The sequence below is a fragment of the Wocania ichthyoenteri Th78 genome (genome assembly GCF_000789235.1).
GTDB classification, from domain to species: domain Bacteria; phylum Bacteroidota; class Bacteroidia; order Flavobacteriales; family Flavobacteriaceae; genus Wocania_A; species Wocania_A ichthyoenteri.
Window position 1 is genome coordinate 2,449,114 of the sequence record NZ_KN525716.1, and the last position, 57,671, is coordinate 2,506,784.

Here is a 57,671-nt window from a genome sequence, read left to right on the forward strand (position 1 = left end):
TCCTAGTTCTGAATCGCCATGGGGTTGCCAATAGCTCACCCATCCTTTTTTGTTATTTCCTGTAATAATACCATCTTTTTCGTGTAAGGTTAGGCCTGCATAAATATTGTTGACCCCTTCTAAAGAAATGATGAATTCTGAAAGATTATTCCCTAAATCTAAATTTATTATTTTAGATTCTTTAATAGTGTTTCCCGCAGCATCCCAGTCGGCATATTCTAAATAGAAACTGGTTCTAATAGGGCCGTTAGTAATAGTGCGCCATTTAGTATAGTTTTTAGAATAATAATAAGTTGAACAAATTTTTACTGCAATACCACCAACACCACGACTAGCACCAACGTGAAAATTGTCAAGACCTTCTCCAGTGTCTTTATGGTAGGTACCAGTTCCTTCTTTGGCTTTTTTATACCATTTATTAATAACGGGGTATTCAACTCTTTTTAACCAAGCATCTATGCCACTTGATAACGTACCGCTAGGGTTCCCGTCTTCAATCATTTTTTGTGCTGCAGGACCATATACACGGAAGGCTACTTTGTTATTTTCCCAAGCGTAGTCATCAATACGTTCTGGTACAAAGCGGGAAAAACAAAATGTTGGAGCTTTTGGTTTTTCATCTTCAGTAATTAAAACTATTTCATAAGTTTTTTCAGAATTGGCAGCTAATTGTGGTTGAAATAAAATATCATCCATATTACCATCGCCATCATTATCTACAGTTTGAGTAAGCTGTAGCTTTTTAGTTTTAGTATCAAGAATCCCAATTTTAGTAACATCTTCTACGTTTAAAAACACCTTTGTTAATACTACTGTTTCGAAAGTTCTTTCTAAGTCTATTATATTTTTTACAGTAATATATTTTGCGTTATTGTTTTGTGAACAAGAAGATAATAAAATTGTTATTATAAATAATTGCATTAATTTTTTAGTAGTCATAATTATTATATTAAGTTTTTAATCTTCATTAAAAGGTTTACCACAACCTTATACATTCAATAATTGTCACTAGCAGGGTTTTTAATGAATCAATTGAATTGCTGTTTACCATACAATAATGGATCTACTTTTCTTTTTAAATCAAATAAGTTAATTAATGTAATTTATTTTACAAAGAGACGTATCGCTCCAGTTTAGGTTTTAGTCTGTCATTTCTTAAATAAAAAAATGTTTTAAATCTGAGGCGGAAATGTGGTAAAGCAGCTGCTTTATTTAATAGGTTTGTTCTGTATTTAGTAATTTCTTCTCTTGGACTAATTTTGATATTTTCATTTTTTTTATAAATATACTATTTATATTTCAAAATCTTTCTATTATTTATTATTTTATTGTTTTTCATTATTATTAGTAGAATAATAACTTTTTTTATTTATTTTTGATGAAATAATTAATCTTCTCCATATTTAATATAAAATAATAATGTGGAGTAAATTTTAATAAAAAATTGAACTTTACAACCTTTGCAATTAGTGATATTTAATGTTTCATTTAAATGTTTATAATAACTAAGAAGCTATTTTTAAAAGAGGTTTCACTAGTGAGATAATTAGAAAAAAATCAAATAAGTAAAATCTTATAAAAATTTCAAAAAGCACATGTTTATTTTCAATTAAAGCTCAATAGAAAAACAGTTTACTATTAATGCAAAGGACAAAAGCAGAGAAACCAACACTTGTAATTTTAGCGGCTGGAATGGGAAGTCGGTATGGCGGATTGAAACAGATAGATTCGGTTACACCAGAAGGCAATACCATTATTGATTTTTCCATTTATGATGCGCTTCGTGCGGGATTTGGAAAATTCGTTTTTATAATACGACAAAGTTTTGAAAAGGAATTTAAGGAAATCTTCAATAAAAAACTGGAAGGAAAAGCTGAATTTGATTATGTGTATCAAGAACTTGATAATGTTCCTTTAAAATACATCAACCAAGAGAGAACAAAACCTTGGGGTACAGGACATGCGCTTCTAATGGCGAAGGATGCTATAAATGAAAATTTTGCAATTATCAATGCTGATGATTTTTATGGAGCTGAAGCTTTTGAAGTGATGGCTAAATCTTTATCACAAAAAAATAAAGAGTCTTTTGATTTTAATACCATGGCGTATTTGTTAAAGAATACGGTGTCGGATTATGGCTTTGTTTCAAGAGGAGAATGTCAAGTGAGTTTAGATGGGTACTTGACGGAAGTCACGGAAAGAGCACATATTGAAAAGATTGATGGCAAGTTAATGTGTAAGGATGATAAAGCTGAGTTTATTCAAATAGATGAAAACACTGTTGTTTCTATGAATTTCTGGGGTTTTACTCCTAAATGTTTTGAGTTTGGAGGTCAATTGTTTGAAGAATTTTTAGAGTCTAACAAGGAAGATCCTAAGGCAGAGTTTTATATTACTTCTGTTGTAAATGAGATACTAAAATCTGGTATAGCCCGTGTAGAAGTCTTGAAATCTGATGCGAAATGGTTTGGGGTGACCTATAAAGAAGACAAAGCGATAGTTCTAAAAGCTATTGAAAATTTAAAAGAGGAGAAAATATATCCAAAAAATCTTTGGTAGTATGTTAGAAGAACAATTAAAACAGGTATTTAGTCAATTTAAGCATAATAATGAGTATGAGTCTTATAAAGAATTAGTGTCTGGACATATTAATAACACTTATTTAATTAAAACTACTGAGAAACCATACTTTGTTTTGCAACGGATTAATCATGGCGTTTTTAAAGATGCTCAAGGGCTTATTATAAATAAATTTAATATAAGTCAACACATTCAAAAAAAACTAGCGCATTTACCAGAAAAAGAACTTAAACGTCGAGTGTTAACTTTTATAAAAACAAAAGATAGCAACAAGTATTACAAAGACAATGAAGGAAATTATTGGAATATGATGCTTTTTATTGATGAAAGCATAACATTTGAAATCGTTATTAATGAGGAAGTTGCCTACGAAGGTGGAAAACTATCGGGGGGTTTTTTAAATTTAACAAGCGATTTTGATGCATCAAAACTCATAGAGGTAATTCCGAAATTTCATGACATGTCTTTTCGCTATTCTCAATTTGAAGACGCACGTAGAGTTGCTTCAAATCAAAGGCTAAATCTAGCAAAAAACCAAATAAGATTTATTGAAGGTTCAAGGGCAGAAATGCATATTCTTCAAAGCTTAAAAGAATCTGGCGCCATTAAAACGCGTGTTACACATAACGATACTAAAATATCAAATGCTTTGTTTGATTTAAATAATAAGGGGCTTTGTGTAATAGATACGGATACCGTAATGCCTGGTATTGTACATTACGATTTTGGCGACGCCATAAGGACTATTTGCAACACCGCTTCTGAAGATGAAAAAGACTTAAGTCTTGTAAATTTCAATCTCGATTATTATAAAGCTTATACAAGAGGTTTTTTAGAAACCGTTGGAAGCTCATTATCTCCTATCGAGCTTAGATATTTGCCACTTGGAGCAAAATCTATAATATTTATTATGGGATTACGCTTTTTAACAGATTATTTAAATAGCGATATATATTATAAAATAAAATATCCGGAGCACAATTTAGATCGTGCTAAAAATCAATTTAAGTTAATCGAGAGCTTTTCTAAAAAAATAAAACAGTTAGATAAACAAGAAGTAAGTTAGTAAAATTCAGAAATTATGAATAACAATAAAGTTACAAACAATCTTATCCCTATACTTATTATAGCAAGGTTATTTTTTATTTTCGGGTTTGTAACTTGGATTAATGGAGCTCTAATTCCATTTATGAAAACCATAAATGGGTTAACAGATGCTCAATCCTATTTTGTTGTATCAGCGTCCTATATTTCATTTGTTGTCATGGCGCTGCCAGCTTCTTATATTATTAATAAGATTGGGTTTAAAAAAGGCATGTCTGTAGGTTTAATTATAATGGCTATCGCAGTTTTGGTTTTTATACCTGCAGCAGATTCAAGGACTTACTGGGTATTTTTAACGGGCATATTTATTCAAGGTATAGGAATGACCTTATTACAGACTGCAGCAAATCCATACATTACCATTTTAGGCCCTATAGAAAGTGGTGCAAAACGAATCGCTACTATGGGAATTGCTAATAAAACAGCAGGAGCATTGGGGTCGTTAATTTTTGGAGCTATTTTACTGTCTGGAATAGATGAAGTTAAAGAGAAATTAGGAAGCGCAACGCTTGAAGAAAGAGATGTGCTTTTGGATACTATGGCGGATAGTGTTTTTGTACCATATATTATAATGGCAATAGTTTTAATGGTTCTAGGATTACTAATTCTAAAGGCACCTTTGCCTCAGGCTGAAGTTGATGAAGTTAAAGAAACAAAAGATGGAACAATTTCAAAAACCAGTATCTTTCAATTCCCACATTTATGGCTTGGAGTTTTGGCATTGTTTGTTTACGTTGGGGCTGAAGTGATTGCGGGAGATACCATTATAGCTTACGGGATCTCATTAGGTTTACCAGCAGCAGATGCCAAGTTCTTTATGACACTATCACTTTTAGCTATGGTTTGTACCTATGCTTTAGGTGTCATATTAATACCAAAATATATAAAACAAGAAACAGCCTTAAAAATAAGCGCCGCTTTGGGTATTATTTTTAGTCTATGCATTTTATCAACTACTGGTGGTTTTACTTCTGTAATGTTTGTAGCTGCCCTAGGTTTAGCAAATGCTTTAGTTTGGCCTGCTATTTGGTCGCTAACATTAATTGGCTTAGGTAAGTTTACTAAAACAGCATCTACGTTATTAATAATGTCAATTTCTGGCGGAGCCATAATACCTCATTTGTACGGAAGAATGGTAGATGCTAATAAAAAGAACTTATTATGAATGGAATAAAAGAGGGTGGTGCTATAGCTACTGCTGCTACAAGTAGCTATTGGATTTTAATTCCATGCTATGCTTTGATTTTATTTTTTGCGATTTGGGGGCATAAATATAAAAGCTGGACAAGGAAATAATTTGTTAAAACAATCAAGAAATAAAGACAAAACTATGTTAAAGAGCAGTATAGATAGAGCGACTGGATTCGAGAAGCGATTTGAAAATATAGGTACCATCGTATATGAAAACTCAATGACAGCTTCCAAAGTAGTCGCTAAAGAAATAGCAGACCTAATAAGAGTAAAACAAGCGCAAAAGCAACCTTGCATATTGGGTTTAGCTACGGGGTCATCTCCAAAAGGATTGTATGCTGAATTGGTTCGTCTTCATAAAGACGAAGGTTTGAGTTTTAAAAACGTGATGTCATTCAATTTAGATGAGTACTATCCAATGGAACCAGATTCTGTGAATAGTTATGTCCGTTTTATGAAAGAGCAATTATTCAATCATATTGATATATTGCCTGAAAATTATCATGTGCCAGATGGGTTATTACCTAAGGTAGACATATCAGATTATTGTGATGCCTACGAATCTAAAATAGAAGCTTTAGGAGGTATCGATTTACAAATCTTAGGAATTGGCGGAAACGGCCATATTGGATTTAACGAATCAGGGTCTTTACAAAACTCAAAAACACGTTTGGTAGCCCTAGATCATATTACAAGGGTGGCGGCTAGCGGAGATTTCTCAGGGTTAGACAACACACCTAGAACAGCCATTACATTAGGTGTAAAAAAGATAATGGAAGCTAGACGCGTAATTCTGATGGCTTGGGGAGAAGGAAAATCAAACATCATAAAAGCTTCAATAGAAGGACCAATAACAAATCAAGTACCAGCATCCTTTTTGCAAGAACACAATAATGCCACTTTTGTTTTAGATAAGGAGTCTGCTTCAAAACTTACACGGATTAATACACCTTGGTTGGTAGAAAAAGTTAATTGGACAGGTAAGCTTATTAGAAAAGCTGTTTTAGGATTAGCACTCCATTTAAAGAAACCTATTTTAATGCTTACAGATGCCGATTATATAGAAAATGGTATGAGTGATTTACTTGCAGATTCAGGTCCAGCTTATGACATTAATATTAAAATATTCAACAAATTACAACATACTATTACAGGTTGGCCAGGGGGAAAACCCAATGCCGATGATAGTAAAAGACCAGAGAGAGCAGAACCCGCTAAAAAACGTGTACTTATTTTTAGCCCACATCCAGATGATGATATCATAAGTATGGGAGGAACATTTAAACGATTACAAGAACAGGGACATGAAGTGCATGTTGGCTATCAAACCTCGGGAAATATAGCCGTAGCAGATGATGAAGTATTAAGGTTTGCTAGATTTGTATGTGATTATAATAATAAGTTTGGCATAAAGAGTTTTGAAGCAGAAAATATTTACGAGAAAGCTGTTGGGTTTTTGAAAAACAAAAAGTCTAGTGAGATTGATACTATGGAAGTTAGATATATAAAGGGGCTTATAAGAAGGGGGGAAGCACTAGCTACGTGCCATTTTGTAGGTGTTCCAGATGAACAAATCCATTTTATGGAGTTGCCTTTTTATGAAACAGGAACCATTGAAAAAAAACCTTTAGGGGAAGAAGATATTCAAATAACTATGAATCTGATTGGAAAAATTAAACCACATCAGATATATGCAGCAGGTGATTTGGCAGATCCGCATGGTACGCATAAAGTGTGTCTAGATGCCATCTTCGCTGCCGTTAAAAAACTAAAATCTAAAAAGTTCATGAACGATTGTTGGGTTTGGCTGTACAGAGGAGCATGGCAAGAATGGGGAATTGATGAGATTGAAATGGCAGTACCATTGGGGCCGGATCAAGTACTAGAAAAACGCAAAGGTATTTTTAAGCACCAATCACAAAAAGACGGAGTCGTATTTCAAGGAGCCGATAGTAGAGAGTTCTGGCAACGAGCAGAAGACAGAAATAATGAAACCGCTGATTTGTATCACGAATTAGGCTTACCTCATTATGCTGCAATGGAAGCTTTTGTAAGGTGGATATATTAGAATTTTTTTATGAGTTAGTTTGATATTAGTTGTTTGAGTTTAGTTTAGTCAGGACTACTTCTTGATGTTTTTTCAGAATTGTATACATCATGGTAGTCCGCTAACTCAAATGTGTTTATTTATTTTAAAAATAGTTTCTTTTACTTCGGATTTATAAAAAAGAACATGGATTTTAATGTTAACATATTATTTACTAAGCCTGATTATAAATGGGTTCAAAATGTGCCTATACAAACTATTGATGTATATTATAAATTTATTAATTGGGTAGCAGGAGAATTCAATTTACACCTTCAAGAAGAGTCCTCAGGTTTAAAAGTATATTACCCTGGTGAGTGGTTTTGTATTAAAAACATTAAACAATTTGAAAGAAACGATAATATTGAGATTATCATAATGAGTAAATCCAAAAAAGTATGTGTAAAAAAAGGTATTCAATTAGTTTCTATTTATAATTAGATAATAAAAATTCACACATTAAACCCTTCAATTAATTTAAGCCAAAAACATGCAAACAGCATTATTCAGTCCACCAATATTATTGGTCTTAGAAATATTTGATATTATAAAATAAATGATATTAATGGCAGATTGCGGGTCTAAAAAAAAGGATTGGATAATAGCAGATCAAATAATAGTCATAATAAAAGAATCCACCGGCATATTTTCGCAAGCTAATCAAAGAGGTTGCACTGTTGTGTCTTTTGTAAGAGCACTAATTGATAATCCAATTGAAAATTTAAATTTACAATATAAATTTTAAGAACTAACAAAATCCCTATATGACTAACAAAAACAAAAAAAAATACTGGAAAGAGAATCAAAAATACTTAGCCATAATCTTATCAATATGGTTTGTGGTTTCCTTTGGTTTTGGAATCATTTGGGCTGACGAACTTAATAATATAAAATTAACCGGTTTCAAATTAGGCTTTTGGTTCGCGCAACAAGGATCTATTTATGTGTTTGTGGTATTAATTTTCGCATATATAAGAATCATGAACAAACTAGACAAAAAATATAACTTCGATAAATAATGATGGATTTACAAACTTGGACTTGGATTATAGTAGGCATTACATTCACCCTTTATATAGGCATCGCTATTTGGACAAGAGCAAGCTCTACAAAAGACTTTTATGTGGCTGGAGGCGGTGTGTCACCATTAGCCAACGGTTTAGCTACTGCAGCTGATTGGATGAGTGCAGCGTCCTTTATATCGATGGCAGGATTAATCTCATTTAGTGGTTATGACGGCTCAGTATATTTAATGGGCTGGACAGGAGGCTATGTATTACTGGCATTACTTCTAGCACCTTACTTGCGCAAATTTGGAAAATTCACGGTTCCCGATTTTATAGGAGATCGCTACTACTCAAATGTAGCCAGGAGTGTAGCAGTTATTTGTGCCTTGTTAGTGTCATTTACTTATGTGGCAGGACAAATGCGTGGTGTGGGTTTAGTCTTTTCAAGATTCTTAGAAGTCGATATCAATACAGGCGTCATCATAGGTATGATCATCGTTTTGTTTTATGCGATTTTAGGAGGTATGAAAGGGATCACGTATACCCAAGTCGCACAATACTGTGTACTCATATTTGCCTTTATGGTACCAGCCGTTTTTATTTCCATCCAAATGACAGGAAATCCTATTCCACAAATGGGACTCGGTGGTTCAGATGCTAATGGTGTTTTTCTTTTAGAAAAGTTAGATAGTTTGCATCGCGATCTTGGATTCGCAGAATATACTTCTGGTAGTAAATCGAAGCTGGATGTGTTTTTTATAACCGCAGCTTTAATGGTGGGAACCGCAGGATTACCACATGTTATTGTTCGTTTTTTTACAGTTAAAAAAGTAAGTGACGCTCGAAAATCTGCAGGTTGGGCACTATTGTTTATTGCCATTTTATATACCACAGCGCCAGCCATAGCTGTCTTTTCAAGAATAAATTTAATCGAGACAGTTAGCAATAAAGAATATGAAAATCTACCAGATTGGTTAAGTAATTGGGAAACTACAGGTTTAATAACATTTGATGATAAAAATAAGGATGGCAAAGTTCAATATGTAGCAGATGCCAATATAAACGAACTTACTGTAGATAAAGATATTATGGTATTGGCTAATCCAGAAATAGCTAAACTTCCTAATTGGGTCATAGCTTTAGTAGCTGCAGGTGCATTGGCAGCAGCTTTATCTACAGCTGCTGGTTTGTTACTAGTTATTTCTGCATCGGTATCTCATGATTTAATTAAGAAAATGATTAAACCAAATATTTCAGAAAAAGGTGAGTTGATAGCAGCCCGCTTATCTGCAGTCGTTGCTGTATGTGTAGCGGGTTATTTTGGTATTAATCCACCAGATTTTGTAGCAGCCACGGTAGCATTAGCTTTTGGGTTGGCTGCAGCATCCTTTTTTCCAGCAATCATTCTAGGAATTTTCAACAAACGCATAAACAAAGAAGGCGCTATTGCAGGCATGGTTATAGGTGTTTTACTCATGCTGTTTTATATGATGAAATTTAAATTTGAGTGGTTTGGTGGTGGCACTAAAGCAGATTGGTGGTTTGGGATATCGCCCGAAGGATTTGGAGCGGTAGCAATGATAGTAAATTTTATTATTTCATTAATCATTTCAAAATTTACTCCAGCACCACCAAAAGAGGTGCAAGAAATTGTTGAAAATATAAGAATTCCAAGTGGTGTGGGAGAAGCTACACATTAATAGTGATAACTATTCAACAGAATCAATAAAGACATGAGAAAAACCCACATACTAATATTTGTTTTAGCATTTATTTTAATGGGCTGTTCAGGGGTAAAAGAATTATCTATAAATTTTTCAGATTTTGAAATTGAATATTGTGGAAGAGTAGATACTACTAAAATTAAAGCAGCAGAACTATATTGGTCTGGTACTTCAATAAAGATGAATTTTGAAGGCGAGTCAATTCAGGCATTGTTAAAAGATGAGTCTGGAGATAATTATTATAATGTAATTATAGATAATGATAGTGTTTTTATTTTAAGACCAGATAAAATAAAGCAATTCTATCAACTGGCCTCAAACTTGCCAAAAGGAAAACATTCAATAGAAATTTTTAAAAGAACTGAATGGAATAGAGGCAAAACTAGCTTTTATGGTTTTAAAATTAATAATAAGGCTAGATCATTACCAAAACCAGCACCCAAACAGAGAAAAATAGAGTTTTATGGAAATTCCATAACAGCAGGTTATGCGATTGAAGATCTTTCAGAAAAAGACTCACCAGACAGTACTTACACCAATAATTATTTGAGTTATGCTGCCATTACTGCCAGACACTATGATGCCGAATATCAATGTATTTGTAAGAGTGGTATTGGTATAACAGTGAGCTGGCACCCATTAATAATGCCAGAAATGTATAATAGATTGATTCCTGAGGATAGCACTAGTCAGTGGGATTTCTCTTTATATCAACCTGATATGGTTGTAGTTAATCTATTACAGAATGATTCTTGGTTGGTCAATATGCCCGAATATGCAGAATTCAAAAAGCGATTTGGAAACAAAACACCAGATGAAGAATATATTATAAATGCCTATCAGCAATTTATAGTAGATTTAAGGAGGCATTATCCTAATACTAGCATTATCTGTTCTCTTGGAAGTATGGATGCCGCTAAGGAAGGTTCAAAATGGATTGATTATATTAATTCCGCAGTAACAAATCTTAATGATAAAAAGATCTACACTCATTTTATGCCCTACATCAAAGCTGCAGCACATCCGTCAATTGAAGATCAACAAATAATGTCAAATAGTTTAATTGAATTTATTGATAAAAATATTGATTGGTAATAAGGAGCCATATTGTGTAATAAAATACGATACTAATGTTTAAGTCAAAAATTTAAAAAAATCACATGAGCAACTACCACATAAAACATTTAGAGGAATACTATCAAGTATACAGAAAATCTGTAAGAGAACCAGAAAATTTCTGGGAAGAGGTAGCCGAAGAACATTTTATGTGGCGAAAAAAGTGGAACAACGTTTTAAGTTGGGATTTTAGTAAACCAGAAATTAAATGGTTTGAAGGAGCACAGCTTAATGTTACAGAAAACTGCATTGATAGACATCTAGTAACTCGTGGTGATAAAACTGCTATAATTTTTGAACCCAATGACCCAAAGGAAAATTCAGAACATATTACATATAAGCAACTGCATGAGCGTGTATGTAAATTTGCAAATGTTTTAAAAAATGAAGGTATAAAAAAAGGAGATAGAGTTTGTATTTATCTTCCCATGATACCAGAATTAGCAATTTCGGTATTAGCATGTGCGCGAATAGGAGCTATTCATTCTGTAGTATTTGCCGGATTTTCATCAACAGCATTATCTACAAGAATTAATGATTCAGATTGTAAAATAGTCATTACTAGTGATGGGTCTTATCGTGGTGCAAAAACTATTGATTTGAAAACTATTGTAGATGAAGCATTAGAAAGTTGTGATGGTGTGAAATCGGTATTGGTTGTAAAGCGAATCAACTCAGATATTCAAATGAAAGATGGTCGTGATAAATGGTTACAACCGCTTTTGGATAACGCTTCCGCTGATTACGAAGCAGAAATCATGAACGCTGAAGATCCATTGTTTATTTTATATACATCTGGCTCAACAGGAAAGCCAAAAGGGATGGTGCATACCACAGCGGGTTATATGGTTTATACCGCTTATACTTTTAAAAATGTATTTCAATATAAAGAAGATGATGTGTATTGGTGTACTGCCGACATAGGTTGGATTACCGGACATAGTTATATTGTTTATGGTCCATTAGCAAACGGAGCCACTACGGTTATGTTTGAAGGCGTACCAAGTTACCCAGATTTCGGTCGCTTCTGGGAGATTGTAGAAAAACATAAAGTGAATCAATTTTATACGGCACCAACTGCCATTAGAGCTTTAGCAAAACAAGGTTTGGAATTGGTTGAGAAATATGATTTATCATCGCTTAAAGTATTAGGTTCAGTTGGCGAACCCATAAACGAAGAAGCATGGCACTGGTATAATGATAACATAGGAAAAAAGAATAGCCCAATAGTAGATACCTGGTGGCAAACAGAAACTGGCGGTATTATGATAACACCTATACCATTTGTAACACCAACAAAACACACTTATGCAACTTTACCATTTATAGGTATACAACCAACGTTAATGGATGAAAATAGAAACGAATTAAAAGGTAATCAAGTAGATGGAGGATTGTGTATAAAATTCCCATGGCCATCTATGGCGCGAACTATTTGGGGTAACCATCAAAGATATAAAGACACGTATTTCTCCACTTACGAAAATAAATATTTTACAGGCGATGGTGCCTTGAGAGACGAGGTAGGTTACTATAGAATCACAGGTAGAGTAGATGATGTTATTATAGTCTCGGGGCATAACCTAGGAACGGCACCCATTGAAGATGCTATCAACGAGCATCCGGCAGTAGCTGAATCTGCTATTGTAGGTTTCCCGCATGAGGTAAAAGGAAATGCCTTGTATGGTTATGTAATTTTGAAGGACACTGGAGAATCTAGAAACCATAATAATCTAAGAAAAGAGATAAATCAAATTATTACCGAACATATCGGACCTATTGCGAAGCTGGATAAAATACAATTCACCAAAGGTTTACCAAAAACACGTTCAGGGAAAATTATGCGACGCATCCTTAGAAAGATAGCGTGCAAAGACACGAGTAACTTAGGAGATACAAGCACTTTATTAAATCCTGAGGTTGTGCAGGATATTATAGAGAATGTGTTGTGATTAAATAATTTAATATCAAATGTTTTCCTATATAACTCATCATTTAAAAAAAGAATGAGTCATTATACAAGACGCTAAAATTTATTAAAAAAAATCAATGAATAATATATATTAAAAAGCATGTAGATAACCACTAAAATTTAATTTTTTCTAAGAACATTAATAGCTATCCAAGTTAATACCCCCAAACTTGAAGGTATGTTATATGAAGAATTATTAAAGTCTTTTAATGAAGAATTAGAAGACATACATCTTAGGATTTCAACCCCTATGGAAGAAGCAAACCTAGTCATTGCTCTCTGTACTCTCTCCTTAGCGAAATTCCAAAAAGCCGTCGAAAAGCATGGCTTTCAAAGTATAGATAAGGAGATTAGCTTTTTCAAATCTGTAAAGGTCATCCCTATGCAATATTTAATCTACTATACGGAGCTTCGTTCTTGTGAGTTAAACATGCCAAAAGGAGGGGAGCTTTTGCAAATACAATTTTTAGAAAACTTAGAAAAAAAGGTTAATCAATTCTTTAATAAGCATAAAGAGTTTTTAGTATATCTAGAACTAGAACACACGCTTTTAGATAAATATTATTATACCCGTAAATATTTAAATAAAATTCAGTCAATCAAAACGTATCCGTATTATAAAGACCCTAACTTTAATACATCTCATGATGCCTTACTTGCTAGAATTCATGGTTTTGAATTGTTTTCCAGTTACATTATCCAAAGAAAATTTAATATAGAGCATAGCATAAATAACTTCATTGAAAAGAAACTAATATGGAGTGGAAGTTATGCAGGCTTTATAGAATTTGTATATGGCTGTCAAGCCATGGGATATTTTAATGATGGTAATGCTGAAACCAGCAAAATTGTTGAAATATTAGGCGATTTTTTAGGGATTGATAAAGGTAATTCCTCCAGAACCTACAATGAAATTAAAGCTCGAAAAGGATTAAGAATCAAATTCTTTGAAGAAACTGGAAAAAAATCACTTCGTAAAATGGAAGATGAAGACGGCTTAAATTCATGAACTAACAAGACCGAACTCGGTTGAGACTCGGTTTTTACTTTTCAAATTTATTTTGTGCCATATTGATATTCAATTTGTCTGTTTTCATACTACAAAACAGGCCAAAAACCATCAATTCTAAAGATGTTAAAATAAGACCGAACTCGGATCAGACTCTGTTAAAAACTCAAGAATACTTTTCAATTTTGTCAAACGAAAGTCAAATCAGAACAAAGACGTCATCTAAAAATATAAACATGACGGCTTAGTTTATAAAGCACAATTAACGTATGGCAGCAACAATTATCACTACTGAAGATTTAATAGAATTTAAAATGGAATTGCTTGATGAGATTAAAATTCTACTGCAAGATCATTCAGGACAACATCGTAAAAAATTACTAAAATCCTCAGACGTTAAAAAACTTCTGGGAATCACTTCAGGAACGTTACAAACACTTCGTGTCAATGGGACGCTTCCTTACTCAAAAATAGGAGGAGCTATTTATTACGACTACGATGAAATCCGTAAAGTTTTTGAACAGAATAGAGTTGATAATAAATTTTAAGCCGATTTGGAGCCTATCAACTACATCAAGCACCTAAACGGTGTATTTCAGCAATTCTCAAAGGACAGTCGGTTGAACCCTACACATATTAGTTTATATGTGGCATTATTTCAATTGTGGAATACCAACCATTTTCCTGAGGAGTTCCATATCAATCGGGAAGAGGTGATGCAATATTCCAAGATTGGATCAAAAACCACTTACCACCGCTGTATCAAAGAATTAAACCATTGGAACTATTTAATTTATTACCCATCTCACAACCCGTTTAAGGGAAGCAGAATCAAGATGTTCAATTTTGGTACAAGTACTGGACAAGCCCTGTACCAAAGCAATACCAAAATTGGGACAAGTGATGAACAAGTTCTGTACCCAAGTCATATCAATATCGGGACAAGCAATGGACAAGCGCTGGTATCTATAAATAAACATATACAAACTATTAAAAACAATATAAACGTTTCTAAACTTGACCAGCCAAAAAATAAAAATGAGGTAATTGATTTTTTTAAAAAGGAAAATTGGGACTCTAAAGAGGCATTAAAGTTTTTTAATCACTATAAAGGTATTGGCTGGAAAGTGGGTGGCAAATCAAAAATTGTGGATTGGCAAGCAACAGCTCGCAACTGGATGTTAAAAACTGATGAAATAAGAAAAGAAAAAAACAAAGTTGCAGTTGACCAAAATCGAGACAACCTAAAAACCACTTCGGATAAAAATTATAACGCGCCTTTATGAACCCACAAACCCCACATATTATAACCGAAGGCACTGTGCAGTATAATCTGGGAAACCTTACAGGCAAACATATCCACTATGATTTTAAAAAAATATTGAATTACCTAAACGCCAAAGGGAAACTGTTGTTCGGAAAAAAATTTAAGATTCATGAAGGGGATGAAATCATTATTTTTAAACTCTGTATTTATTTTATCAAGGACTACGACTATTGCAAAAAGTTCGATATCGATTTAAATAAAGGCGTGCTCTTGAGTGGTCCTGTTGGGTGCGGAAAAACCAGTCTGATGACCTTGCTAAAACATATCGTACCACACCAAAAACCTTATGAAGTGATTCCTGCACGTAACATCGCTTTTTCGTTTAACAGTTTGGGTTATTCGGTCATTGAGAATTATGGCGACCATAATTTCTATTGTTTTGATGATCTGGGAGTGGAACCAACAGGAAGACACTTTGGGAAAGACTGCAATGTGATGGGGGAAATTCTACTCTCTAGATATGACCTCTTTTTAAGAAACAGCATAAAAACCCATGCGACCACGAATTTGAATGCTGAAGAATTGGAAGATCGTTATGGGAATCGAGTGCGCTCCAGAATGCGCCAGTTGTTTAATTTGGTTGGGTTTGACAAGGGGAGTTCGGATAAGCGGATTTAATAAACTACTACAGTTACTTTCGATATGTTTTGAGCCAAACTTTTAACTCCAGAAATAAAACCTTAGCGATATCCTTCAAACTCTTAACAAGGGCAATAAACAATTTATTCATAATTCATTATTTAAATAATTATCAATACCCAACAAAACAGCCAAGGCTATAGCTCTAATATTTTCAAGTTTATAAAAATAACGGGCTTCATCCACATGAGTTACAAAACCCACTTCCACGAGTACAGCTGGGCAAAAAGCAATCGTTTCCCGCAGCACTTGAAAATTAGCCAACTTGACGCCCCGTTCTTTAAAACCTAATTTTTGGGTGCCTTCATTTAGTACAGATAAGCTCAAGGCAATAGACGCTTTAGTATTAACATAATTTGACCGATGTACATAAACTTCCATCCCTCTGGATTTACGATTAGAAGCGTTACAATGCAGTGAAACAAACACATCTGCATCTAATGCTTTAGCCAATCGGCTTCTATCTGACAATGAAATCAAAGTATCTGTATACCGGGTCAAATACAAATTTAAGTTAGAATTCAAAACACTTTTATTTAATCTTAACATGGTTTTAGCAATGTTTAAAACCACATCCTTTTCCTGAATGTTATTAATTCCAATGGCACCAGAGTCTATTCCTCTATGTCCCACATCAATAACAATCCGTTTTTTAGTGCCCTCATTTTGACCAAAAGTGATGCACATTTTTAGTAGTACTAGGAGAAATACGACGTTTTTATGCCTCATTTTATTTTTTGGTTTCAAGTTATCAACATCTCTTTTTAGAAATTCTATAAAATTTGATGCCAAACCACATCAAAAAATCACAATACAAATCAAATAATATTTTATTAACAATTCATTGATTGTCAAGTAATTATAATCAAATATACAGTATTTTTCGAATATCAAAACCATTTAAAAAATACATTATGTTTTACATGAAAAAATCAATTTATCTGACTTTAGTATTACTACTCGTGTCTATTTCAACTTTTGCACAAATCGGAGGCATTGAAGATTCCGTTAATGATGTATCGGATACCATCCGATCCATTTTCCCAATTATTTTGGGTGTTATCTTCTTAATAGGCTTCCTTTTTAATGCTGGACACTTCTTTGGAGAAAACGCCGATTTAAAAAAGGGCATTACCCGTGTTTTGGTATTTGTACTCATTGCTGGAGCTGTAGTTGGCATCTTTACCTATCTAATTACCATCGTAGTCTAGACCCATAATGGGCATTTGAGTATTAAGCACAAGGCGGAATAAAATGAAAAAATTTGAGATTTATAAAAATATCAGAAAGCGTGCAGTGATTATGGGCTTGCCCATAGCACTGTTCGCCCTTATGATGACTGCCGTTATCGGCTCACTATTGTTTGTCATTTTCTCATTTAGTTTTTCAATTATCATTGGTGTTTTTGTTTTTAATGCAGGGTTGTATATCGCTTTAACACATGTCACTAAAAACCCGGCACTATTCCATTTCAAAAAAGTGTTTCCAAGCAGTATTAGTAACAAAAAAGTAAGCCAACTACCTTATGAAGCCCATAATGGCATTATAAAATAAAATGAAGAAAATTAATTTAGTAAATCATAATCCCATAGTAGATATTCAAAACCATATCCTATTTGCTAATAATGGCAATGTGGTGTTATGCTATAGAGTGGATTTACCAGAAATCTATTCCCTTTCGGAAAACGATTTTGAGGATTTGCATGGCGCATGGTTTCAGGGGTTTAAATCCCTGCCAACAGGAACGGTCATTCATAAGCAGGATGTTTATCAAAAGGCCATTTATACAGCAGATAAACTTCCAAACGACAGCTTTTTGGAACAAGCCACACACGAGTATTTTAAAGGACGAGACTATATAAAACACAGCAGTTATCTGTTTTTTGTGTTACCCTATAATAAAGCACTCAATGCCTCAAAATTTACCAATCCGTTTCGGAAAGTAGGAAAAGGCATCCATAGACAAATGGATCATAATGTCCAGGAGTTTATCAAAGCCGTAAATGATGCCGTGTCTTTTATAAGTAATAGTAGAAAAGTGTCCATTGTGCCAATGAAACCTAATGACATTGTCGGCATCCATGATGCCTATTTTAATGGCTTTAACGAAGGCTTTGACACGGACATTGAGCTTAAAAAAAGTGATATTGAAATTGGTGAACACCATTTTGATGTCCTCGCCGTGAACAGTGAGCTATGTTTTGGGGATGTGGTACAGAGCAGTAAAACAAACGATAAATTCACTTCGGATGACTTTGTATTCCATCAGGGCTTTTTGGATGGCTTGGGACTGAACCTCAATGAAAACCATATCATCAACCAAATCATCTATATGGATGATAAGCACAAATGGCGCAAACTACTAGACAAGAAAATTGAGGAACTTAATAAGAGTTCCAATTTTGGCACACAGAACAAGGTCATTTTGAAAAAGATTGAGGACATTGTTGCTAAGATTAATCAGGACGATTCGTCCCGAATTATCAGAGGGCATCTCAACATCATTTTCTGGTGTCCAGAAGCTGGACAGCTAAGTAATATTGCATCGAAGATTAAAACCGAGTTTAAGGAACTCGATATTACGCCATACTATCCAAAAGGAGAAGAACGGAAGCATTACTTTTTAAATAGCTTTTGTGGTTTTGCTTCCAACTTCTCCAATGAGGACGTCTATGTTACCGATTTAAAACATGCACTTTGTTTATATATCAACAACAGCAATTATAAATCGGATGCTACTGGCATCATATTTAATGATAGGCAGCATAACATCCCTGTGCTTAAAGATGTTTGGGATGACAAAAAGAAACGTATTAAGGCACGTAACTTTGCCATTTTCGCACCCACGGGAGAAGGCAAATCCTTTTTAGCAAATAACATTCTGCGTCAATATTTTGAATCCGATGTCCGACTGGTCATTATCGATTTGGGAGGGTCGTATTCAAAATTTGCCAAACTTTATCCAGATGATCATATTATTCTACGATACGAACAAGGCAAGAATTTAGGAATTAATCCTTTTTTTATTTCTGATGTTGAAGATTTAACACCGGAACGTTTAGAAGACCTTGCCGTTTTTCTATTGGAACTTTTGGCAGACGATCAGGTCACCAAGTCTAAAGAAGTAGCTATAAAGAAAGTGCTTAGTTATTATTACGCAGCACCAGCAAGAAACCACTCCTTAGAAAGCCTATATGAATTTATAGATGATAAAAAAGAGTCACTCCTTAAAGAACTAAATATCGATAAAAAAGATTTTGGCGTTTACAACTTCTTGCACATCCTATCTGAATACGTGGATGATGGATTATACAATTTTCTTTTTAGCGTCAGTGAAGATCAAACCTATAAAATAGAAGACAAACGCCTGATTGTTTTTGAACTCGATGAAGTCAAGGACAATAAAGAAATTCTGTCTGTGATGCTTAAACTCATCAAATCGGCCATTCAGCGCACCATTTGGCGCAACAAAGCTGAAAAGGGAATTATCCTTTTTGATGAGTTTGCTAAACAGCTCAAGTTTGATAATGTTCTGGAGAGCGTGGAATTCTATTATCAGGCCATTAGAAAACAAAATGGAGCGATAGGGATTATTCTGCAATCCATAAATCAATTACCAAACAATTCTACATCAGCCAGTATTCTGGAAAACACCCAAGTGATTTACAGTCTCCGGAATGAAAAAGGTTATGAAGAACTTCAAAAAAGATTGAACCTGTCAAGCCATGACTTAAACCAATTAAAGTCCATCCGAAACAACCTGTCTGGTGCACGAAAGTATACCGAGATGTTTATCAAAATCGGTAAGGAAAGCAACATCTTTCGATTGGAAGTCCCCAAAGAAGTTTATGCCGCCTACCTCACAGACGGCACCGAAAACGACCTCATAATGCGGATTTATGATAAAACAAATAGCATGGAAGAAGCTATTAACGAATTCATTAAGCAACAGTTATAGGCTACTTTAATAATTACAATGAGAAATATTATTAACACTTAAAATTATATAACATGAAAAACAAGATCAAAATTTTAATGCTAACAATGGCTCTAGCCATTTTATTGCCTGGCAGTGCTACCGCCCAGGGGATGCCTGTTTATGATAACACCAATTTTATCAGTTTGGCTAAATCCCTTATTGAATCTGCGAAGCAAACCTCAGAGCTTCTAAAGACTGTAAAGTTTCTAAAAGAACAAAAAGAGCGTATTGAAGAAGTTAGTAATGTCATCAAACAGCTGAAAGCAGTGCGGGAACTCACCCGAAATAATCAACACCTCTTTGACTTGGTGCGTGATGATCTGAGAGCCATTTTAAATTCCCCTTATATCAAAGTAGAGGAAGTGAATCGCATATCGGAATCTTTTAACGCCATTATTGAACAGGCTTTGGAAGATGCGAACTTCATTGGTGAAATCCTGTCCAGTGATCATCTGAAGATGACTGATGCCGAACGTGCTGTCATTCTCAAGGAAAAAGAACTCCAATCTAAAGAAATGGTCATTGAAATTGAACAGAAAGCAAGACGTTACCGTGAGATCATTTCCTTTAGAAGAATGCAGGCCGTTATCAACGGCAGGAAGGCAAAATATTAAATAATGTCTGTAATAACTTTAAGCATTGGCTTGGAATATGTGGACACCGTTTTTCAAACCATAAAAAACAGTGATTTTTCACAGTACACCATTACGGGCATGAAAACCTTGGCATTGTTGTTTTTTCTGGTCAATATCCTAAAAAAGTATAATGAAGGTGTCGCTAATAATGAGGGCTATACTTGGGGACTGACCCCTACGGAGCTGGCTAAAAATTTTGCTGTCGTTATTTTGGTTATTTTCTCAACACAGGTATTGGGTGTTTTTGACACGATTTTAGTGGCTATTGAAAACCAATACCGAGATACGGCACCCGCACTCCTCCCGCTTCAGATGCAGGATATTGATATCGAACAGGATGTGGGTGCTTGGGATGCCGCCAAAAAAGCCATGGCATTGCTTTATGAAGCCTTGGTAACGCCACTCTACGGATTAAAGATCATTGCCTTTATCATAGGTTTGTTTCTTTGGCTCTTGGATTTGTTTATTTACCCCTTGTTTCTAGCTGAACGCTATTTCCTGTTGGGGATTATGCAAGCCTTCTTTCCATTGGTCATCAGTTTGGCTGTTTTTGAGAAGTTCAGAACATTGGCCTATAACTTCTTTAAGCTCTATGCAGGGGTGTATATGTTAGTACCTGCCTTCTTTTTGGTCAATGTCTTTGTAAATAATCTGTATACCGAAGTGAATACCAATTTTTGGTCCGATCTGTTTGGAACGGATTGGGGGAGTGAGTTTTTTGCACCTGCCATTCAACTAGGTTCTATTGGGTTTATTGTGCTTCTCAAATTTAAACTGTACCGTCGTGCCACCTCATTCGTATTCAAACTCTTCTCAGGTGCCTAAGGCACATTTATTTAAAAATAATAATAATACCATCTATGACACCTAAAACACCTTATAAAAATATTTACAACGTTTTAAAACTCAATCGTTTTATTGTTTTGACCGTTGTTATTGGAGCGGTGGCCACTTGTATTATTTCTGTGCTGCTTGTTATAAAACTACATCAAGAAACAATCAATACGGCCTTTGTTGTTAATACCAATGGGAGTGTGATTCCCTTAAAACTAGTGTCCCAACAGGAAAATCTAGAGGTGGAAGCTTTGGCACATTTGGAGCTGTTCCATACCTATTTCTATCATATTGATGCCAGTAATTATGAAAAGCATTTAAAAAAAGCGTTGTGGCTTGGGAACAGTTCAGTAGATGCGCTGTATAGACAGAAAAAAGCTGATGGTGTATATAACCGTTTGCTTCAGTATTCACTGGTACAAAAAGTGTTGAGTATTGAATCTAAGTTAAACATTCAAAACGAGCCTTATGGGTTCGAAACCATAACCGTTTTTGAAATCAACCGGGGGTCGATAGTAGATACCTATGAACTCATCACTACCGGAAACCTGATTCATGTAGACCGAAACTTTCCTAACAATACACACGGATTGCTTATCACCAATTTTTTTGAAAACACCTTACGAAAGTTGGACAATTACGAACCTCAATAATTATTAAAAATCAAGAATATGAAACTAGAAAAAAATAAAATCGTTTTTGCAGTAGTCATCTTAGGCATAATTACTTTTATGGCCATTTACGCTATCACTGCTTTTGGAAATGATGAATCTCCAACTATCGAAAACAATCAAATACCTGTCCCTAAATTGGAAGATGGACAAAAGGAATATGACTCCAAACTAGATGCACTGAATGACCTGAAGGAAGTTCGGCAGACCAATGCACCGAGTATTTATGACGAACGCTTATTGGATTCCACAGGGGTCTATGATCCTGATCTTTTGGAAAAGGAAAAAATGCGTATAGTGGATAGTATTTACCAAAATGGACGTATCAACTATTCCGATTCTCAGCGGTATCTAGACTATCCTTTGGTAACACCTGATACCAATGAAAAATCGATAACTTCTAAAATAGATTCTGTGATTCCGGAAACAAAGCCGTTGATAGTGATGAAGGAACTAGGCTTGGAACATCAGTTATTCTTTAGTTCAACCCCCATTAAAAATAAAGATGAAGACACCAAAACGGATGCCCTTATTTATGTCTCCGTTAATGGAAATCAGATAGTCAAAACCTTTAGTCGTTTGGAACTACGGCTTGTTAAACCAGCCATTATTAATGGAAATACTTTGCCAAGAAACACCAATCTTTATGGGTTTATCAGTTTTAAACCCAACAGGACTTTGATCCATATTACCAATATTAACCATCAAGAAGTTAGTCTAAAAGCCTTTGATCTGCAAGATGGCAATGAAGGGATTTATGTAGAAAACAGTTTTCAAGCTGAAGCTTCCCAAGAGGTTTTAGGGGATGTGGTAGACGATGTTAACATCGCTGGAGTACCACAGGTTAGTGGTGTCAAGAGAATATTTCAACGGAACAACCGAAATGTGAAGGTCACCATTACGGATAATTACAAATTAATTCTAAAAAGCCAATAATTGGCCATAATTTAAAAAAACTCAAAAATGAAAAATCAACTTTTAGTATATAGTCTTTTATGCGTTTCTACATTTATAAACGCACAAAACATCATGGTCTTGGACACCATTTATGCCAATAACCATAAAAATGTAGCCCTCTTTTTTCCTCAACCCATTCGTCAGGGTATTACTGGTGCTGAAAATTTCGTTTTCACTTATAATAGAGAAAAGGAACAGTATTTTGGATTGTTGCAAGCTGCTCCAGGAACGGAAAGCAATTTATTGACCATCACCCGTGATGGTCGAGTATATGCCTATATCTTGAAATATGCAGATCGACTCCCAAAGCTAAATTATTTTATTCCTGAAGCAAAAAGTATCGGGAATGAAAAGCCGGAGATTAAAATTAAAAATATCACAAAGGAAATTATTGATCCATATCGTGATAGAACCGCGTATTTTGAACGTTTTAGTGCCTATATTTTGAAGACAAAATTAGAGCCATTGGCTACTAAACGAAAAAAAGGCATAAGAATACAACTGCAAAAAGTGATGTATCAAGCCAATGAAGTATATCTGGTCATAGAGATTAAAAACAAATCCGGGATTGATTTTGAAGTGGATTATTTGAATGTCTATAGAACCAATGGGAACAATAAGCGAAAAGCCTCTTTTCAAAAGTTGCAACAACAAGTTATTCATAAGTACAAGATACCACATGCTATCAAAAATGGAGAAAGGAGACGTTTTGTATATGTGCTTCCTAAAATGGTACTGGGCAATGATGAAAAGCTACTCTTGGAATTACAGGAGTTAAATGGGAGTAGAGCAGTAAGTCTAAAAGCTAAAAATTTATGACGCTATCCAAAGCATCATCAGCATCTTTATGCATAAAGTTAGCTTGATAGTTAATAGTAGTGGTAATTGAGGAATGCCGATATAGCTTTTGAAGCATCTTAATAGGGATTTTATCCTCAGATATATTACCAAAGCTATGACGAGCAATGTGCATGGTAACTTTCTTATTAATTTTAGCCTTTTCTGCAATCCTTGCTAAATACTTATTTAACATTGTTGTAGCAGCGTTAACTTTTCTAAAGACATCCTTTGATGCTTTCAGATTAACCATTTTCATCTCTGGAAAAATAAAATCATTATCCTCCAGTTTATTAATTGCGTATTGTTCTAAAATAGGAAAAGCTTTCTCAGGAATCTTTAATGACAATAATTTTGAATTTTTATTCATACGATAGTTAAGTCTATTATCAGAAATATCAGACCATCTAATTTTGAGTACATCTGCGACACGTATGCCAGCAAAATAGAAACTGAAAAGCCAAATATTCCTTGCATGAATTTCGTTTTTAGTTAAACCTTTGACACTTTCTAAAGCAATAAGTTCTTCCTTGTTTAATCCAGTTTTTTGACTTTCAGGAAATTTAATTTGAATTCCACCTGAGCCGAATGGATAAAGTTTTCTATCTACAATTCCTAACTTAATAGCTCTATTATATATGGTTCTTATAACAACTAGGTTGTTGACTATAGACCTTTCAGATAAACCTTTTGTTCTTAGATGTGTTTTAAAGTTCCTCAGGAATTGTTCATTAATCTCTTGAAAGGAAAGCTGATTTGATTTTGAAAAATTTAATACATGATTTACTCTCACCTTATCTGCATAATACCGAGCCAATTTTTTATTGGCTTCAAGTTCATCTAAAAAAGCTTTTGCAATTTCAGAAAAGCTTGAAGTCTTTGAGCGTTTGTATAATTTAACCTTAATACGATTTGCTGATAAATCTTGCTTCTCAGCCTGTAAATCAATAAGCATCTTATTCGCTTCAGATAATTTTTTCGTCAGCAGATTATTAAGATTCGCTGCGTTTGGATGTGATTTTCGTATACGAATATTTTTCTCATCCCAATATTCTAATTCTATATAATGACCAATATAATGATAGTTTGATTGTCTGTTTTTCGAAATCCTAATCGCCAAAGGATATAAACCATTTTTATTTGGCTTCTTTCGAAGAACAATTTTTGCATTTGAAGTCATTTTATTAATACTTTAGATATTAAAGATAATCATTTTTGGTACAACATAGGTACAACAAATATTGATTTTGATTGATTTTAAATGATATCATAAAAAAATAAATTACTATTAATCAATTGAATATGAATTTCTTTAGTGTTATTTAAGCTAAATATGATTGGACTTAAAATCCAATGTCCATTAGGACGTACGGGTTCAAGTCCCGTCTTCAGTACAAAGCCTTTGCAAGATTTCTTGTAGAGGCTTTTTTTATTCAGATACAGCATAGGTATAATATTTCGTTGTTTTTTTATCTAAATTTTAATTAGTGGGTTTATAAAACAATCTATGAGTAGAAAAGGAAACTGCTGGGATAATACCGTAGCAGAATCTTTATTTAAAAGCTTAAAGGTCGAATGGGTATATAAACACAATTACTGGCTTAGGTCAGAAGCTGAGTTATTTATATTCCAATGGATAGAAACCTGATATAACAGAAGAAGGAAACACTCTTCTTTAGGGTATACATCTATAGAAGAAATTAAAATAGAAATGTTTAATCAAAAAGTAGCTGGATGACTCTTATTCAATTGTCCGCTTTTTGTTGCAATTGCCAAAATTGTTTTTTTTCATAATGTTGGATTTTTATTAATACTAACGTGTCTATATAATTTAAGTTCTTCGTTTTTAACACAGTTCTTGATTAGTTATATGATTTAAGCACTTATTGATTTATATATAAAGACTTAATTTTTTAGATGCAATTAAAAAAGCATCAAATTAATGTTAGACTATTATATTAAGCTTAAATCAGCGGCTTTGTAATTTTCAATTGCGGGATCTTCTGGATCAAGATCCGTTACAACTGTATCTATTTCTTTTAAACTGCATACGTCGTAATTGAGTATTGAGTTTAGCTTATTCGAAGTAGCTAAATAAACAATGTGTTCTGATGCATTTATCATGGCTTTTTTGATTAGAGAAACTTCATAGCCCTCATCGGTTATTCCTTGTTCAATACTTAAAGCACTAACGCCCATAAAACAAATATTAGCTCTTATATTAGATAAATATTGAATAACATCAATGCCAGTTGTAACCATTGAGTTTCTGTGAATTTTACCTCCAATAAATATAGTTTCTATTAATGGGTGCTCGGTTAATTGCATGGCTATAGGTAGGCTATAGGTATAAATTGTAGCTTTTATGTTTTTAGGGAATAACTTGGCTAGCATTAAATTTGTTGTACCTCCACTCATAATAATAACCGAGCCATCTTCTATTAAAGTAATGGCTTTTTGTGCGATAAGAATTTTACTTTCCCTATTGTAAATGACATCTTCATTATAGTGGTAAAGTTTCTGAATTGTTGAAATAGCACCTCCATGTACTTTGGTTAATAATCCGCGATTATCCAACTGCTTAATATCTCTTCGTATCGTATCTTCAGAAACGTTCAATTTTTCAGATAAAATAATAGAACTAACTTTTCTATTAATACTTACTTCGTCTATTATTTTTTGTTGACGTTCTTTTTTTTTCATATAATTTTTTTTAAAAAAAAATCAAAAATGCAAAATTTTATATAACTATAAGGATTATTTTGCCTGTTTTAATCTTTAAAGCTGCATAGTTTAAAAAAAATAATTAACACATTCCAGAATAATTATTGCAAACTTTTGCTAATGTATAAAATTATGAGTACTTCTAAAATAATATTTTTATTAGACGATTTAATAAGTTTTACTGGACTCTCTATTTATTAATTAACATCAACTAGATGAATAGTGTATGTGTGCTATATAGATATGTGATATGATATGACTGTACTATAGTAAATCTGGTGTTGCTTAAAAGATGTAATAATTATATTCTTAAAGTTTTTCTTGAATTTGTTTTAAGGGATGTGTAAAAGAGTTTGCCTTTTTATTGAGTAGTTATCTAGTATAGCTGTATCTATCAGGAATTCTTTGAATTAAGGCATGTTCTCATTTTTTTTTCTTTTTTTTCTGCTGTTTATTTTATAAAAGATAAAATACAATTTTACGATATATTGCATTAAAAATGAATTTAAATTCTGTTTTTTTGATTAAATATTGCATTTTATTGCAAATAAAATGCAATATTTGATTTTGTTTTTATATTTTTACTGAAACAACTAATACTATAACTTATATGAAAAATTATTATTACCAATTAATCACCTTAATAATGGTGTTTTTTGTGCATAGTTCCTTTGCGCAATCAACGTCTATTTCTGGTGTCGTTACAGAGCGAGGGAGTGGTATTCCTTTAGCAGGTGTCAATGTTGTCATTGAAGGAACGTCAAAAGGAAGTGTTACAAATTTTGATGGAAATTATTCTGTTCAAGCAGACGATGTAAAAGGTAAATCAATTGTGTTTAGCTTTATTGGATATAAGACTGTTTCTGTAGTTTTAACCGGCAAAAGCCAAGTGATAGACATGGTTTTAGAAGAAGATGCAACTAGTCTTGACCAAGTTGTTGTAACAGCTTTAGGGATTAAAAGAGAAGCTAAAGCTTTGGGATACTCCCTGAGTAAAGTTGATGGAGACGAGATATCTCAAATAAAAACTACAAGTGCTGTGAACTCTTTACAAGGTCGAGTAGCTGGGGTAAATATTTCTACCAGTAGTACTGGAGCTTCAGGTTCGAGTAGAGTAATTATTCGTGGTGCAAGTTCGTTAACAGGAAATAATCAACCACTTTATGTAGTTGACGGTATCCCTGTTATAAATAATACAAATGGTTCTGTTGTAGGTCCTACAAATGATGGAACTGGAGATGGTGGCGACGATATATCATCACTTAATCCTGATGATATCGAATCTGTTTCTGTGTTGAAAGGTAGTTCTGCTTCAGCGCTTTACGGTTCATTAGCCTCTAATGGTGTTATTATGATTACTACAAAATCTGGGAAAGGACAAAAGAACTTAGGTATAGAGTACTCAAGTTCTTATACGTTTGATAGGGTAAACACTAGTCTTCAAGATATGCAAACCACATACGGGCAAGGTAATAATGGGTTAAGGCCAGGGTACGAATACGATACAAATAATAATCCGGTAGAAATTTCAAATGTTGAAAATGCTATTGATGATTCTTTTGTAAGTTCATTACAATCTTGGGGTGCTATAATGGATGGTTCGCTGGTATATAATTGGGATGGTAATAAAAGACCGTACAGTTACAAAGGCAATAATTTAGATAGATTTTATGATACGGGCACAACGGCAGTAAACACGTTGGCATTGACAAAAGGAGGCGATGGATACAACTACCGTTTTTCTTTTTCTAATTTAGAAAACAAAGATATTTTCCCAGGATCGACTTTAAACAGAAAATCGTTGTCATTAAATGCATCGGCTGAGATTAATCCCAGATTAACCTCGACAATTAATGCTAAATATGTTATTGAAAAGGTGCACAACCGTATAAATATTGGCGATACTCCAGGAAATGCTAACACTGTAGCTTTTGTATTGCCAAGTAGTTTAGATATTTATGATTTAAAACCAGGATCTAATGTCGAAGGAACAGAACTTTTATTTCAACCAAGTCAATTTATTTCAAACCCTTATTGGGCAGTTAATGATTTTAATAATGATGATAAGAAAAACAGATTAACAGTATCTACCAGTTTACGATATGATATTACAGATTGGTTGTATGCAACTGGTCGCGCAGGTATTGATACCTATGATTTGTCAAGAAGAAATGTAACTCCTTTTGGAACAGCTTACCGTCCAGCAGGTCAATTAGAGCAAAGAAAAGCAACCTATTCATCATTTAATGCCGATTTTATGTTAGGTTTTGATAAAGCCATAACAAGTAAAATATCGACTAATTCTATTATTGGTGCCAACACAAGAGCATCAACTTTTGAACAGTTAAGTGCACTTGGAAGAGGGTTTATTGTTATCGGTTTAGAGGATTTAAATAATACAACCTTGCCAGAACCAACTAATAGTTATTCTAAAACTAAAACGAATTCGCTATACGGTTCTTTTGAATTTGATTACGATAAATTCTTTTACCTCACATTTACAGGAAGAAATGATTGGTTCTCAACCCTGTCTTTTCCTGGTAAACAAACTCCAAATAACGACTTTTACTGGTCTGTAAGTAGTAGTTTATTGTTAAACGAGGCTTTAAATCTGCCAGATGTTTTTACTTATACTAAGTTAAGGGCAAGTTATGCGCAAGTGGCCGGAGGTGCTAGAAATGCCTATGCCTTAAATTTAGACTACGCTATAACAGGGTCATTCCAAGGACAATCATTTGGACAATTAAATGGAAACTCTATACCTAACCCTAATTTGGTTCCATTTCAAAAAACAGAATACGAATTTGGTTTAGATACGAGGTTTTTTAATAATCGTTTAAATCTTGATGTAGCCTATTACCATAACCAAACTACTAATGATATTGTTAGGGCGGCTGCATCGCAATCATCAGGTTTTACATCATCAATCCTAAATATTGGTGAATTGGAAAATAAAGGGGTTGAATTGTTGATTGGTGGTACGCCTATTAAAACCGAGAATTTTTCATGGAATACATCGTTTAACTTAGGTTTTAACGAAAGTAAAATTATTTCTACGGATGATGAAGACACACCTATAAATGTTGATGGCAGCCAAACACGATCAAGAACGGCGATAATTTCCCATATCGTGGGCGAAAACTACGGTGTAATTTTTGGATCGTCTTATAAGAGAGATGTAGACGGAAACATTATGTACGATATTAGTGGTACTATTCCAAGACCTATTCAAGGAGAAAATAAAATATTAGGACAAGGTGTTGCGCCTTATACATTAGGTTTTTCAAATACCTTTAGATACAAAAACGTATCGTTAGGATTTTTAATTGATGCGAAATTTGGTGGAAGCGTGCATTCAGGAACCAATAGAGAACTGATGTTAAGAGGATTGCATAAAAAAACGCTTGAAGGTAGAGAAACAGGTTTGGTTGTTTCAGGAATAGACGATGCTACCGGTCAGCCATTTACAGCAACTGTGGCACCAGAAAATTTAAGAACGTATTATGGGCGTATTGGAGAAGAGAGCTCAGGTATATCAGAGGAGTTTGTTTACAGTACCGACTTCATTAAATTTAGAGAGCTAAGCTTATCGTATAATTTACCAAAAGATATACTGAAAAATATTTTTATTAGTGATTTAAGAGTTTCATTAATTGGTAGAAACCTTTTCTTTATTTCTAAAGAAATAGATAATGTTGATCCAGAAGCCGCATTAAACAACCTGAATTCTCAAGGTATTGAAAGATTCGGAATACCATCAACCAGAAGCTATGGTTTTTCTGTAAATGTTAAATTTTAAAAAGAAAAGAAAAATGAAAAAAATAATTATTTTACTAGCAATAGTTGTAACGTTTGGATCTTGCGATGAAGGCTTTGAGGAGCTTAACGTAAATCCTACAAAACCAACACAGCTCGACCCTTCAACAAAGTTAACCTATATTCAGTTGTATACTGGAGGCAGTAACTACGTTGCTTATTTATTTTGGAACGTCATTCATTTAATGCAGAATGTTCAGCACCTAAACAATACATCTTATATTTCATTTTTATATAAAGAAGGGAATACACATTGGCTGTTTGAAGAGCAATTTAAAACCACGGTTAAAAATATTGTTGATCTAGAGTCTCAATTAGAGGCAAGCATAAGCCCTACCGCAACCACCGATTTGGCCATAGCGAAAGTACAACGGGTTCTTATATTTAGTAGAATTACTGATGCTTACGGAGACATCCCTTATAGCGAAGCTGGTAGAGGCTTTTTGGAAGGCATTCGTTTTCCAAAGTACGATAAGCAAAGTGATATCTATGCCGATATGTTGGCAACGTTAGAAAGTGCTTCCGCTACATTAAGCTCTGGAGGCGATAGCTCTTTTGGGTCTGCCGATTTGTTATTTGCCGGCGATACTGCAAAATGGCGAAAATTCGCTAACTCACTCATGTTGCGTTTAGCTATGCGCATGGTAAACGTCGATGAAGCTGGAGCTCAGGCTTGGGCTACCAAAGCTATTAACGGAGGTGTTATGACAAGCAATGATGATATTGCCTATACCCAATATGAAGACTCTGCTAATGATGGAGGCCCAAATGTTAACCCGCTTACAAAATGTTTTACGTCAAGAGGACCTACCCAAGTGAAAATCTCTAAAACCTTTATGGATTTTATGAAGGATAGAAACGATCCACGAGTATCGGTATTATGCTCAACGGTTGATGGAAACACAGATTTTGCACTACAATTTGGTCAAGATATAAACGATCCAACTAGAGGCACAGCAAATTCGAAACCGAACATTAACATTTTTGGAGGCTCTGGAGTTATTATTTATGATGCACCTTTTTTCTTTCAAACTTATGCAGAAGTTGAGTTAATGTTAGCTGAAGCAGCTGAGCGTTGGGGATTAGCTGGCGGTGATGTTGAAGCGCATTACAACGCTGGTGTAACTGCCGCAATGGATTATTTATCTTTATATGGCAATGGTGTTAATATTACATCTACTCAAATTAATGATTATTTAGCAGCTAATCCATTTGTACCTGCGGATGCCTTAAAAATGATTAATGAGCAATATTGGGTAGCCACCTTTGGAAATGGCTTAGAAACTTTTTCAAATTGGAAAAGATCGGGGTATCCTGTTTTGGTTCCCGCAGATGTTGCGAACCTTGTTTCAGATGGACAAATACCAAGAAGATTACCATATCCAGGTTCTGAAAAATTAAATAACCCAGAAAATGTAGCTGCGGCTATCCAGCAACAAGGTGGCGACTCCCTCTTAACCAGAATGTGGTGGGACGTAAACTAATCGAATAGAATACCTCAAGGTTTTGTCTCGGGGTTTCCGTTGAAATTGTCATTCCCGAGACATCGGGAATCTAAATAACAAATTTCGGTCTTTGACCCTAAGGTCAAAATGAAACGAGCGAAATACCTCTATGGCTATGCCACGAAGATAATTCGTTTCAAGAAATTTTTATTCAAAAAATAAAATGCCTAAAACCTTGGTGTTTATAAAACTTTAGGCCTAATTAGAATAGTTAGTTTTTTATTTGAGTTAGTAATTGAGGTGAGGTAAATTAGGTTATTATTCTCACCTCTTTTTTAAAGGGGAGTATTTAAGCTCAATGGGTTTGTTATGAAAAAAGTTAGAACAGGTCTTGATGTATTGGTAAACAACAAAGACATGCAAAAAACCTTCAACGGAAAAGTGGCATTGCTTTGCCATAATGCTTCTGTTGATGCTAGCTGTGTGCACGCTGCATTTAAATTTAAAGAACTATTTGGGACTAGGTTTGTAAAATTATTTGGACCACAGCATGGTTTTAATACCGATGCTCAAGATAATATGATTGAAACCGATCATTATATACATCCTTATTTCAATATACCTGTGTATTCGTTGTATTCTGAAACACGTATACCCACGGACGATATGCTAAAGGGTATCGATTATTTATTTGTCGATTTGCAAGATGTTGGATGCCGCATGTACACATACATTTACACGCTTACGCTTCTACTGGAAAAATGTAGCAATAAAGAGATTCAAGTTGTTGTGTTAGATCGCCCCAATCCAGTAAACGGAATAGACATTGAAGGCAATATTTTAGATTTAAAGTTTGAGTCTTTTATAGGAAGGCATCCCATACCTGTGCGCCACGGTATGACTATTGGCGAAGTGGCATTAATGCATCAAAAGTTTTGGGTAAAAAAGAAAACCAATCTTAAAATAATAAAAATGCAATACTGGAAGCGTAATATGTATTTTGAAGATACTAATCTGCCATGGTTGTTGCCTTCTCCTAATATCCCGAGAATTGAAACTACATTGACCTTTCCGTCAACCGTTTTGTTTGAAGGTACCAGCTTAAGCGAGGGACGCGGTACCACCCAATCTTTGGAAATAATGGGGCATCCAAAAATCAATTCATTTTCATTTTATAGCAATTATTTATCAAACAGGGTAAAACAGTCTAAACTAAAAGGATTTGAACTTCGGCCTATAACATTTATACCCACTTTTGATAAAAAAGCGAATGAAGTTTGTGGTGGTTTTCAGGTTCATGTTTTAGATAGAACAACTTTTAAACCTTGGCGTGTTGGTCATTTTGTACAACGCGAATTATACCATTATTTAGGCAATGATTTTGAATGGAAAAATCCGCCTTTTGAATATAATTACACGCAAATGCCCATAGACATTATTAACGGAACGGATAAATTACGGTATTGGGTAGAAAATAACGATCCTATGGATATGTTGGATGATTTTGAAAATTTAAAAGAATATAAATTACAGTTCAACGACATAAAAATTTATTAAAAAACAATATAAATGAACGCCACATTAATTCTAATAATTATTGCATCCTACTTTGGAGTGTTAATGTTAATATCGCATTTCGTTTCCAAAAAATCCAGTGACGAATCTTTTTATACGGGCGATAGGGAATCGCCGTGGCAAGTCGTTGCTTTTGGGATGATTGGCGCCGTATTATCGGGTGTTACATTCGTCTCAATTCCCGGTATGGTGGGCACCAATTACTTTTATTATTTGCAATTTGTTTTTGGCAATGTGGTGGGATATGTGTTTATAACCTACATCTTGATTCCTATTTATTACGATTTAAAATTGGTTTCAATATACACCTATTTGGAAACACGATTCGGGATAAGAGCCTATAAAACAGGTTCGTTGTTTTTCTTAATATCACAATCGTTCGGTGCCGCTTTAAGGTTGCTGCTTGCCGCAAAAATTTTACAATACGCGGTATTTGATGCCTTTAATATTCCGTTTTATATAACCGTGTTTTTAATTCTGGTTTTAATATGGGTTTACACTCATAGGTCTGGTATTAAAACTATTGTTTGGACAGATATGCTTCAAACGTTTTTTTTGCTAATGGCCGCCATTGTAACTATTTATGTTACTAAAGATGCTTTAAACTTAAGTTTCTCAGAAACCGTTTCAGCGGTTACAGAACATGAATATTTTAAGGTTTTCAACTGGGATTTCAATTCAGGAAACAACTTTTTTAAACAATTTATTTCAGGGGTTTTAATTGCAATTGCCATGGTTGGTTTAGACCAAAATATGATGCAAAAAACACTAACCTGCAAAAACAAAAAGGAAGCCCAACGTAACATCTTAACATTTAGTCTCATTTTAGCAGTTACTCAATTTTTGTTTTTGGGCTTGGGTGTAATGCTTTACCTGTATGCTGAAAAATTCGGCATTCAGTTGGAAGTTGAAAACGGAAAATTTATAAATACCGATGCTTTATTCCCTATACTTTCATTAAATCATTTCGGTATCATAGCCAGTATCAGTTTTATTTTAGGAATTACCGCTGCTTCTTTTTCAAGTGCAGATTCTGCGTTAACTGCTTTAACAACATCTTTTACCCACGATTTTTTAGACATTCAGCATAAAAATCCAAAAGAGAAAAAACGACTTAAAAACTGCGTATTATTTGGGTTCTCAGTGGTAATATTTACCATTATAATGTTGTTTTCAGAAAGTAAGGGCGATGTTATTTCAACCATTTTTAAGGTTGCCGGTTACACCTATGGACCATTGTTGGGGTTGTATATGTTCGGGATTTTTACCAAAATAAAAATCAAAGATGCCGCAGTGCCATTCATATGCATTTTAATGCCATTGCTAACCTATCTTTTAAACCACTACTTTATTCTTTGGTATAACTTTGATTTTGGATTTATGAACGTTTTTGTAAATGCAGCTTTAACCGTTGTGTGTTTAATGGTAGTAAAAAAGAAAAACAGAAATTAAAAACAGTTGAAATTTAAAATATAATTTTTTTAAAAACATGAAAAACAAACTAACCACAGAACAAACGTCTGGTTATAATGATTTGGATAAAATGAGTACTGTAGACTTGCTCTCAAACATGAACAAAGAAGATAAAACAGTGGCTTATACAGTTGAAAAAGTGCTGCCTTCAATTGAGAGATTAGTAGAGGATATTTACAGTAAAATGAAGTCTGGTGGTAGATTATTTTATATAGGAGCAGGAACAAGCGGACGATTGGGAGTACTCGATGCTTCTGAATGTCCACCAACGTATGGCGTTCCAGATAATTTGGTAATAGGCATTATTGCAGGGGGCGATGTGGCATTACGAAAAGCAGTGGAAAATGCCGAAGACAATAGCGAAATGGCATGGAGAGATTTACAAGAATATAACATCACAAAAGACGATGTGCTTATAGGAATCGCTGCATCAGGCACAACGCCCTATGTTATTGGCGGGGTTAAAGCTGCAAAAAAACAAGGCATTATTACGGGCTGTATTACCTGTAATAAAAATTCGCCGCTGTCTTTAGAAGTGAATCACCCAATTGAGTTGGTTGTTGGCCCCGAGTTTGTTACCGGTAGCACCAGAATGAAGGCGGGAACAGCTCAAAAACTGGTTTTAAACATGATTTCGACAACGGTTATGATTAAACTGGGAAGAGTAAGAGGTAATAAAATGGTAAACATGCAGCTTTCAAACAAAAAACTAGTAAACAGAGGGGTAAGAATGATAATGAACGAACTTGAAGTTGATGAAGAAAAAGCAAACCAGTTATTATCTAAACACAAAAGCATCCAAGAAGCCATTGATAGATTTAATTTAAATAACAAAAATGAATAAGTTTCTAATCATATCCGTAATTTCTATTTTTGGTTTTATCTCGTGTAATTCCAATAAAAAACAACCTAATAGCAACCCAACAAGTATCGATTTGAGTACGCAATGGGTAGATAGCTTGTATAACAACATGTCTCTTAAGGAAAAAGTAGGGCAATTGTTTATGGTCGCTGCTTATTCAAATCGAGATAGTATCCATACGGGTTTTATCAAAAACCTTACTCAGGATTATCATATTGGAGGTCTAATATTTTTTCAAGGAGACCCCGTAAATCAAGCAAATCAAACCAACAAGTACCAAGCCATCTCTAAAGTGCCTTTGTTTATAGGTATCGATGGCGAATGGGGTTTAAACATGAGGCTGGATAGCACCTCAAAATACCCATATAATATGACGCTTGGAGCTATAAAACAAAATCATGTTATTAAGCGTATTGGAAAACAAATAGGAAAGGACTGTAAAAGGTTAGGGATTCACATAAACTTTGCTCCCGTAGTCGATATCAATACAAACCCAAAAAATCCTATAATTGGTGTCCGTTCTTTTGGAGAGGATAAAATCAACGTAACAAAAAAAGCCATTGCGTTTACCGAGGGTTTACAAAGCGAAGGCGTATTGGCATGTGCGAAGCATTTTCCTGGGCATGGCGATACTGATACAGACTCGCACAAAACATTGCCTACCGTTTCCTTTACAAAAGAACGGATTGATTCGGTTGAACTTTACCCGTACAAGCAATTGTTCAGCAAAGGCATTACGGGCGTTATGGTTGCCCATTTAAATGTGCCTGGTTTAGAGCAAGAAAACGGATTGCCTTCTTCTCTGTCGCATCAAATAGTTACAAATGTTTTAAAAGAAAAATTAGCATTTAAAGGACTCATTTTTACAGATGCCTTAAATATGAAGGGAGCCGCTAACTATAAAGAACCGGGAGATATAGATTTAGCGGCGTTTAAAGCAGGTAACGATGTATTACTTTTTACTGAAGATGCTCCCAAAGCCATTTCTAAAATTATGGAGGCATACAATACCAACGAAATAACCGAGGAGCGCTTATCCCATTCCGTAAAAAAGATTCTTACTGCTAAATTTAATGCAGGCTTAAATCATTTTAAACCTATTGAAGTAAATAATCTTTTAAATGATTTGAATAAAGGAATCAATGATACTTTATATGAAGAGGTTATCAATAATGCAATTACGCTAATAAAAAATGATGATGCTGTGTTGCCATTACAAAAGAAATCAAACGAAAAAATAGCATTATTAAAATTAGGAGATGGTAGAACCGAAGCGTTTTTAAATGCCATAAAATTAAAAACTAGTGTTACTGATGTTTCTAATTTATCACAAAAAAATCTATCAAACGAACTTAAAAAATACGACAAGATAATTGTTGGTTACCACCGCTTAAATAGTAGGATAACCAAAGCTATTTCGAATAAAGATAGAATGCTAATTGAAAACCTGTCAAAAAACCATAAAGTAATTTTAACTGTATTTGCAAGCCAGTACAGTTTGCAAAACCTGTCTCTTGAAAATGTTGAAGGTGTTATTGTTTCCTATGAGAATTCAGAATGGGCAAACAATATTTCTGCACAAATTATTTTTGGAGAAGCCGAAGCCAAAGGGAGATTACCAGCCTCAATATCAAAAATTTTTCCTACGCATTATAGTGTGTCAATGATACAAAACGATTAAACAAATTTTTGGTTAACAACAAACATATTAATAATTCTAAAACGTAGAAAAAATGAAAAAAAACTTACCACTCAAATTATTATTTGTATTAACTTTTGCAATATTTCAAACCGTTTCAGCACAAGAATTAATTACAAAAGGCGTGCACCAATTACAAAAAGAGGAATTTGGAAAACTAACCACATACGTTAACAAATCTGATACAAAAAATAAGACAGAATCTATTATTGGTTTAAACCAATCAAAAGCAACCACCTTAAACAAAAAGGTATTTGGATTTTTACCATATTGGGAACAGAGTGCTAGTGCGCACAGCAATATTCAATACGATTTATTGACCCATGTTGCGTGTTTTGATTTTTTGGTGCAGCTTGATGCTTCGATAAGTACACCCGCAGGTTGGCCCTGGACTACAGAAATAAACGCTGCACATGCGGCAGGCACTAAAGTAATTATGACCGTTGTTAACTTTGGTGGGGCAGACGGAGCTGATGCTGTTGCATGGGAATTATTTACTAATACCACTAAAAGAGATATTTTCTTTGCTAATGTTAAAAGTATAATTCAAACCTATAATTTAGATGGGGTTAATATAGATTTTGAAGGTATGACCTCAGCTCACAGAGGTGCAGAATTGAATACCTTTATGGCTGAATTAACGGCGTATATACATGCTGAATTACCGGGTAAAGAAGTGTCTTTTGATGGGCCTGCTGTAAATTGGGGAGGATGGATTATTGATGATTTGGTAAACAGTGTAGATTATTTAATTGTTATGGCATACGATTATACGGGGTCTTTTAGCTCAAATTCTGGTCCGGTGGCACCATTGACACATCACACATCTTGGAAACGTTTTGTTACAAGAACCATAGAAACAGGTACTTATGCGGTGCCAACTGCTAATAATCCAGAAAAGTTGATTTTGGCAGTGCCGTACTACGGCCAACATTGGAAAACGGCAACAAATGCTCCCGAGTCCGCGGTAACTAAATATATAGGGTCAACCCGATATAGAAACACGGTAACAGAAGCCGACAATTATGGTGGTTTTATTTGGAATTCGGATTTTCAATCACCTTGGTATAGATGGAACGATGGTACCGATTGGAACCAGGTTTGGGCAGATAACGAATTAAGCATCTCCAAAAAGTTCGATTTGGCTATTGCCAATAATTTAGGAGGTGTAGGTATGTGGGCATTAAATTATGATGGCGGTCGGCCAGAACTTTGGGATTTGATAAATATAAAATTTGGTGCAACAGCCTCATTAAGTGATGTTTATAATGAGGAGATCAAAATTTATCCAAATCCAACCTCAGATTTTGTTCACATCTCAAATAATAAATCTATAAAAGGTATCAAAATGGAAATGTTTAGTATTTTAGGTGCATCTGTTTTAAATGTATCCAAAGATTCTAAAATCATAAATATGAGTCATTTAGAAAACGGAATGTATTTTTTAAAGATTGAAGATGAAAACGGAAAGCAAGCAACTTTAAAAATTGTAAAATCAAATTAAAACTTTAAGCACACCTGAAAGCCATAATTAAAAACACACACATATTATGAAATATATTGTATTACTCTTTTTAGCCTTAACAGCTTGTAATTCGACAACTAAAAAAAAGCAAGCCCTAAATGAGGCTACCGTAAACCAACCCGTGGAAGCTAAAGCAATTGTTACGGGAGCAAATCAAACCAACAAATATTTACCTCTTTTAAAAGGTAAAAATGTAGGTATTGTGGCCAACCAAACCAGTGTTATTTTTAAGGACGAAAGCGATGAGTCGCATACCCATATCGTCGATTCGCTTTTGGCGCTAAACGTAAATGTTACCAAGGTATTTGCACCAGAGCATGGTTTTAGAGGTGTTGCTGATGCTGGCGAATATATTGAGGATGGCGTTGATGAAAAAACGGGTTTACCTATTTTTTCACTTTATGGAAAAAACAGAAAATCGCCTAAAGAATTTTTAGAAGGTGTAGACGTTATGCTTTTTGATGTTCAGGATGTTGGGGTTCGGTTTTACACTTATATATCCACGCTTCATTACGTTATGGAAACTTCCGCAGAACTCAATATTCCGGTAATTGTGTTAGATCGTCCAAATCCTAACGGCCATTATATCGATGGGCCTATTTTAGAAGAAGACGTTACAAGTTTTGTGGGCATGCACCCCGTTCCCATTGTTTATGGGATGACCATTGGCGAGTACGGAAAGATGATAAATGGAGAAAAATGGATGGATAACGAAATCCAATGCGACCTTACTGTCGTGCCATTACAACATTATACCCATGATTCGGAATATGATTTGCCCATAAAACCGTCGCCTAATCTGCCCAATGCGAAATCTATTAATTTATATCCAAGCGTGTGTTTTTTTGAAGGCACTACGGTGAGTTGCGGGCGCGGAACCGAAATGCAATTCCAAATTTTCGGTGCACCTTTTTTACCTGAGGATAAATTTGATTTCAGTTTTACGCCTCAGCCAAATTTTGGGGCTAAAACACCCAAACACCAAGGAGAGCTATGCTTCGGAAGGGATTTAAGAGATGTTGAACGGCTTGCTGAGGTTAAACTCGATTGGTTAATTGAAGCTTATAAATCCACAGCAGATAAAACCAAGTTTTTTAATAATTTCTTTCCTAAATTGGCAGGAACTAAAAAATTACGGGAACAAATAGAAAATGGTCTTTCTGAAGAAGCGATTAAGGAAACATGGAAACCCGGATTGGAAGCGTTTAGCAAAACCAGGGAAAAATACGTGTTGTATAAATAAAAGGATTACATGAATATTGAAGCCTCTACTGTAAAGGATTTTAATGCATTATCAACTATTTTGGAAGGCGAGTTGTTTACCGATGCACTCCACAAAACCATTTATGCTACCGATGCCTCTGTTTACAGAAAACTGCCTTTAGGCGTGGCGTACCCAAAAAGCAACCAGGATTTAAAAGCGCTGATTGAGTTTGCAGTAAATAATAAAATCACGCTTATTCCAAGGGCTGCGGGCACCTCGTTAGCGGGCCAGTGTGTGGGCGATGGTTTGGTGGTAGACCTATCAAAACACTTCACTAAAATTGTAAGTTTTGATGAGCAAAATAAAACTATAACCGTACAACCCGGAGTAATACGGGATGAGCTCAATAATTTCCTAAAACCCTACGGACTGTTTTTTGGCCCCAATACATCCACAAGCAATCGGTGCATGATTGGCGGTATGGTAGGAAACAATTCTTCGGGGACAACCTCTATTAAATATGGCGTTACACGAGATAAAGTACTGCGGTTAAAAACCATTTTAAGTGATGGTTCCGAGGTGGTTTTTGAGGATTTAAACACAGAAGAATTCCTTTTAAGAACGAAAGGGAAAAGTTTAGAGAGCAGCATTTATAAAACTTTACATCACGAGCTTTCCAATACCGATAACCAATTAGAAATTAAAAAAGAATTCCCTAAGCCATCCATCCACAGAAGAAATAATGGTTACGCCGTCGATGCGTTGTTAAAATCAAAAATATTTGGAGGCGATGAATCTCAAATCAACCTATCAAAATTAATGGCCGGTAGTGAGGGCACTTTGGCTTTTACTACGGAAATCACCTTAAAATTAGACGACGTGCCGCCATCCAAAAATATAATGGTGGCAGCGCATTCTCATTCCATTGAAGCCATTATGAAAGCCGTGGTAATTGCCATGAAGCACAATTTATACACCTGTGAATTAATGGATAAAACCATTTTGGATTGTACCAAGAATAATAGGGAACAAATCAAAAACAGATTTTTCGTTGAAGGCGACCCAAAAGCAATTCTTATGTTGGAAATCTGTACTGATAACGATGCGGATTCCAATGCCTTGGCAGACGCTTTAATTTCTGATTTGCAAAAACATAAATTAGGTTATGCTTTTCCAAAACTAATTGGGAATCAAATAAATCAAGCTTTAGAACTTAGAAAAGCCGGATTGGGTTTGCTCGGAAATATTATAGGCGACAATAAAGCTGTTGCCTGTATTGAAGATACCGCAGTCGATTTAAAGGATTTGCCAAATTATATTGCTGAGTTTTCAAAAATGATGGAAGATTTCGGACAAAATGCGGTGTACTATGCGCATGCTGGTGCTGGCGAATTGCACTTAAGGCCTATTCTTAATTTGAAAAAACAAGAAGATGTCGTGCTGTTCAGGGAAATAACGTCCAAAACAGCAGAATTGGTTAAAAAATATGGGGGCTCTTTTAGTGGCGAGCATGGAGATGGCATTGTGCGAGCGGAGTTTATACCTAAAATGATCGGCGAAAAAAACTATGCCCTTTTAAAACGAATCAAACAAACCTTCGACCCCAATAATGTTTTCAACAAAGGGAAGATTATCGATGCCTTTTCAATGGACGAAAACCTGAGATATGAGGTAGATCGGGTGGAGCCGGATATATTAACCATTCAAGATTTCTCCGATAGTTTAGGCATTTTAAGAGCTGCCGAAAAATGTAATGGTTCTGGCGATTGCAGAAAGCTTCCTGATGCCGGTGGTACCATGTGCCCCAGTTACAGAGCAACAAAAAACGAAAAAGACACTACCCGGGCAAGGGCAAATGCATTACGGGAATTTTTAACGCATTCCGATAAAAAAAACAAATTCAATCACAAAGAATTGTATGAGGTTTTCGATTTGTGTTTAAGCTGTAAAGCATGTGCCAGCGAGTGCCCCAGTAATGTGGATATAGCAACTTTAAAGGCAGAGTTTTTATATCAATATCACAAAGAAAACGGTCTGCCTTTAAGAAGTAAACTCTTTGGAAATAGCACGAACCTTAATAAGTTAGGCAGCATAACGCCACGGTTAACCAATTTTTTGTTGAATACCAAAATCACCAAAAACTTTTTGGGGATTGCATCACAACGAAGCATTCCAAAATTGGAAGCGATTACATTTTTCAATTGGTACAAAAAGAACAAAAAAAGACTTGATACCGCGCCCTGCAAAAACGGTGAGGTTTATCTTTTTATTGATGAATTTGTGAATTATTACGATGTGCCCGTTGGTATTGACGCCATCGAGCTTTTAACCAGTTTGGGTTACAAAGTAAATATCACTAGTCATAAAGAAAGCGGTCGTGGTTTTATATCCAAAGGCATGTTGGGGAAAGCAAAAAAACTGGCTGATTACAATGTTGGGTTTTTTAAACATCTCATTTCTAATGATGCGCCATTGGTAGGCATCGAACCTTCGGCAATTTTAACCTTTAGGGATGAATACGCAAGACTTGCAGACGATAAAGAAGCGGCAAAAAAAATTGCCAAACACACCTTTACCATTGAAGAGTTTATAGCACGTGAGTTGAACGAAGGACGAATAAATTCTAACCAGTTTACAGCAGAAAAACAGGTGGTTAAAATTCATGGGCATTGCCATCAAAAAGCTTTGAGCAGCATGGAATCAGCTTTTAAAATGCTTAGCATTCCTAAAAATTATACGGTTACAATTATTAATTCCGGTTGCTGCGGAATGGCAGGTTCCTTTGGTTATGAAAAAGAACATTATGCATTAAGTATGCAAGTAGGCGAGGACACCCTGTTTCCAAAAATAAGAAACATGGGTGACCAAACGATTATTGTCGCTTCGGGTACGAGTTGTCGCCATCAAATTAAAGACGGCACAGATAAAAACGCTAAACACGCCATAAGTGTGTTAAGGGCAGCACTTTTACAGCCACATTAATTAGTGGGCTTATTATATTTGACTGGACATTAGGTTGAGGGAATTACGGTTACCTAATTTACCTTTTGAATTATGTCAAAACGCAAAAGAGATTACGCCACAGACTTTAATAAAAAAGCTGTAGAATTAGTTAAGCTAGAAGCAATATAGCCCAAGTATACATAGAATTGGATATTCCTTTCTCAGTATTGAGTCGCTGGCGAAGAGAATATAGTAAAAATAGTCTTCCAGGACGCGAGAAACCAAAATTAACAGAAGAACAACGCGAGATTGCCAACCTGAAGAAACAATTAAAAGATATGCAATTAGAACGTGATATCTTAAAAAAAGCGATCAACACCTTCTCCTAGAGCGACAGGAGAAATTTAGGTTCATAAAACATCAAATGAGCCAAACATTAAGTACTAGTGATACTATCATTCCTGCTTTCAATATGGCTGTAACATCAAATACGATAAGTAAGGAATTAATATTCCATTCTGATAGAGGAACTCAATACGCTAGTTATAAATTTACCAATATCTTAAAAAGTTATAAGGGGCTTATAAAACAATCTATGAGTAGAAAAGGAAACTGCTGGGATAATACCGTAGCAGAATCTTTATTTAAAAGCTTAAAGGTCGAATGGGTATATAAACACAATTACTGGCTTAGGTCAGAAGCTGAGTTATTTATATTCCAATGGATAGAAACCTGATATAACAGAAGAAGGAAACACTCTTCTTTAGGGTATACATCTATAGAAGAAATTAAAATAGAAATGTTTAATCAAAAAGTAGCTGGATGACTCTTATTCAATTGTCCGCTTTTTGTTGCAAGTCCATTATTCCACTCATATTATTTAGTTTTACAATAACACTTATTCTGAAGAATCTCTAACAATTAATTCAGCATCAAAAATTATTTTATTTAAGCTTTGCTTTACTTCTGGATTTGCAACTCGCTCTAGAAAGGTTTCAGCTGTAAGTCGACCAATTTCTTTACTATGTTGATTAATGCTAGAAATGGTTGGCGAAACTAAAGATGTAAAAGGCTCATTGCCAAAACCAACTAAACGCATTTGGTTCGGAACATCTATATTATTTTCATTTAAAACTTGAAGTGCACCAAGAGCGGCATAATCTCCAGCTACATAAACGGCATCAGGTTTGTTGTTTAGTTTTAGTAGATTTTCCATTTCGCGCCTGCCATCTTCAAGCGTTAATGCGCTCTCAATAATTAAGTTGTTATCTAAGGGCAAATTATTCTTATTAATAGCATCAACATATCCTCTTATTCTGTTATTAAAAATTCGTGTTCGTCTATATCCACCAATATGTGCAATTCTTTTACAGCCTTTTGAAATTAAGTGTTCAATAATCATATGACTACTATCATAATCGTTAATTCCAACATAATCTACATTTAAGTCGTTTTCACCTCTGTCGAATAATATGAGTGGAATACCTTTTGATTTTATTTTTTCAAAATAAGACAAGTCAACGGTTTCGTTTGCCATAGAAGCAATGATACCATCAACTTGAGTAAATAAAAGTGTGTCAATATTTTTGCACTCTTTTTCAAAGGATTCATTAGACTGGGTTATAATAATATTATAGCCAGCTTTGTTAAGTACATCTTCCATTTGTTCAATAACAGATGAAAAGAAGTTACTATTTGTCCTAGGTACAATAACACCTACCAAATTACTTTTTCCTTTTCTTAAAGCGCTGGCTAAATGATTGGGTTGATAGTTTAATGCTTCAGCAACACGTTTAACAGCTTCTTTAGTCTTTTTACTAATTCTAGAATCATCATGCATAGCTTTAGAAACTGCTGCAGATGAAATGTTTAGCTCATTAGCAATGTCTTTTATTGTTGTTCTTTTTTTATTCACCTAGTTTTTATATATTTGCTTAATCGTTTAAGCAAAAGTAATGCTTTAACATTTAAAAATCAAAATCTATTCGTTTTGATTTATTTTTAAATCATTTGGTTAAACGATTAAGCATATGCATATTGTATAACTAATTAAACTAACATTCAAAATGAAAAAAGTAGTCACTTTTGGGGAAATTATGCTAAGATTAGCACCTCAAGGATTTTTAAGATTTTCGCAGGCATCAAGTTTCGATGTTATATACGGTGGTGGAGAATCTAATGTAGCTGTATCGCTAGCTAATTATGGTGTGCCTGTAGATTTTGTAACACGCTTACCAAAAAATGATATTGGTGAATGTGCCATGATGGAAATGCGTAAAAGAGGTGTAGGTGTAGATAAGATTGTTTATGGAGGAGATCGTTTAGGGATCTATTTTTTAGAAACTGGTGCGGTTAGTAGAGGAAGTAAAGTGGTTTACGATAGAGCACATTCCGCAATTTCTGAAATTGAACCAGGGATGGTCGATTGGAAATCTGTTTTTAAAGATGTGGCTTGGTTTCATTGGACTGGTATTACACCAGCCATATCTCAAGGAGCAGCTGATACTTGTTTAGAGGCCGTTAAAGTTGCTAGCGAAATGGGAGTAACCATTTCAACTGATTTAAACTATAGAGCTAAGCTTTGGACATACTGTGACAAAATACACAGAGAAAAAGTTATGAGCGAATTAACTTCTTATTGTGATGTTGTATTAGGTAACGAAGAAGATGCAGAGAAACATTTTGGGATTCACCCAGAAGGATTAGATGTACATAAACACGGTCACGATGTAAAAGCTGAAGCGTTCTTATCTGTTTGTAAGCAAATGATGGAAAAATTTCCAAGAGCTAAAAAAGTAATAACTACTTTAAGAGGTTCAATTTCTGCATCTCATAATACTTGGGCAGGTGTTTTATATGATGGAAAAAAGATGTACGAAACCCGTCAGTACCAAATTACAGATATTGTTGATCGTGTTGGTGGAGGCGATTCTTTTATGGGTGGATTAATTTACGGCTTATTAAAATATCCTGAAGACGATCAAAACGCATTAGACTTTGCAGTAGCAGCATCCTGTTTAAAACATACTATAAAAGGAGATGCGAACTTAGTAACAGTTTCAGAGGTAGAAAAATTAATGGGAGGTGATGCCTCTGGTCGAGTAGCAAGATAATATAAATGTTCATTCGTTTATCTGTTCAGTTGTTTATTCAATTTAACAGATAAACAAATACACGATTAAACAAATACACATTTAAAATGGCACAATTTACACGAATAGAAGTTGCGAATGTTATGAAAGAAACTGGGATGATTCCTTTGTTTTTTAATAATAATATTGAATTAAGTAAACAAGTATTAAAAGCTTGCTATGATGGAGGAGCAAGATTAATGGAGTTTACAGCAAGAGGCGATTTTGCCCATGAAGTTTTTGGCGAATTAACAAAATACGCTATTAAAGAGTTGCCCGGAATGATTATGGGAGTTGGCTCTGTTACAGATGCTGCAGCTGCATCATTGTATATGGCGTTGGGTGCTAACTTTATAGTTACACCTGTTTTAAGAGAAGATATAGCTATAGTGTGCAATAGGCGAAAAGTATTATGGTCTTCAGGTTGTGGTACATTAACAGAAATTGCTAGAGCAGAAGAACTAGGATGCGAAATAGTAAAACTATTCCCTGGGGATATTTATGGACCACAGTTTGTAAAAGGAGTAAAAGGTCCACAACCTTGGACGAGTATTATGCCAACAGGAGGTGTGTCTCCAACTAAAGAAAACTTAAAAGGTTGGTTTGATGCTGGTGTAACTTGTGTGGGGATGGGTTCTAAACTTATTTCAAAGCATGCAGATGGTACTTATGATTTAGCAAAAATTGAATCGGATACCAGAGCAGCACTTAGAATTATTAAAGACTTAAGAAAGTAATTCTAATTTTTTTAAGGCTAGTTGTTTTTAATTTGAGGAAATATTAATTATTTGTATTATAAGCCTTTATGAGAAGTATTGTAAATTTTGGGCAAAAAAAAACCACCTATTGGTGGTTTTTTAACTTTAATGGTTTTTAGTTACCACCAGCTTCTTTAATTTTTTCTTTTGCAGCATTTGCAGCATTATCTACAGTTTTATCAGCAGCATCAACTGCTTTATCTACAGCTTCACCAGCAGCATCAGCAGCGTCTTCAATAGCATCACCAGCATCGTCAACTGCATCCTCAACAGCGTCAGCAGCATCTTCTACAGCTTCCTCAGTTGCTTCAATAGCATCTTCCATTGAATCTTCAGCTTTTTTAGTGTCTCTACAAGACGTAAATGATAAGCCAAATACTAGTAATAAAGCAGTGCTTAAAAATAATTTTTTCATCGGTTTTTTGTTTTAGTGTTAATTTTTTAAAAATCTATATTACGAATTTAATAACTTCTTGTTAAAATCTATTAAAATTGTGTTAAATTTTTAACATTTACTATTAAAATCATTCTATATACGCAAATAATCGAGTATTTGGATGACGGCACCTTTGTTTTTTTTAATATAGTCTAAATTTTTCTTGCCAGAATTTATTCTTTTGTCTTCATTTTCAATAAGTTCATTTAAAATACTATTGAATTCTTTTTGATTAGAAATTGAAAACATGCCATTAATATCAATCATCGATTTGGCTTCAGGAAATTTGGAATGGTTATTCCCAATAATAATAGGAATACTAAAAACTGCGGGTTCTAAGGTGTTATGTAAGCCTGTGTTTCCTATAGCACCACCAACATAAGCAATATCTGCGTAATTATATGTTTTAGATAATAAGCCTATAGTATCGATAATAAAAACTTGTGCTTTAGAGATATCATTTTCTTTTTTCTCACTAAATAAAATAGTTTTAGCATTTAATTTTTCTTTTAAGCTTTTTATTTGTGCACTATTTATATTGTGTGGTGCAATAATAAACTTTATATTTTTCGCCGCTTTATTGTTTATATAGTTTATAAATAAATTTTCGTCTGGAGACCAAGTGCTTCCTGCTACAACACATAAGTTGTTAGCTTTAAAGGCCTCAATAAAATCTAAACGGTTATCCTGATTTAATTGGCTATACACCCGATCGAAACGTGTGTCGCCAGAAACGGTTACCGTATTATAATTTATAGAATGCAATAGCGTTTTTGAGGTTTCATTTTGGGTGAAAATATGATCGAAAGTAAACAAAGCATTTTGCAATGTTTTCCCATAGAATTTAAAGAACGATTGGTTTTCTCTAAATGCTGCCGAAATTAATATGGCGCGTAATTGTTTCCGTTTTAATTCATTTAAAAAATTAGGCCAAATATCATATTTAACAAAGAGAGTAAGTTCTGGATTTACTATATTTAAAAAGGTTTTAGCGTTCTTTTTTGAGTCTAACGGCAAGTAAACAACAACATCTGCAATAGGTGAATTTTTACGAATTTGGTAACCTGAAGGTGAAAAAAAAGAGAGTACAATTTTATGTGTTTTGTAATGTTTTCGTAAAGCCTGAAAAACTGGAAGACCTTGTTCGTATTCGCCTAAAGAAGCACAGTGAAACCAAAGCGTTTTGTCATCTTTATTAATATTTCTTTTTAAAATATTAAAAGTTTCAGAGCGTCCGTTAACACCTTCTTTAATTTTTTTGTTAAATCGTGCAACACATTTTAACCCAAAATGCGCTAAATAAATTCCTAAATTATAAATTAAACTCAATTTTATTTCTTTAATGCTAAAATACATTTCTTTAAAATAAATACGTTGGTTAACGCTTATGAATTTTGTAATTTCGCTACATTAAAACTCTTTAAGAGTATTCATTAAAATAGAGTTTGTTTATTTTTTAAAGATAAGCGAGCTGTAAATTTTTTTAGATGAAGAAAATTCAAATGGTAGACCTTAAGGGTCAATACAATCAAATAAAAGATGTTGTAAACTCTTCAATTCAAGAAGTTATTGAAACTACATCGTTTATAAATGGCCCAAAAGTTCATGAATTTCAAAAGAATTTAGAACAATATCTCAATGTAAAACATGTTATTCCGTGTGCAAATGGAACCGATGCTTTGCAAATTGCAATGATGGGTTTAGGGTTAAAGCCAGGAGATGAGGTTATTACTGCCGATTTTACTTTTGCTGCTACTGTAGAGGTTATAGCATTGTTAAATCTAACACCTGTTTTAGTAGATGTTAATCCTGATGATTTTAATATTAATATTGAAGCCATAAAAAAAGCGATTACTCCAAAAACAAAAGCTATTGTACCCGTGCATTTATTCGGGCAATGTGCCAATATGGAAGCTATTATGAAGCTTGCAAAAGCTCATAATTTATTTGTTATTGAAGATAATGCTCAAGCGATTGGTGCTACTTACACCAATAAAGATGGCACTAAAGCAAAGGCTGGAACCATTGGTCATGTGTCGTCTACATCATTTTTCCCATCAAAAAACTTAGGCTGTTATGGCGATGGTGGTGCTATTTTTACAAATGATGACGATTTAGCACATAGTATTAGAGGTATTGTGAATCATGGGATGTACGAGCGTTATCATCATGATGTTGTTGGTGTGAATTCCCGTTTAGATAGTATTCAGGCGGCTGTTTTAGATGCAAAATTGCCGTATTTGGACGATTATTGTGATAGTAGAAGAAATGCTGCTAATAAATACGATGCCGCATTTAAAAACATTAATAATATTGAAACACCTTTTAGAAGCGGTAGTGATGATAGTCACGTGTTTCATCAATACACATTAAAAGTAAAAGGTATAGATAGAGATGCCTTGGTAAAACATTTAAACGCACATGATATTCCGTGTGGTGTCTATTATCCAATTCCACTTCATTTACAAAAAGCATATGTAGATTCTCGTTATAATGAAGCAGATTTTACTGTTACAAATCAATTAGTTAAAGATGTTATTTCGTTACCAATGCATACAGAATTAGACGATGAGCAAATTGAATATATTACATCAACTCTTATAAAATTTATAAATGGATAAAATATTAGTTACCGGTGGTTTAGGATTTATAGGTTCACACACCGTTGTAGAATTACAAAATGAAGGTTACGAAGTTGTTATTATTGATGATTTATCAAATTCTTCTGAAAAAGTTTTAGATGGGATTACATCAATCACCGGTAAGAAACCATTGTTTGAAAAATTAGATTTAAAAGATAGACCTAAAGTTGAAACCTTTTTTGAAAAACATAATGATGTAAAAGGCGTTATTCATTTTGCAGCAAGTAAAGCGGTTGGAGAAAGTGTACAAGAACCATTACTTTATTATGAAAATAACATTAGTACTTTAGTATATATTCTTAAGGAATTAAAAAAGTTGCCATCTGCAGCCTTTATTTTTAGCTCTTCTTGTACAGTTTATGGTCAAGCCGATGAGTTACCAATAACTGAAAATGCCCCAGTAAAACAAGCTGAATCTCCATACGGAAATACCAAACAAATAGGAGAAGAAATTATAAGTGATACCTGTAAAGTAACACCAAGCTTAAAAGCTATAGCATTGCGATATTTTAATCCAGTAGGTTCTCACGAATCGGCTAAAATTGGAGAGCTTCCAATAGGAGTGCCACAAAATTTAGTGCCATTTATTACTCAAACGGCTATTGGTATTCGAGAGCAATTGTCTGTTTTTGGTGATGATTATCCAACACCAGATGGTACTTGTGTTCGAGATTATATTCATGTAGTAGATTTAGCTAAAGCGCACGTTGTTGCTCTTAATCGTTTATTGCAAAACAAGAACAAAGCGAATTACGAAACATTTAATTTAGGAACAGGAAAAGGAAGCTCTGTACTAGAAGTCGTTAAAGCATTCGAGAAAGTTTCTGGAGAAAAACTTAATTATAAAATAGTAGGTAGGAGAGAAGGCGATATTATTTCGGCATATGCAGATACTACAAAAGCCAATAACGAATTGGGTTGGAAAACAAAATTAACACTTGATGATGCCATGCGATCTGCTTGGAAATGGGAGCAAATTGTTAGGGGTAATAAATAGAATAATTCTTGAAATATATTGAAAAGGTTGCTAAGATTATTTAGCAACCTTCTTTTATTTAATACTTTTCTTCTTCCTAAAACTAGCAATTACCAAAATAATCATACCTGTTGTAACCGATAAATCTGCCATATTAAAAATACCAGTTCTAAATACACCACCTAAATCGATATGCCAAAAATCGGTAACAGATCCGTACACAAAGCGATCGTAAACATTAGCAATTCCACCACCAATAATACTTGAGAATGCAAAAAGAGAAAGATTGTCTAATGTTTTATCTTTTAAAATATGACGCAGTACAAATGCTAAAACAATAATTGGTAAAACAAGTAGTAAAATTATTCTAAGCGTATCATTTAAATCACTACCCATGCCTAAAAAAGCACCCTTGTTTTCTACATTATGTAATGTGAAATAATTACCAATAATTTCAGATTGACTTCCAGCTACAACTTCAGCTCTAACCCAAATCTTTGAAATTTGATCTAAAGCGATTGTAATAATAATTACTGAAACAATAAAAATAGAGCGTCTAGATAGTTTCATTTAGTTATTACTTTCAAAAGTTGCAGAAGCAGTTTCAGACTCTCTATTAATTTTCTTTACCAAACCTTGCAATACTTTACCTGGACCAACTTCAGTAAATAAAGTAGCACCATCTGCAATCATTTGCTGTACAGATTGTGTCCAACGCACAGGCGCTGTTAATTGAGAGATTAGGTTTGCTTTTATTTCAGCTTCATTAATTACAGCATTTGCCGTTACGTTTTGATAAATTGGGCAGTTAGGTTTGCTAAATGTTGTGTTTTCAATAGCTGCTGCTAATTCTTCACGAGCAGGTTCCATTAAAGGCGAATGAAATGCGCCGCCAACTGGTAATACTAAAGCACGTCTCGCACCTTCTTCTTTTAAAGCTTCACAAGCTCTATTAATAGCTTCAACTTCACCAGAAATTACCAATTGACCTGGGCAGTTGTAATTTGCTGCAACCACAACACCTTCAGTTATAGCACATATTTTTTCAACAATATCATCATCTAAACCTAAAACGGCAGCCATAGTACTAGGTTGTAATTCACAAGCTTTTTGCATCGCGATAGCGCGTTGAGATACTAATTTTAGACCGTCTTCAAAATTTAAACTTCCGTTGGCTACTAAAGCTGAAAATTCACCTAAAGAATGTCCCGCAACCATATCTGGTTTAAAACTATCGCCTAAAGTTTTTGCTAAAATTACTGAGTGTAAAAATATTGCTGGTTGTGTTACTTTGGTTTCTTTTAGCGCTTCGGCAGTGCCTTCAAACATCGTATCGGTAATGTTGAAACCTAAAATATCGTTAGCTTGTTCGAATAATTCTTGTGCTAATGTCGAGTTTTCATAAAGGTCTAAACCCATTCCTGAGAATTGTGCGCCTTGACCTGGAAATATATATGCGTTCATAGTTGTTTTTAAATTTTTGATGCTGCAAAAATAGGAATATTATCTTAAAGTATTCAGTCTAAAAATCACAACCCAGTAACCGCAGCCTCTGCACAACGTTCGCCATCCATAGCTGCTGAAATAATACCACCAGCATATCCGCCACCTTCTCCGCATGGAAATAAGCCTTCAATTTCTGAATGTTCTAAATTGTCTTTTCTGGGAATATTTACAGGCGATGAGGTTCTAGATTCTACACCAACAATATTAGCTTCTTCGGTGTAATAACCTTTCATTTTTTGTCCGAATGCTTCAAAACCTTTTCGTAATCTGCTACCTATTAATTTTGGTAAAAGTGAATGCAATGGTGCTGAGTTTAATCCAGGTTGATACGATGTAGTATTCAAATTATTTGATAAGCGACCTTCAACAAAATCAGTTAAACGTTGTGCTGGTGCTACTTGACTTCTTCCGCCGGCGGTAAAAGCTAATTTTTCTAAATTCTTTTGATATTCTAATCCTTTTAAAACCCCAAATTGTTCGTATTTTTTAAAATCTTGTTCAGCATTAATTTCAACTACAATACCCGAATTGGCATACAGATTATTTCGTTTTGAAGGCGACATACCGTTAACAACAACCTCACCGTTTGCAGTAGCGGCTGGCACTATAAATCCGCCAGGGCACATACAAAACGAATACACACCACGCTCATTTACTTGCTGTACCAATCCGTAAGAAGCCGCAGGGAGTAATTCGTGTCGATTACCAGAACAATGGTATTGAATACTATCAATAATATGTTGGGGATGTTCTATACGAACCCCCATAGCAAATGATTTAGCTTTTAAAGCAATCTTCTTTTTATGCAATAAATAATAAATATCTCGAGCTGAATGTCCTGTTGCTAAAATAACGCGGTTAGCCATCATTTCGTTACCATTTAGCAATTGAATAGCTTGTATTTTGTTATTTTTTATAGTAAAATCTACAACGCGTGTTTCAAAATGAATTTCACCTCCATAATTTAAAATGGTTTCTCGAATATTGGTGACCACTTTCGGTAATTTGTTGGTGCCAATATGCGGATGCGCATCGACTAAAATCTGGCTGGTTGCTCCGTGAAATACCAAGTTTTTAAAAATGCGTCGTACATCGCCACGTTTTAAACTTCGTGTATACAATTTACCATCGCTATACGTGCCTGCACCACCTTCGCCAAAACAGTAATTAGAGTCTTCGTTTACAAAATGGTCTTGATTTATGGCTTTTAAATCTCTGCGGCGATCTTTTACGTTTTTACCACGCTCTAAAACAATAGGTTTGAAACCAAGCTCTATACAGCGTAAAGCGGCATACATACCTGCTGGACCAAAACCAATAATATGAATGGGTTTCGCTTTTGAAACATCTTTATAATTAAAGGTGTATTCTGAGTTTTTTGGTAAAGCTTCTTTAATGTAAACTGCAACTTTATAGTTGAAAATTATTTTTGGTTTTCTAGCATCAATAGATTTACGTAGGACTTTAATACCCGTTATATCAGCTCTATCAACATTTAAAAAACTTGCTGATTTTATTGTAAGTATATCGCTGCGCTCTTCGTCTTTAAGTGAGATACGAAGTTGAATTTCTTTTATCATGTTGCGAAATTACGGAAAATATGAAAGGTGGTTAAAAGAATTTAAGAGCTCCTTTTAACTGTCAGCTAAACGCAGTTGTAGAGCTATTAAGATTAGCTTTTGCTGAATATGTATACCATCGTGTTTGGTAATTAGTATTTAGACAAAGCTAATACCATGTTTTGCGCAAATTTCAGATACTTTTTTGAAGTCTGGAGGATCAACAGGAAGTTTTGCTAATTCTTTGAACATAAATTCTATGCCTGATGGGAAAGCAGAAGTAATCATTTTAGCTTTTTCTGTTCCTACAACTTTCCACGAGTGTGGTATTTCTTTTGGAGCAAAAGCTACATCTCCTTCGTTTAATACAGTTGTTTTTCCATCAACCGTTATTTCAATTTGTCCTTTGATGACTCTAAATATTTCATCTTCTTTAGTGTGAATATGTGGCGGAATTCCAATTCCTGGTTCAACATTGTCCACCCATTCAACTATTTGGTTTCCAGTATCGCTACCAATCAGTTTATGGGTTTGAATATCACCTATTACGTTCAAAACATCACCTTCAGAATCTTTAACTATTTTGGGTTCGGTATTGACTGTATGATTCTTTTTTTTAGTGATAGTTTGGCTTTGAATCATTCTAGGAATTAAGACAAGACCTAATCCAACCCCTGAAGTTTTTATGAATTTTTTTCTGTCCATGATTAAATTTTTTTGCAATTTATATTGATTATGCTAGTATAGCAATGCGAAAATTACGGTAAATCCATGGATTTTAGGAGTAGTTAATTTTTTCTAAGGTCTGAGGGAGTAATTTCTGTGTGGGTTTTGAAAAAGTAGCTAAAATAATCTGGGGACGAAAAGCCTAATTCAAAACTGATTTCTTTTATGGTTTTGTTCGAAAATTTTAATGCGTGCCTAGACCTCATAAGTAATTGTTCAATTATGATACTTTTTGAACTTACACTTAGTACTTCTTGTACGCATTCATTCAAGTATTTTGGAGATATATTAAGAAGCTTTGCATAAAAAGCTACTTCGTGATTTTTTAGAATGTATTGGTCGACCAACTTTTTAAATTTGTAGACTACATTTGTTTTGGAATTATTATTTGAAACTATTGACTTAATATTACATTGTCCATCACAGTAGACAAAAAATGTGTTCAGCAGAGAAAGTATGGCATCATCTTTATGATTAAGATGCGATCCTAAAAGTTCATCAATCATTTCAAGTATTGCTTGAGTTCTTTTTTCTATCCCCGGACTTAATTTAAATAATGGAATTTCACCTGAATTGAAAAGCCTTATTTTGTTTATGTGGAGATTGCTTAAAATGGGATTATTTAAAACCTCCTTAGCTAAGTACAAAATATAACCTGAAGAAGTAGTGCTATCTTTTTTTAAGATTTTCCATTGATATTTAGGATCGAGAAAAAAAATGGAATTCGAAACATTTTTATATAAAACATGGTCAATTTCAACACCAAGCACCTCATTTTTAATCCAGCAAACCGCAAAATCATCACTGTAATGTTTTAAAGTACTTTCTTTAATTATTTGTGTTATGTTAATAGAGTCAGGTTTCATTTAATATTAATGCCTTCTTGCATATGAAATCGCTATTAATGTTTTATATCTGCCGTTAAACAAGGTCAACTAGTTTTATGACAAATATAAATTTGGTTATATTCTTTCATAAGTCAAAAACGAAAACTCATGCTCATGGTTTTCATCTTTTGTATGAAAAGTATTAGCTGTTTCTTTCCAAACTGTTGTATCAATTTTTGGAAAAAATGTATCGGCTTCAAAACTTTCGTGCACGCGTGTTAGCTCAATTTTATCGGCTAAAAGCATAGCTTGTTTGTAAATTTCGCCACCACCAATTATAAAGGGTTGTGAATCGTTTTTTGCAGCGTCTAAAGCATCTTCTAGTGAGTTTACTAGAATAACGCCGTTGGGCACTTTGTAATCATGCTGCCTTGAAATAACCACATGCGTTCTGTTAGGAAGCGGTTTCGGGAAACTTTCAAAAGTTTTGCGACCCATAATGATATGATGTCTATTTGTTAGATTTTTAAAGCGTTTTAAATCGTCGCTTAAATGCCAAATAAGTTTGTTACCTAATCCAATCGCATCATTTTCCGCGGCAGCGACAATTATTGTCAATTCTCTTTTAGGTTTTGGGTTTTGGGTTTTAGGTGATGCTTCATTATAAACTTCGCTTTGTGCTATTAAAGTTTCTTCTTTTACAAAACCTTGTTTTAGCTTGTTTATACGTTCTTGTTGTTTTGCTACAAGCTTTTCTAGTTGGTCTTTCTCCCAAGATTTCCCCATAAATTTATGAGTAACAAACACATTGAACGCATGATATAAGAAAAAGAAAAGCCATAACAAAATGGCAAATAAAAACCATTCTTTACCAAACAAAGTAAATTCTTTGCCAATACCTAAAACGGTGTTAGCAAGAATTAAAAAGACACCACCTATTAAAAAAATAACGAAATGGATGTATAAGCGTTTTTTTTGTTTGATGCGTTTTTGTGCATTTTCAATAAGCTCTAATTGAGCTAAATCTATCTGAGGTTTTTGTTTTTTCTTTCCGAACATATCAATTATATAATGATTGTAAAGTTAAAACTTTTAGTAATACCATTAAAAAGATAATTTAGGACTAAAATCGAAAACGTTTTCGATTTTATATCATTAAAATTCAGCTAAAAAATAACTAATATCCTTTATCATTTCGGTAATTTATTAGTTAAAAAAATGAATCCTTTAAATTATTGTAAAGCCATATTATTAAATTGATAATTCTTTGATGTAAAGCATTTTAAATGATTATGAATATTTAATTGTTTTATAAATTTGCAACGTAAAATAGGTTTTAAATAAAAAAAACATAAATCATGGCTATTACAAAACAATATTTAAAAAGCAAACCGATATGTAAAGTTACTTTTTCTGTTCCTGCAGAAGACGCAAAAGAAGTAGCGGTAGTTGGAAGTTTTAACGAGTGGAGTACTGAAGCAACAATGCTTAAAAAATTAAAGAACGGCACTTTTAAAGGCACTTTAAACTTAGAAAAAGATAATTCTTATGAGTTTAGATACCTTGTAGATGGTGCTTATGTTAATGACGAGCAAGCAGATGCTTATGCTTGGAATGATTATGCATCAGCGGAAAATGGTGTGTTAAACGTTTAGTTAAATCCAAAAATCAATTAAACTAAAAAAGTGCTTTCATTTTATTGAAAGCACTTTTTTATTCCATTTCTTGTTAATTTAAAATAAGAAAAGCTGTTTTATACAGCTACAATGCCTTTTATGTGCGGATGCGGATTATAATCTACTAAAGCAAAATCATCAAAAGTAAAATCAAAAATATCTTTAACTTCTGGGTTTAAAATCATTTTTGGTAGTGGTCTTAAATCACGAGATAGTTGTAATTCCAATTGCTCGTAATGATTGCTATAAATATGCGCATCGCCAAAAGTGTGAATAAATTCTCCAGTCTCATAACCACAAACCTGAGCCATCATCATAGTAAACAAAGCATAGCTTGCAATATTAAAAGGTACACCTAAAAAAATATCGGCACTACGTTGATAGAGTTGGCATGATAGTTTTCCATCGGCAACATAAAATTGAAAAAAAGCATGGCAAGGTGGTAATGCTGCTTTACCATTTGCAATATTTTCACTAAAGCTTTTTGAAGTATCTGGTAA

The 57,671-nt window shown here is 34.1% G+C and carries 48 protein-coding genes and 3 pseudogenes (2 of these 51 only partly in view); 37 read left to right on the top strand and 14 right to left on the bottom strand.

Going from position 1 to position 57,671, the window contains the following annotated elements:
• Positions 1 to 939, bottom strand: partial view of a DUF4861 family protein gene (locus RG22_RS10590; RefSeq protein WP_052143710.1) — the 5' portion only. Its footprint begins 234 nt before the window's first position; 939 of the gene's 1,173 nt are visible here — the first part of the coding sequence; the start codon lies at positions 937 to 939; its stop codon lies off the left edge, out of view.
• 702 nt (positions 940 to 1,641) lie between these two features.
• Here RG22_RS10590 and RG22_RS10595 point away from each other — a divergent pair.
• The 13 genes and pseudogenes from RG22_RS10595 to RG22_RS10660 all read left to right on the top strand — a co-directional run bounded on the left by RG22_RS10595 (position 1,642) and on the right by RG22_RS10660 (position 15,734).
• Positions 1,642 to 2,559, top strand: a complete 918-nt coding sequence (locus tag RG22_RS10595) for a nucleotidyltransferase family protein (protein WP_034043027.1) — start codon at positions 1,642 to 1,644, stop codon at positions 2,557 to 2,559.
• A 1-nt stretch (position 2,560) separates the two neighbouring features.
• Positions 2,561 to 3,646 carry a phosphotransferase enzyme family protein gene (locus RG22_RS10600; RefSeq protein WP_034043029.1) on the top strand — a complete coding sequence of 362 codons (1,086 nt, stop codon included), beginning with the start codon at positions 2,561 to 2,563 and terminating at the stop codon, positions 3,644 to 3,646.
• A gap of 15 nt (positions 3,647 to 3,661) precedes the next feature.
• Positions 3,662 to 4,980 (top strand): annotated as a pseudogene (locus RG22_RS10605) (sugar MFS transporter).
• A gap of 34 nt (positions 4,981 to 5,014) precedes the next feature.
• On the top strand, positions 5,015 to 6,943 hold the full coding sequence (gene nagB / locus RG22_RS10610; protein ID WP_034045991.1) for a glucosamine-6-phosphate deaminase: 1,929 nt from the start codon (positions 5,015 to 5,017) through the stop codon (positions 6,941 to 6,943).
• Between the two features lie 165 nt (positions 6,944 to 7,108).
• On the top strand, positions 7,109 to 7,402 hold the full coding sequence (locus tag RG22_RS10615; protein WP_034043031.1) for a hypothetical protein: 294 nt from the start codon (positions 7,109 to 7,111) through the stop codon (positions 7,400 to 7,402).
• 323 nt (positions 7,403 to 7,725) lie between these two features.
• A complete protein-coding gene (locus tag RG22_RS10625) occupies positions 7,726 to 7,980 on the top strand; it encodes a DUF4212 domain-containing protein (RefSeq protein ID WP_034043035.1) in 255 nt (84 codons plus the stop codon).
• A gap of 2 nt (positions 7,981 to 7,982) precedes the next feature.
• Positions 7,983 to 9,668: a sodium:solute symporter family protein gene (locus RG22_RS10630; protein WP_034045993.1), complete on the top strand. Its 1,686-nt coding sequence runs from the start codon at positions 7,983 to 7,985 to the stop codon at positions 9,666 to 9,668.
• 33 nt (positions 9,669 to 9,701) lie between these two features.
• Complete coding sequence (locus RG22_RS10635) at positions 9,702 to 10,787, top strand: SGNH/GDSL hydrolase family protein (RefSeq protein ID WP_034043037.1); 1,086 nt, start codon at positions 9,702 to 9,704, stop codon at positions 10,785 to 10,787.
• A gap of 65 nt (positions 10,788 to 10,852) precedes the next feature.
• Entirely contained in the window at positions 10,853 to 12,760 is a 1,908-nt protein-coding gene (acs, locus tag RG22_RS10640; RefSeq protein WP_034043039.1) for an acetate--CoA ligase, read from the top strand.
• 198 nt (positions 12,761 to 12,958) lie between these two features.
• On the top strand, positions 12,959 to 13,789 hold the full coding sequence (locus RG22_RS10645) for an RteC domain-containing protein (protein ID WP_034043040.1): 831 nt from the start codon (positions 12,959 to 12,961) through the stop codon (positions 13,787 to 13,789).
• A gap of 269 nt (positions 13,790 to 14,058) precedes the next feature.
• Positions 14,059 to 14,337: a helix-turn-helix domain-containing protein gene (locus tag RG22_RS10650; RefSeq protein WP_034043042.1), complete on the top strand. Its 279-nt coding sequence runs from the start codon at positions 14,059 to 14,061 to the stop codon at positions 14,335 to 14,337.
• A 6-nt stretch (positions 14,338 to 14,343) separates the two neighbouring features.
• Complete coding sequence (locus RG22_RS17665; RefSeq protein WP_081997708.1) at positions 14,344 to 15,075, top strand: hypothetical protein; 732 nt, start codon at positions 14,344 to 14,346, stop codon at positions 15,073 to 15,075.
• Positions 15,072 to 15,734, top strand: coding sequence for a P-loop NTPase family protein (locus RG22_RS10660; RefSeq protein WP_034043044.1), 663 nt, complete (start codon positions 15,072 to 15,074; stop codon positions 15,732 to 15,734). The genes RG22_RS17665 and RG22_RS10660 overlap by 4 nt, the downstream gene beginning before the upstream one ends.
• A 108-nt stretch (positions 15,735 to 15,842) precedes the next feature.
• On the opposite strand, the gene RG22_RS10665 is transcribed toward RG22_RS10660, so the two are convergent.
• Complete coding sequence (locus RG22_RS10665) at positions 15,843 to 16,442, bottom strand: N-acetylmuramoyl-L-alanine amidase family protein (protein ID WP_081997797.1); 600 nt, start codon at positions 16,440 to 16,442, stop codon at positions 15,843 to 15,845.
• Between the two features lie 236 nt (positions 16,443 to 16,678).
• Here RG22_RS10665 and RG22_RS10670 point away from each other — a divergent pair, with 236 nt between their 5' ends.
• Genes RG22_RS10670 through RG22_RS10705 form a run of 8 tightly spaced genes read left to right on the top strand, consistent with a single transcriptional unit; the run spans position 16,679 to position 23,650 of the window.
• Positions 16,679 to 16,966, top strand: coding sequence for a hypothetical protein (locus tag RG22_RS10670; protein ID WP_034045997.1), 288 nt, complete (start codon positions 16,679 to 16,681; stop codon positions 16,964 to 16,966).
• 43 nt (positions 16,967 to 17,009) lie between these two features.
• Positions 17,010 to 17,309, top strand: a complete 300-nt coding sequence (locus tag RG22_RS10675) for a hypothetical protein (RefSeq protein WP_034043046.1) — start codon at positions 17,010 to 17,012, stop codon at positions 17,307 to 17,309.
• Position 17,310: 1 nt separating this feature from the next.
• A complete protein-coding gene (locus tag RG22_RS10680) occupies positions 17,311 to 19,713 on the top strand; it encodes a TraG family conjugative transposon ATPase (protein WP_034043048.1) in 2,403 nt (800 codons plus the stop codon).
• A 53-nt stretch (positions 19,714 to 19,766) separates the two neighbouring features.
• Complete coding sequence (locus RG22_RS10685) at positions 19,767 to 20,348, top strand: hypothetical protein (protein WP_034043050.1); 582 nt, start codon at positions 19,767 to 19,769, stop codon at positions 20,346 to 20,348.
• 3 nt (positions 20,349 to 20,351) lie between these two features.
• Positions 20,352 to 21,194, top strand: coding sequence for a hypothetical protein (locus tag RG22_RS10690; protein WP_204244187.1), 843 nt, complete (start codon positions 20,352 to 20,354; stop codon positions 21,192 to 21,194).
• Between the two features lie 35 nt (positions 21,195 to 21,229).
• A complete protein-coding gene (locus tag RG22_RS10695; protein ID WP_034043054.1) occupies positions 21,230 to 21,856 on the top strand; it encodes a conjugal transfer protein TraK in 627 nt (208 codons plus the stop codon).
• An 18-nt stretch (positions 21,857 to 21,874) separates the two neighbouring features.
• On the top strand, positions 21,875 to 22,810 hold the full coding sequence (traM, locus tag RG22_RS10700; protein WP_034043056.1) for a conjugative transposon protein TraM: 936 nt from the start codon (positions 21,875 to 21,877) through the stop codon (positions 22,808 to 22,810).
• Between the two features lie 27 nt (positions 22,811 to 22,837).
• Positions 22,838 to 23,650, top strand: a complete 813-nt coding sequence (locus RG22_RS10705) for a DUF4138 domain-containing protein (protein ID WP_034043058.1) — start codon at positions 22,838 to 22,840, stop codon at positions 23,648 to 23,650.
• On the opposite strand, the gene RG22_RS10710 is transcribed toward RG22_RS10705, so the two are convergent.
• Positions 23,637 to 24,848, bottom strand: coding sequence for a site-specific integrase (locus RG22_RS10710; protein ID WP_034043060.1), 1,212 nt, complete (start codon positions 24,846 to 24,848; stop codon positions 23,637 to 23,639). The two genes, RG22_RS10705 and RG22_RS10710, sit on opposite strands and share 14 nt — an antisense overlap.
• Before the next feature lie 315 nt (positions 24,849 to 25,163).
• Here RG22_RS10710 and RG22_RS17885 point away from each other — a divergent pair.
• A pseudogene (locus tag RG22_RS17885) lies at positions 25,164 to 25,406 on the top strand (integrase core domain-containing protein); the annotation flags it as partial.
• A 215-nt stretch (positions 25,407 to 25,621) separates the two neighbouring features.
• On the opposite strand, the gene RG22_RS10720 reads toward RG22_RS17885, so the two are convergent.
• Positions 25,622 to 26,371, bottom strand: coding sequence for a DeoR/GlpR family DNA-binding transcription regulator (locus RG22_RS10720; protein ID WP_034043062.1), 750 nt, complete (start codon positions 26,369 to 26,371; stop codon positions 25,622 to 25,624).
• 631 nt (positions 26,372 to 27,002) lie between these two features.
• Between RG22_RS10720 and RG22_RS10725 the strand changes: the two genes are divergently transcribed.
• From RG22_RS10725 to RG22_RS17670, 10 genes and pseudogenes are all read left to right on the top strand, one after another.
• Complete coding sequence (locus RG22_RS10725) at positions 27,003 to 30,191, top strand: SusC/RagA family TonB-linked outer membrane protein (protein ID WP_034043064.1); 3,189 nt, start codon at positions 27,003 to 27,005, stop codon at positions 30,189 to 30,191.
• Between the two features lie 13 nt (positions 30,192 to 30,204).
• The gene (locus RG22_RS10730; RefSeq protein ID WP_081997798.1) at positions 30,205 to 31,692 is read left to right on the top strand and encodes a SusD/RagB family nutrient-binding outer membrane lipoprotein; all 1,488 of its coding nucleotides are present in this window, start codon (positions 30,205 to 30,207) and stop codon (positions 31,690 to 31,692) included.
• 330 nt (positions 31,693 to 32,022) lie between these two features.
• The gene (locus tag RG22_RS10735) at positions 32,023 to 33,210 is read left to right on the top strand and encodes a DUF1343 domain-containing protein (RefSeq protein ID WP_034043068.1); all 1,188 of its coding nucleotides are present in this window, start codon (positions 32,023 to 32,025) and stop codon (positions 33,208 to 33,210) included.
• A 12-nt stretch (positions 33,211 to 33,222) separates the two neighbouring features.
• On the top strand, positions 33,223 to 34,680 hold the full coding sequence (locus tag RG22_RS10740) for a sodium:solute symporter (protein ID WP_034043070.1): 1,458 nt from the start codon (positions 33,223 to 33,225) through the stop codon (positions 34,678 to 34,680).
• Between the two features lie 37 nt (positions 34,681 to 34,717).
• A complete protein-coding gene (murQ, locus tag RG22_RS10745; RefSeq protein ID WP_034043072.1) occupies positions 34,718 to 35,545 on the top strand; it encodes an N-acetylmuramic acid 6-phosphate etherase in 828 nt (275 codons plus the stop codon).
• Positions 35,538 to 37,244 (top strand): glycoside hydrolase family 3 protein, encoded by a 1,707-nt coding sequence (locus tag RG22_RS10750; protein WP_081997709.1) that lies wholly within the window; start codon positions 35,538 to 35,540, stop codon positions 37,242 to 37,244. Before murQ ends, RG22_RS10750 begins: the two co-directional genes overlap by 8 nt.
• A 52-nt stretch (positions 37,245 to 37,296) precedes the next feature.
• Positions 37,297 to 38,766, top strand: a complete 1,470-nt coding sequence (locus tag RG22_RS10755) for a glycosyl hydrolase family 18 protein (RefSeq protein ID WP_034043074.1) — start codon at positions 37,297 to 37,299, stop codon at positions 38,764 to 38,766.
• Between the two features lie 46 nt (positions 38,767 to 38,812).
• A complete protein-coding gene (locus tag RG22_RS10760) occupies positions 38,813 to 40,030 on the top strand; it encodes an exo-beta-N-acetylmuramidase NamZ family protein (protein ID WP_052143713.1) in 1,218 nt (405 codons plus the stop codon).
• Between the two features lie 9 nt (positions 40,031 to 40,039).
• Positions 40,040 to 42,973, top strand: coding sequence for an FAD-binding and (Fe-S)-binding domain-containing protein (locus tag RG22_RS10765; RefSeq protein WP_034043078.1), 2,934 nt, complete (start codon positions 40,040 to 40,042; stop codon positions 42,971 to 42,973).
• Positions 42,974 to 43,045: 72 nt separating this feature from the next.
• Positions 43,046 to 43,760: pseudogene (locus tag RG22_RS17670) on the top strand (integrase core domain-containing protein).
• A gap of 72 nt (positions 43,761 to 43,832) precedes the next feature.
• On the opposite strand, the gene RG22_RS10775 reads toward RG22_RS17670, so the two are convergent.
• On the bottom strand, positions 43,833 to 44,849 hold the full coding sequence (locus RG22_RS10775) for a LacI family DNA-binding transcriptional regulator (RefSeq protein ID WP_034043080.1): 1,017 nt from the start codon (positions 44,847 to 44,849) through the stop codon (positions 43,833 to 43,835).
• A gap of 151 nt (positions 44,850 to 45,000) precedes the next feature.
• Here RG22_RS10775 and RG22_RS10780 point away from each other — a divergent pair, with 151 nt between their 5' ends.
• Entirely contained in the window at positions 45,001 to 46,047 is a 1,047-nt protein-coding gene (locus tag RG22_RS10780) for a sugar kinase (RefSeq protein ID WP_034043082.1), read from the top strand.
• Positions 46,048 to 46,133: 86 nt separating this feature from the next.
• Complete coding sequence (locus RG22_RS10785) at positions 46,134 to 46,802, top strand: bifunctional 4-hydroxy-2-oxoglutarate aldolase/2-dehydro-3-deoxy-phosphogluconate aldolase (RefSeq protein WP_034043084.1); 669 nt, start codon at positions 46,134 to 46,136, stop codon at positions 46,800 to 46,802.
• A 136-nt stretch (positions 46,803 to 46,938) separates the two neighbouring features.
• Here RG22_RS10785 and RG22_RS10790 read toward each other — a convergent pair whose 3' ends face one another.
• Complete coding sequence (locus RG22_RS10790) at positions 46,939 to 47,238, bottom strand: hypothetical protein (protein WP_034043086.1); 300 nt, start codon at positions 47,236 to 47,238, stop codon at positions 46,939 to 46,941.
• A 114-nt stretch (positions 47,239 to 47,352) separates the two neighbouring features.
• The gene (locus tag RG22_RS10795; RefSeq protein WP_034045999.1) at positions 47,353 to 48,588 is read right to left on the bottom strand and encodes a 3-deoxy-D-manno-octulosonic acid transferase; all 1,236 of its coding nucleotides are present in this window, start codon (positions 48,586 to 48,588) and stop codon (positions 47,353 to 47,355) included.
• A 158-nt stretch (positions 48,589 to 48,746) separates the two neighbouring features.
• Here RG22_RS10795 and RG22_RS10800 point away from each other — a divergent pair, with 158 nt between their 5' ends.
• Together RG22_RS10800 and galE are read left to right on the top strand one after the other, a co-directional pair.
• A complete protein-coding gene (locus RG22_RS10800; protein ID WP_034043088.1) occupies positions 48,747 to 49,880 on the top strand; it encodes a DegT/DnrJ/EryC1/StrS family aminotransferase in 1,134 nt (377 codons plus the stop codon).
• Complete coding sequence (galE, locus tag RG22_RS10805) at positions 49,873 to 50,898, top strand: UDP-glucose 4-epimerase GalE (RefSeq protein ID WP_034043090.1); 1,026 nt, start codon at positions 49,873 to 49,875, stop codon at positions 50,896 to 50,898. The genes RG22_RS10800 and galE overlap by 8 nt, the downstream gene beginning before the upstream one ends.
• 54 nt (positions 50,899 to 50,952) lie before the next feature.
• Here galE and lspA read toward each other — a convergent pair whose 3' ends face one another.
• The 6 genes from lspA to RG22_RS10835 form a co-directional block, all read right to left on the bottom strand.
• Positions 50,953 to 51,447, bottom strand: a complete 495-nt coding sequence (lspA, locus tag RG22_RS10810) for a signal peptidase II (RefSeq protein WP_034043092.1) — start codon at positions 51,445 to 51,447, stop codon at positions 50,953 to 50,955.
• Positions 51,448 to 52,341, bottom strand: coding sequence for an ACP S-malonyltransferase (gene fabD / locus RG22_RS10815; RefSeq protein ID WP_034043094.1), 894 nt, complete (start codon positions 52,339 to 52,341; stop codon positions 51,448 to 51,450).
• Positions 52,342 to 52,406: 65 nt separating this feature from the next.
• Positions 52,407 to 53,963, bottom strand: coding sequence for an NAD(P)/FAD-dependent oxidoreductase (locus tag RG22_RS10820; RefSeq protein ID WP_034043097.1), 1,557 nt, complete (start codon positions 53,961 to 53,963; stop codon positions 52,407 to 52,409).
• Between the two features lie 138 nt (positions 53,964 to 54,101).
• Positions 54,102 to 54,647 (bottom strand): cupin domain-containing protein, encoded by a 546-nt coding sequence (locus tag RG22_RS10825; RefSeq protein ID WP_034046000.1) that lies wholly within the window; start codon positions 54,645 to 54,647, stop codon positions 54,102 to 54,104.
• 83 nt (positions 54,648 to 54,730) lie between these two features.
• Positions 54,731 to 55,534, bottom strand: a complete 804-nt coding sequence (locus RG22_RS10830) for a helix-turn-helix domain-containing protein (RefSeq protein WP_034043099.1) — start codon at positions 55,532 to 55,534, stop codon at positions 54,731 to 54,733.
• A 96-nt stretch (positions 55,535 to 55,630) separates the two neighbouring features.
• Entirely contained in the window at positions 55,631 to 56,554 is a 924-nt protein-coding gene (locus tag RG22_RS10835; RefSeq protein WP_034043103.1) for a dihydrofolate reductase, read from the bottom strand.
• Between the two features lie 299 nt (positions 56,555 to 56,853).
• Here RG22_RS10835 and RG22_RS10840 point away from each other — a divergent pair, with 299 nt between their 5' ends.
• Positions 56,854 to 57,150 (top strand): isoamylase early set domain-containing protein, encoded by a 297-nt coding sequence (locus tag RG22_RS10840; protein ID WP_034043105.1) that lies wholly within the window; start codon positions 56,854 to 56,856, stop codon positions 57,148 to 57,150.
• A 98-nt stretch (positions 57,151 to 57,248) separates the two neighbouring features.
• Here RG22_RS10840 and RG22_RS10845 read toward each other — a convergent pair whose 3' ends face one another.
• Positions 57,249 to 57,671, bottom strand: the 3' portion of a protein-coding gene (locus RG22_RS10845) for a thymidylate synthase (protein ID WP_034043107.1). The gene runs 402 nt beyond the window's last position; 423 of the gene's 825 nt are visible here — the last part of the coding sequence; the start codon falls outside the window, past its right edge; it ends in the stop codon at positions 57,249 to 57,251.

Excerpts from the sequence above, each read along its gene's own strand:
- RG22_RS10595 (WP_034043027.1), top strand. The coding sequence starts at position 1,642 with ATGCAAAGGACAAAAGCAGAGAAACCAACACTTGTAATTTTAGCGGCT.
- RG22_RS10600 (WP_034043029.1), top strand. The coding sequence starts at position 2,561 with ATGTTAGAAGAACAATTAAAACAGGTATTTAGTCAATTTAAGCATAAT.
- nagB (WP_034045991.1), top strand. The coding sequence starts at position 5,015 with ATGTTAAAGAGCAGTATAGATAGAGCGACTGGATTCGAGAAGCGATTT.
- RG22_RS10615 (WP_034043031.1), top strand. The coding sequence starts at position 7,109 with ATGGATTTTAATGTTAACATATTATTTACTAAGCCTGATTATAAATGG.
- RG22_RS10625 (WP_034043035.1), top strand. The coding sequence starts at position 7,726 with ATGACTAACAAAAACAAAAAAAAATACTGGAAAGAGAATCAAAAATAC.
- RG22_RS10630 (WP_034045993.1), top strand. The coding sequence starts at position 7,983 with ATGGATTTACAAACTTGGACTTGGATTATAGTAGGCATTACATTCACC.
- RG22_RS10635 (WP_034043037.1), top strand. The coding sequence starts at position 9,702 with ATGAGAAAAACCCACATACTAATATTTGTTTTAGCATTTATTTTAATG.
- acs (WP_034043039.1), top strand. The coding sequence starts at position 10,853 with ATGAGCAACTACCACATAAAACATTTAGAGGAATACTATCAAGTATAC.
- RG22_RS10645 (WP_034043040.1), top strand. The coding sequence starts at position 12,959 with ATGTTATATGAAGAATTATTAAAGTCTTTTAATGAAGAATTAGAAGAC.
- RG22_RS10650 (WP_034043042.1), top strand. The coding sequence starts at position 14,059 with ATGGCAGCAACAATTATCACTACTGAAGATTTAATAGAATTTAAAATG.
- RG22_RS10660 (WP_034043044.1), top strand. The coding sequence starts at position 15,072 with ATGAACCCACAAACCCCACATATTATAACCGAAGGCACTGTGCAGTAT.
- RG22_RS10665 (WP_081997797.1), bottom strand. The coding sequence starts at position 16,442 with ATGTGCATCACTTTTGGTCAAAATGAGGGCACTAAAAAACGGATTGTT.
- RG22_RS10670 (WP_034045997.1), top strand. The coding sequence starts at position 16,679 with ATGAAAAAATCAATTTATCTGACTTTAGTATTACTACTCGTGTCTATT.
- RG22_RS10675 (WP_034043046.1), top strand. The coding sequence starts at position 17,010 with ATGAAAAAATTTGAGATTTATAAAAATATCAGAAAGCGTGCAGTGATT.
- RG22_RS10680 (WP_034043048.1), top strand. The coding sequence starts at position 17,311 with ATGAAGAAAATTAATTTAGTAAATCATAATCCCATAGTAGATATTCAA.
- RG22_RS10685 (WP_034043050.1), top strand. The coding sequence starts at position 19,767 with ATGAAAAACAAGATCAAAATTTTAATGCTAACAATGGCTCTAGCCATT.
- RG22_RS10690 (WP_204244187.1), top strand. The coding sequence starts at position 20,352 with ATGTCTGTAATAACTTTAAGCATTGGCTTGGAATATGTGGACACCGTT.
- RG22_RS10695 (WP_034043054.1), top strand. The coding sequence starts at position 21,230 with ATGACACCTAAAACACCTTATAAAAATATTTACAACGTTTTAAAACTC.
- traM (WP_034043056.1), top strand. The coding sequence starts at position 21,875 with ATGAAACTAGAAAAAAATAAAATCGTTTTTGCAGTAGTCATCTTAGGC.
- RG22_RS10705 (WP_034043058.1), top strand. The coding sequence starts at position 22,838 with ATGAAAAATCAACTTTTAGTATATAGTCTTTTATGCGTTTCTACATTT.
- RG22_RS10710 (WP_034043060.1), bottom strand. The coding sequence starts at position 24,848 with ATGACTTCAAATGCAAAAATTGTTCTTCGAAAGAAGCCAAATAAAAAT.
- RG22_RS10720 (WP_034043062.1), bottom strand. The coding sequence starts at position 26,371 with ATGAAAAAAAAAGAACGTCAACAAAAAATAATAGACGAAGTAAGTATT.
- RG22_RS10725 (WP_034043064.1), top strand. The coding sequence starts at position 27,003 with ATGAAAAATTATTATTACCAATTAATCACCTTAATAATGGTGTTTTTT.
- RG22_RS10730 (WP_081997798.1), top strand. The coding sequence starts at position 30,205 with ATGAAAAAAATAATTATTTTACTAGCAATAGTTGTAACGTTTGGATCT.
- RG22_RS10735 (WP_034043068.1), top strand. The coding sequence starts at position 32,023 with ATGAAAAAAGTTAGAACAGGTCTTGATGTATTGGTAAACAACAAAGAC.
- RG22_RS10740 (WP_034043070.1), top strand. The coding sequence starts at position 33,223 with ATGAACGCCACATTAATTCTAATAATTATTGCATCCTACTTTGGAGTG.
- murQ (WP_034043072.1), top strand. The coding sequence starts at position 34,718 with ATGAAAAACAAACTAACCACAGAACAAACGTCTGGTTATAATGATTTG.
- RG22_RS10750 (WP_081997709.1), top strand. The coding sequence starts at position 35,538 with ATGAATAAGTTTCTAATCATATCCGTAATTTCTATTTTTGGTTTTATC.
- RG22_RS10755 (WP_034043074.1), top strand. The coding sequence starts at position 37,297 with ATGAAAAAAAACTTACCACTCAAATTATTATTTGTATTAACTTTTGCA.
- RG22_RS10760 (WP_052143713.1), top strand. The coding sequence starts at position 38,813 with ATGAAATATATTGTATTACTCTTTTTAGCCTTAACAGCTTGTAATTCG.
- RG22_RS10765 (WP_034043078.1), top strand. The coding sequence starts at position 40,040 with ATGAATATTGAAGCCTCTACTGTAAAGGATTTTAATGCATTATCAACT.
- RG22_RS10780 (WP_034043082.1), top strand. The coding sequence starts at position 45,001 with ATGAAAAAAGTAGTCACTTTTGGGGAAATTATGCTAAGATTAGCACCT.
- RG22_RS10785 (WP_034043084.1), top strand. The coding sequence starts at position 46,134 with ATGGCACAATTTACACGAATAGAAGTTGCGAATGTTATGAAAGAAACT.
- RG22_RS10790 (WP_034043086.1), bottom strand. The coding sequence starts at position 47,238 with ATGAAAAAATTATTTTTAAGCACTGCTTTATTACTAGTATTTGGCTTA.
- RG22_RS10800 (WP_034043088.1), top strand. The coding sequence starts at position 48,747 with ATGAAGAAAATTCAAATGGTAGACCTTAAGGGTCAATACAATCAAATA.
- galE (WP_034043090.1), top strand. The coding sequence starts at position 49,873 with ATGGATAAAATATTAGTTACCGGTGGTTTAGGATTTATAGGTTCACAC.
- lspA (WP_034043092.1), bottom strand. The coding sequence starts at position 51,447 with ATGAAACTATCTAGACGCTCTATTTTTATTGTTTCAGTAATTATTATT.
- fabD (WP_034043094.1), bottom strand. The coding sequence starts at position 52,341 with ATGAACGCATATATATTTCCAGGTCAAGGCGCACAATTCTCAGGAATG.
- RG22_RS10820 (WP_034043097.1), bottom strand. The coding sequence starts at position 53,963 with ATGATAAAAGAAATTCAACTTCGTATCTCACTTAAAGACGAAGAGCGC.
- RG22_RS10825 (WP_034046000.1), bottom strand. The coding sequence starts at position 54,647 with ATGGACAGAAAAAAATTCATAAAAACTTCAGGGGTTGGATTAGGTCTT.
- RG22_RS10830 (WP_034043099.1), bottom strand. The coding sequence starts at position 55,534 with ATGAAACCTGACTCTATTAACATAACACAAATAATTAAAGAAAGTACT.
- RG22_RS10835 (WP_034043103.1), bottom strand. The coding sequence starts at position 56,554 with ATGTTCGGAAAGAAAAAACAAAAACCTCAGATAGATTTAGCTCAATTA.
- RG22_RS10840 (WP_034043105.1), top strand. The coding sequence starts at position 56,854 with ATGGCTATTACAAAACAATATTTAAAAAGCAAACCGATATGTAAAGTT.